The 57,099-nt window shown below is 67.6% G+C and carries 49 protein-coding genes (2 of these 49 running past the window's edge); 14 read left to right on the top strand and 35 right to left on the bottom strand.

Annotated features, from left to right (window positions below):
• Window positions 1-241 carry the 5' portion of a hypothetical protein gene (locus tag AAF604_07005; GenBank protein MEM7049389.1) on the bottom strand. It extends 53 nt beyond the left edge of the window, so 241 of the gene's 294 nt are visible here — the first part of the coding sequence; the start codon lies at window positions 239-241; its stop codon lies off the left edge, out of view.
• A gap of 76 nt (window positions 242-317) precedes the next feature.
• Here AAF604_07005 and AAF604_07000 point away from each other — a divergent pair, with 76 nt between their 5' ends.
• Window positions 318-587 (top strand): DUF6116 family protein, encoded by a 270-nt coding sequence (locus AAF604_07000; protein ID MEM7049388.1) that lies wholly within the window; start codon window positions 318-320, stop codon window positions 585-587.
• A 60-nt stretch (window positions 588-647) separates the two neighbouring features.
• On the opposite strand, the gene AAF604_06995 is transcribed toward AAF604_07000, so the two are convergent.
• Window positions 648-1,082, bottom strand: coding sequence for a response regulator (locus AAF604_06995; GenBank protein ID MEM7049387.1), 435 nt, complete (start codon window positions 1,080-1,082; stop codon window positions 648-650).
• Window positions 1,079-3,025, bottom strand: a complete 1,947-nt coding sequence (locus tag AAF604_06990; GenBank protein ID MEM7049386.1) for an ATP-binding protein — start codon at window positions 3,023-3,025, stop codon at window positions 1,079-1,081. The genes AAF604_06995 and AAF604_06990 overlap by 4 nt, the downstream gene beginning before the upstream one ends.
• A gap of 254 nt (window positions 3,026-3,279) precedes the next feature.
• Between AAF604_06990 and AAF604_06985 the strand changes: the two genes are divergently transcribed.
• Window positions 3,280-3,984, top strand: coding sequence for a response regulator transcription factor (locus tag AAF604_06985; protein MEM7049385.1), 705 nt, complete (start codon window positions 3,280-3,282; stop codon window positions 3,982-3,984).
• On the opposite strand, the gene AAF604_06980 is transcribed toward AAF604_06985, so the two are convergent.
• The 8 genes from AAF604_06980 to AAF604_06945 form a co-directional block, all read right to left on the bottom strand.
• Complete coding sequence (locus AAF604_06980; GenBank protein MEM7049384.1) at window positions 3,966-4,934, bottom strand: response regulator; 969 nt, start codon at window positions 4,932-4,934, stop codon at window positions 3,966-3,968. The genes AAF604_06985 and AAF604_06980 overlap by 19 nt on opposite strands.
• Before the next feature lie 228 nt (window positions 4,935-5,162).
• Entirely contained in the window at window positions 5,163-8,183 is a 3,021-nt protein-coding gene (locus AAF604_06975; protein ID MEM7049383.1) for a response regulator, read from the bottom strand.
• 29 nt (window positions 8,184-8,212) lie between these two features.
• Window positions 8,213-10,042, bottom strand: coding sequence for a methyl-accepting chemotaxis protein (locus AAF604_06970; GenBank protein MEM7049382.1), 1,830 nt, complete (start codon window positions 10,040-10,042; stop codon window positions 8,213-8,215).
• A gap of 81 nt (window positions 10,043-10,123) precedes the next feature.
• On the bottom strand, window positions 10,124-10,666 hold the full coding sequence (locus tag AAF604_06965) for a chemotaxis protein CheW (GenBank protein MEM7049381.1): 543 nt from the start codon (window positions 10,664-10,666) through the stop codon (window positions 10,124-10,126).
• Entirely contained in the window at window positions 10,663-10,830 is a 168-nt protein-coding gene (locus AAF604_06960; GenBank protein MEM7049380.1) for a hypothetical protein, read from the bottom strand. The genes AAF604_06965 and AAF604_06960 overlap by 4 nt, the downstream gene beginning before the upstream one ends.
• A gap of 45 nt (window positions 10,831-10,875) precedes the next feature.
• The gene (locus AAF604_06955) at window positions 10,876-11,247 is read right to left on the bottom strand and encodes a response regulator (GenBank protein MEM7049379.1); all 372 of its coding nucleotides are present in this window, start codon (window positions 11,245-11,247) and stop codon (window positions 10,876-10,878) included.
• 11 nt (window positions 11,248-11,258) lie between these two features.
• The gene (locus AAF604_06950; protein MEM7049378.1) at window positions 11,259-11,840 is read right to left on the bottom strand and encodes a hypothetical protein; all 582 of its coding nucleotides are present in this window, start codon (window positions 11,838-11,840) and stop codon (window positions 11,259-11,261) included.
• Window positions 11,837-12,607 carry a response regulator gene (locus tag AAF604_06945; GenBank protein MEM7049377.1) on the bottom strand — a complete coding sequence of 257 codons (771 nt, stop codon included), beginning with the start codon at window positions 12,605-12,607 and terminating at the stop codon, window positions 11,837-11,839. Before AAF604_06945 ends, AAF604_06950 begins: the two co-directional genes overlap by 4 nt.
• Window positions 12,608-12,710: 103 nt before the next feature.
• On the opposite strand from AAF604_06945, the gene AAF604_06940 reads away from it, so the two are divergent.
• Entirely contained in the window at window positions 12,711-13,058 is a 348-nt protein-coding gene (locus AAF604_06940) for an Hpt domain-containing protein (protein ID MEM7049376.1), read from the top strand.
• A 177-nt stretch (window positions 13,059-13,235) separates the two neighbouring features.
• Here AAF604_06940 and AAF604_06935 read toward each other — a convergent pair whose 3' ends face one another.
• Genes AAF604_06935 through AAF604_06920 form a run of 4 tightly spaced genes read right to left on the bottom strand, consistent with a single transcriptional unit; the run spans window position 13,236 to window position 15,134 of the window.
• Window positions 13,236-13,694, bottom strand: a complete 459-nt coding sequence (locus AAF604_06935) for a hypothetical protein (GenBank protein ID MEM7049375.1) — start codon at window positions 13,692-13,694, stop codon at window positions 13,236-13,238.
• An 18-nt stretch (window positions 13,695-13,712) separates the two neighbouring features.
• A complete protein-coding gene (locus tag AAF604_06930; protein ID MEM7049374.1) occupies window positions 13,713-14,171 on the bottom strand; it encodes a hypothetical protein in 459 nt (152 codons plus the stop codon).
• A gap of 15 nt (window positions 14,172-14,186) precedes the next feature.
• Window positions 14,187-14,636, bottom strand: coding sequence for a hypothetical protein (locus tag AAF604_06925; GenBank protein MEM7049373.1), 450 nt, complete (start codon window positions 14,634-14,636; stop codon window positions 14,187-14,189).
• A gap of 12 nt (window positions 14,637-14,648) precedes the next feature.
• Window positions 14,649-15,134 carry a hypothetical protein gene (locus AAF604_06920; protein ID MEM7049372.1) on the bottom strand — a complete coding sequence of 162 codons (486 nt, stop codon included), beginning with the start codon at window positions 15,132-15,134 and terminating at the stop codon, window positions 14,649-14,651.
• A 327-nt stretch (window positions 15,135-15,461) separates the two neighbouring features.
• Between AAF604_06920 and AAF604_06915 the strand changes: the two genes are divergently transcribed.
• A complete protein-coding gene (locus AAF604_06915) occupies window positions 15,462-15,791 on the top strand; it encodes a hypothetical protein (GenBank protein ID MEM7049371.1) in 330 nt (109 codons plus the stop codon).
• A gap of 414 nt (window positions 15,792-16,205) precedes the next feature.
• Here the strand turns inward: AAF604_06915 and AAF604_06910 are convergent, their stop codons facing one another.
• A complete protein-coding gene (locus AAF604_06910) occupies window positions 16,206-17,117 on the bottom strand; it encodes a DNA-formamidopyrimidine glycosylase family protein (protein MEM7049370.1) in 912 nt (303 codons plus the stop codon).
• Window positions 17,118-17,209: 92 nt separating this feature from the next.
• On the opposite strand from AAF604_06910, the gene AAF604_06905 reads away from it, so the two are divergent.
• Window positions 17,210-17,599 (top strand): hypothetical protein, encoded by a 390-nt coding sequence (locus AAF604_06905; GenBank protein ID MEM7049369.1) that lies wholly within the window; start codon window positions 17,210-17,212, stop codon window positions 17,597-17,599.
• 196 nt (window positions 17,600-17,795) lie between these two features.
• On the opposite strand, the gene AAF604_06900 is transcribed toward AAF604_06905, so the two are convergent.
• From AAF604_06900 to AAF604_06845, 12 genes are all read right to left on the bottom strand, one after another.
• Window positions 17,796-18,197, bottom strand: a complete 402-nt coding sequence (locus AAF604_06900) for a hypothetical protein (protein ID MEM7049368.1) — start codon at window positions 18,195-18,197, stop codon at window positions 17,796-17,798.
• 14 nt (window positions 18,198-18,211) lie between these two features.
• Entirely contained in the window at window positions 18,212-18,649 is a 438-nt protein-coding gene (locus AAF604_06895) for a hypothetical protein (GenBank protein ID MEM7049367.1), read from the bottom strand.
• A 315-nt stretch (window positions 18,650-18,964) separates the two neighbouring features.
• Window positions 18,965-21,265 (bottom strand): CHAT domain-containing protein, encoded by a 2,301-nt coding sequence (locus AAF604_06890; protein ID MEM7049366.1) that lies wholly within the window; start codon window positions 21,263-21,265, stop codon window positions 18,965-18,967.
• On the bottom strand, window positions 21,262-22,284 hold the full coding sequence (locus tag AAF604_06885; GenBank protein MEM7049365.1) for a zf-HC2 domain-containing protein: 1,023 nt from the start codon (window positions 22,282-22,284) through the stop codon (window positions 21,262-21,264). Before AAF604_06885 ends, AAF604_06890 begins: the two co-directional genes overlap by 4 nt.
• Window positions 22,281-22,880, bottom strand: coding sequence for a sigma-70 family RNA polymerase sigma factor (locus AAF604_06880; GenBank protein ID MEM7049364.1), 600 nt, complete (start codon window positions 22,878-22,880; stop codon window positions 22,281-22,283). The genes AAF604_06885 and AAF604_06880 overlap by 4 nt, the downstream gene beginning before the upstream one ends.
• Before the next feature lie 82 nt (window positions 22,881-22,962).
• Window positions 22,963-24,732, bottom strand: a complete 1,770-nt coding sequence (locus AAF604_06875; protein MEM7049363.1) for a hypothetical protein — start codon at window positions 24,730-24,732, stop codon at window positions 22,963-22,965.
• 496 nt (window positions 24,733-25,228) lie between these two features.
• Window positions 25,229-26,509, bottom strand: coding sequence for an ergothioneine biosynthesis protein EgtB (gene egtB, locus AAF604_06870; GenBank protein ID MEM7049362.1), 1,281 nt, complete (start codon window positions 26,507-26,509; stop codon window positions 25,229-25,231).
• Window positions 26,506-27,510, bottom strand: coding sequence for an L-histidine N(alpha)-methyltransferase (gene egtD / locus AAF604_06865; protein MEM7049361.1), 1,005 nt, complete (start codon window positions 27,508-27,510; stop codon window positions 26,506-26,508). The genes egtB and egtD overlap by 4 nt, the downstream gene beginning before the upstream one ends.
• A 97-nt stretch (window positions 27,511-27,607) precedes the next feature.
• Complete coding sequence (locus tag AAF604_06860; GenBank protein MEM7049360.1) at window positions 27,608-30,820, bottom strand: efflux RND transporter permease subunit; 3,213 nt, start codon at window positions 30,818-30,820, stop codon at window positions 27,608-27,610.
• Window positions 30,817-31,986: an efflux RND transporter periplasmic adaptor subunit gene (locus AAF604_06855; protein MEM7049359.1), complete on the bottom strand. Its 1,170-nt coding sequence runs from the start codon at window positions 31,984-31,986 to the stop codon at window positions 30,817-30,819. The genes AAF604_06860 and AAF604_06855 overlap by 4 nt, the downstream gene beginning before the upstream one ends.
• The gene (locus AAF604_06850; GenBank protein ID MEM7049358.1) at window positions 31,983-33,434 is read right to left on the bottom strand and encodes an efflux transporter outer membrane subunit; all 1,452 of its coding nucleotides are present in this window, start codon (window positions 33,432-33,434) and stop codon (window positions 31,983-31,985) included. Before AAF604_06850 ends, AAF604_06855 begins: the two co-directional genes overlap by 4 nt.
• Window positions 33,431-34,105 (bottom strand): TetR/AcrR family transcriptional regulator, encoded by a 675-nt coding sequence (locus tag AAF604_06845; protein ID MEM7049357.1) that lies wholly within the window; start codon window positions 34,103-34,105, stop codon window positions 33,431-33,433. The genes AAF604_06850 and AAF604_06845 overlap by 4 nt, the downstream gene beginning before the upstream one ends.
• A gap of 221 nt (window positions 34,106-34,326) precedes the next feature.
• Between AAF604_06845 and AAF604_06840 the strand changes: the two genes are divergently transcribed.
• From AAF604_06840 to AAF604_06830, 3 genes are read left to right on the top strand one after another with little or no spacing between them, the layout of a single operon-like run.
• Window positions 34,327-35,463 (top strand): efflux RND transporter periplasmic adaptor subunit, encoded by a 1,137-nt coding sequence (locus AAF604_06840; GenBank protein ID MEM7049356.1) that lies wholly within the window; start codon window positions 34,327-34,329, stop codon window positions 35,461-35,463.
• Window positions 35,460-39,131, top strand: coding sequence for an efflux RND transporter permease subunit (locus AAF604_06835; protein MEM7049355.1), 3,672 nt, complete (start codon window positions 35,460-35,462; stop codon window positions 39,129-39,131). Before AAF604_06840 ends, AAF604_06835 begins: the two co-directional genes overlap by 4 nt.
• 16 nt (window positions 39,132-39,147) lie before the next feature.
• The gene (locus AAF604_06830; protein ID MEM7049354.1) at window positions 39,148-42,306 is read left to right on the top strand and encodes an efflux RND transporter permease subunit; all 3,159 of its coding nucleotides are present in this window, start codon (window positions 39,148-39,150) and stop codon (window positions 42,304-42,306) included.
• 31 nt (window positions 42,307-42,337) lie between these two features.
• On the opposite strand, the gene AAF604_06825 is transcribed toward AAF604_06830, so the two are convergent.
• A complete protein-coding gene (locus tag AAF604_06825) occupies window positions 42,338-43,303 on the bottom strand; it encodes a helix-turn-helix domain-containing protein (GenBank protein ID MEM7049353.1) in 966 nt (321 codons plus the stop codon).
• A gap of 151 nt (window positions 43,304-43,454) precedes the next feature.
• Here AAF604_06825 and AAF604_06820 point away from each other — a divergent pair, with 151 nt between their 5' ends.
• Both AAF604_06820 and AAF604_06815 read left to right on the top strand, forming a co-directional pair.
• Entirely contained in the window at window positions 43,455-44,030 is a 576-nt protein-coding gene (locus AAF604_06820; GenBank protein ID MEM7049352.1) for a DUF1272 domain-containing protein, read from the top strand.
• A gap of 85 nt (window positions 44,031-44,115) precedes the next feature.
• Window positions 44,116-44,886: a queuosine precursor transporter gene (locus tag AAF604_06815; GenBank protein MEM7049351.1), complete on the top strand. Its 771-nt coding sequence runs from the start codon at window positions 44,116-44,118 to the stop codon at window positions 44,884-44,886.
• Window positions 44,887-44,904: 18 nt separating this feature from the next.
• Here AAF604_06815 and AAF604_06810 read toward each other — a convergent pair whose 3' ends face one another.
• The gene (locus AAF604_06810) at window positions 44,905-45,306 is read right to left on the bottom strand and encodes a DM13 domain-containing protein (protein MEM7049350.1); all 402 of its coding nucleotides are present in this window, start codon (window positions 45,304-45,306) and stop codon (window positions 44,905-44,907) included.
• Between the two features lie 136 nt (window positions 45,307-45,442).
• Here AAF604_06810 and AAF604_06805 point away from each other — a divergent pair, with 136 nt between their 5' ends.
• Window positions 45,443-46,288, top strand: coding sequence for a rhomboid family intramembrane serine protease (locus tag AAF604_06805; GenBank protein MEM7049349.1), 846 nt, complete (start codon window positions 45,443-45,445; stop codon window positions 46,286-46,288).
• 4 nt (window positions 46,289-46,292) lie between these two features.
• Window positions 46,293-47,456 carry a molybdopterin-synthase adenylyltransferase MoeB gene (gene moeB / locus AAF604_06800; protein MEM7049348.1) on the top strand — a complete coding sequence of 388 codons (1,164 nt, stop codon included), beginning with the start codon at window positions 46,293-46,295 and terminating at the stop codon, window positions 47,454-47,456.
• Between the two features lie 25 nt (window positions 47,457-47,481).
• Here the strand turns inward: moeB and AAF604_06795 are convergent, their stop codons facing one another.
• The 4 genes from AAF604_06795 to AAF604_06780 all read right to left on the bottom strand — a co-directional run bounded on the left by AAF604_06795 (window position 47,482) and on the right by AAF604_06780 (window position 52,569).
• Complete coding sequence (locus AAF604_06795) at window positions 47,482-48,732, bottom strand: phosphatidylserine decarboxylase family protein (GenBank protein ID MEM7049347.1); 1,251 nt, start codon at window positions 48,730-48,732, stop codon at window positions 47,482-47,484.
• Between the two features lie 206 nt (window positions 48,733-48,938).
• Window positions 48,939-50,618, bottom strand: a complete 1,680-nt coding sequence (locus AAF604_06790; protein ID MEM7049346.1) for a hypothetical protein — start codon at window positions 50,616-50,618, stop codon at window positions 48,939-48,941.
• On the bottom strand, window positions 50,615-51,856 hold the full coding sequence (locus tag AAF604_06785; GenBank protein ID MEM7049345.1) for a sodium:proton antiporter: 1,242 nt from the start codon (window positions 51,854-51,856) through the stop codon (window positions 50,615-50,617). The genes AAF604_06790 and AAF604_06785 overlap by 4 nt, the downstream gene beginning before the upstream one ends.
• On the bottom strand, window positions 51,853-52,569 hold the full coding sequence (locus AAF604_06780; protein ID MEM7049344.1) for a CPBP family intramembrane glutamic endopeptidase: 717 nt from the start codon (window positions 52,567-52,569) through the stop codon (window positions 51,853-51,855). The genes AAF604_06785 and AAF604_06780 overlap by 4 nt, the downstream gene beginning before the upstream one ends.
• Before the next feature lie 108 nt (window positions 52,570-52,677).
• On the opposite strand from AAF604_06780, the gene AAF604_06775 reads away from it, so the two are divergent.
• Window positions 52,678-53,799 (top strand): alpha/beta fold hydrolase, encoded by a 1,122-nt coding sequence (locus tag AAF604_06775; GenBank protein ID MEM7049343.1) that lies wholly within the window; start codon window positions 52,678-52,680, stop codon window positions 53,797-53,799.
• A gap of 57 nt (window positions 53,800-53,856) precedes the next feature.
• On the opposite strand, the gene AAF604_06770 is transcribed toward AAF604_06775, so the two are convergent.
• Window positions 53,857-55,092 carry a PQQ-dependent sugar dehydrogenase gene (locus AAF604_06770; GenBank protein MEM7049342.1) on the bottom strand — a complete coding sequence of 412 codons (1,236 nt, stop codon included), beginning with the start codon at window positions 55,090-55,092 and terminating at the stop codon, window positions 53,857-53,859.
• Window positions 55,093-55,641: 549 nt separating this feature from the next.
• Here AAF604_06770 and AAF604_06765 point away from each other — a divergent pair.
• Window positions 55,642-57,099, top strand: the start of a protein-coding gene (locus AAF604_06765) for a PKD domain-containing protein (protein ID MEM7049341.1). Its footprint extends 4,980 nt past the window's final position; the window shows 1,458 of its 6,438 coding nt (coding positions 1-1,458); it begins with the start codon at window positions 55,642-55,644; its stop codon lies beyond the right edge, outside the window.

Raw genomic sequence — 57,099 nt, 5'->3', positions numbered from 1 at the left:
CCAGGAAGAGTTCCATGGTGCCGAGGTCGGAATGGCCTAGGGAGTAGATCGCCTGTTCCAGGACGGGCGCTTCGGGGCCGCGGAAGAGTACCGAGAAGGGCGGTCGGGTCTGGCCGTCGTGTTGCGGTAGGGCGGTGACCTCGTGGATGGTCAGCTCGAGCTCGGCGGAGTCCGGCAGAGTCAGATGGACCTTCGTTCCAACGCGGTCCGCAAAGGCATCCTTCTGCAACTGGTCGAGCATGACGCGATCTCCTCCTTGGTCTGGAGCCTCATTCTCGCGGACCGCCGCGGTGGGGTCAAGGCGATATAATGGCTCTATGGCTGAGACCTTTACGGGAGAAAACCGCCGCGGCCTGATCCGAGATTTCGCCGCTCGCCTGAAGCATCCCCAACTCTTCTTTCTCGCCGCCTCGGTGTTCGTCATCGACCTCTTCGTGCCGGATCTGATTCCGTTCGTCGACGAGATCCTGCTCGGCCTGTTGACCGTCTTTCTCGGGCGTCTCAGAAGGCCGGAGCCGGGCCCGGCGGGCGCCGCCGAGCCACGGGTCAAGAACGTCACGCCCCCCGACCAAGAGCCGCGTCGCTGAGGCCTGCCGCGGCTTCCGTCCGGGAGCACCGCGAGCTCACCCTGGCGCCGCCAGAACTGCTCAAGTGGAGGGCTGCGCGGCGCGCTCCAGAAGCCAGGTCATCTCCTGGCGCAGTCGAGGCATGTCGACGGGTTTGGGAATGAAGCCGTCGAAGGTGGCGGCGTTGGCCTTGACTTGCTCTTCCTCGGTGGCGAAGGCGGAGATGGCGATCACCGGCAGGGGCTGGGTCCGAGGATTGCTTCGAATGCTCGAGAGCACCCCGTATCCGTCCAGGCGAGGAAGCTGGATGTCGAGCACGACGAGGCGCACCGGATCCTGGTCCCGGTGCGCCGCGTCGAGTTGCTCGAGGGCCTGGATGCCATCCTCGGCGAGGCGGCACCGGTAGCCCCAGCGGGTCAGGACTTCGCGCAGCAGGATGCGACTCGCGAGGTCGTCTTCGACGATCAGAATCAAGGGCTGATGATCGTGTGCGGCCGGTTCCTGGGTCCGGTTCACGAGTCGCCTCCGGGAGCGGAGGAAAGGGCTGCGATCAGCGCTTCCTTCCAGTGACTGGTAGTGGGGTCGATCCACCGGGTCGCCCGCCGGTCGCGGCGCGGCCCACCTTCACCGCTGGTCCGGTCGTCGAGGGCGATCAACGGCATCATGGCGGTGACCGGGTCGCTGCGCAGGCGGATGAGGGTCTGGCTGCCGTCGGAGTCCGGCAGGTCCATCGAGACGATGGCGGCGAAGGGGTGGAGCTCTTGAATCAGCCGCAGAGCGCGCCGGCCATCGCGCGCCGAGATCGGTCGCAGCCCGGCCTCGACCAGCGCTTCGGCGACCTCGTCGCGGGCTTCGCCGGGCTTCATCACCACGATGACGGTCTTGGCGCCGCGGCCCAGCTCCGGGAAGTGGGCCCGCAAACAGTCGCTGATCGCCCCCAGGGTCACGGGCTTGATCAGATAGTGATCGACACCGTGCAGAAAAGCCCGGCTCTTCGATTGCGTAGAGGCCATGACGATGGCGAGGGTGCCGCCGTCGTCCCGGGGTGAGATCTCCGCGATCGCGGGCCAGGGGTCGGGAATGCCATCGAGATCGAGAACCCAGGCCGCTGGCCGAAGGTTGCGGATCATCTCCGGGAAGTCTTCGAGGGCCGGCACTTCGATCGCGGCATAGCCCTCCCGTCGCAGCTCGGCGATGCGCTGACGGCGTTCGGCGGCGGGACCACCGGCGATCAGGATTTTGGTCGCCGAGGCCGCGACCAGGGCTGCCTGGCGCAGCGCACCGCTGCTCCATTTCGGGGCTTCCGTCGGGAGGTAGAACCCGAAGCGGCAGCCATCGCCGCGACCTTCGCTCTCCACCCAGACCTTGCCGCCCTGGGCCTCCACCAGGCGGCGCACGATGGCGAGGCCGAGACCGGTGCCGCCGGCCGGATCGCGCGGTCCCGAGCCCGGCTGGCGAAACTCCTCGAAGACCTTCTCGTGCAGGCTCGGAACCAGCCCCGGCCCGGCGTCCGTGACCGTCACCAGGCAGCGATCGCCATGGCGTTCTCCGGTGACCTCGACTTTGCCATCGAGGGGTGAGTAGCGCACCGCATTGCACACCAGGTTGAGCAGAACTTGCCGCAGACGTACCGGATCGGCGTGGATCTCGAGGCCGGCTTCGGCTTCGAGCTCGAGATGGATGCGGCGCTCCTTGGCGAGCAAGGCGGTCATCGAGGCCACTTCGGCGAGCAGGGGCGCCAGCTCGATCGACTGGAGGTCGAGGGGAAGGCTGCCGGTTTCGAGGCGCGCGAGGTCGAGCACGTCGCCGATCAGATCGCGCAGGTGATGAGCCCCCTGGCGCACGAACTCGAGGTAGGAGCGTTGCATCTCGCTGAGCTCGCCGGTGGCGGGGTCGTTGAGCAGATCGGTGAAGCCGCAGATCGCGTTGACCGGCGTCCTCAGCTCGTGGCTGACGGTCGCCATCAGCTCACTCTTCAGGCGGTTGGACTGCTCCGCTTCGCGGATTCGCCGGGCCAGCTCCAGGTTCTGTGCTTCGATCCGTTCGAGGTGGGCCTGGCGCTGGCGCTCGAGGCGATGGCGCTCGGTGACGTCGTGTAGAACGAGCTGCAGAGCCAGACGCCGGCTGGGGCCTTTCTCCACCATCGCCCAACCTTCGACCTCGACGGCCTGCTGGTCTTTCGCTTCCAGGGTGAGGGCGAGGGGGCAGGCCTGGTCGCTACCCTGGACCTCGGTGACCAGCGCGTGCCAAGGGTCGTGTTCGTCCTCCGGCAGCCAGCGCAGGATGCTGTGCCCTTCCGTTTCCTCGGTCGAGAATCCGGTGGTCCGAACCCACTGGGGACTGGCGAAGACGATGCAGTGCTCGCTGTCGAGGGCCAGAATGATGTCGCCGGAGCGCTCGAAGATCTCGTGGTACTGCGGCAGATGAACCGCCTTGGCCGAACCCTTCGGCGAGCTCATGGCGCGCTTTCGAGGACCGTGAACGGGCCGATCTCAGCGCGGTCGCAGCAGGTCCGTGGTCGACTGTCCTGGACAGTCAACCGGCGTAGCAGCTGAGAACCTGCTATCATTTTCCTGGCTTCCCCGAGTGGGATTTGTTGTCTTGCAGTAATCACCTTCGCACGACTGGCGCCCGCAAGCCGCCGGTCCCGTTCTAGCGCCGCACCGCAACCGTTTCCTTCGCCAGACATTGCGCCCCGGAGGCGCCGAGGAAAGTGACCGACTGCTATCGCATTCTGGCCGTCGACGACGATCGTTCGATCCTCGCATTGCTCGAGCGCATCCTGGTCGGCCAGGGCTTCGACGTCTGGCTCGCCGAGAGCGGAGAAGAGGCGCTCGAAATCCTCGAGCGCCGCGGCTTGCCGCACTTGATGCTGGTGGATCTCTTGATGCCCGGAGTCGGCGGTCTCGAGCTCTGTCGGCGGATCAAGTCCTGGAGCGACGTGCCTTTGATGGTGATCACCGCCGTCGACACCAAAGAAACCCTGGTCGATGTGATCGAAGGCTTCGCCGAAGACTACATCGTCAAGCCGTTTCATCCCGCCGAGGTGGCCGCTCGGGTGCGGCGGATCCTGCAGCGCATCGGCGACTTCTCTTATGTGGCGGGGCCGCGCAGCACGGTGGACGACCGACTGAGCGTCGACTTCGCGGGCCAGCGGGTGTGGGTCGAGGGCGAGCCGGTGGACCTCACCCCCACCGAGAGCAAGCTCCTCTACCTGCTGATGAAAACGCCCGGCCGACCGTTGCCGAGCAGCTATCTGGTGCGTCGCTTGTGGCCTACCGAAGAGGTCTTCGAGGACGCTCTGCGAGTGCATCTGCACCGCCTGCGCAGCAAGATCGAGCCTCAGCCCTCGAAGCCTTCCTACGTGCGAACCCAGCGCGGCGTCGGGTACGTCTTTTCTCATCCCGGGTCTCGCTGAGGAGTCGGCGCCGAGCCCTTGACCAGAACGAGGGTGCCGCTGCGTCGCAGCACGGCCAGCGCCAGACGCAGGTGAGCGGGCGACAGCGCCAGCTCCTTGGCGAGCTCTACGAGAGTGCTGGGAACGCCTTCCTCCAAAGCCTCGGCGATCGCCGGTAGGGCGAGCTCCGGCCAGCGCTCGAGGTCTTCCGGTGGTACCGGACCGCTGCGCGCGAAGACCTCTCCAGGCTTCGGCAGCAGCGGGCTCAGGCGGCGCGTTTGATCTTCAATCCAGGCGGATCGCAAGAGGATCGACTGAATGTCGAGGTTGGCATCGGCCCAGGAAGGGCGATCTTGCGACACCGGGCGGGTTTCGAACTCGAAGCGTCCGGTCTCGAGGTCGAGGGCCGCGAGGACCGCCTCGGTACCGGTGAGGGAGCCGAGGGCGGCGCTGCGGACGGTGCCTTCATCGAGCACGAAGACGGCGTGGCCCTTCGCACTCGACAAGGTGAGCAGCCCACTCTTCTTCTCCTCCTGGAGGCGCTGCAGCACGGTCGGGCACGGAAAGTCCTGGAGGTTTCCCTCGAGAGCGCTCTCTTCGCTATCGGGCGAGCGCGCGACGCGACCGACGCGCAGTGCCAGCTCGACCGGGTCGAAGGGCTTGACGACGAAGTCTTCGGCGCCTTCCCGCAGTCCCCGAATGCGATTCTCGGCCTCGCCGCGAGCCGACAGGAAGACGATCGGCAGTGAGCGCGTGCTCGGTGCCTGGCGCAGGGCGCGAAAGAGCTCGAAGCCCGACATTTCCGGCATGACGACATCGAGCACGGCGACATCCGGCGGGTCGCTGGTGGCGAGATCGAGGGCCTGCCGAGGATCCTGGCTGGTGGTGACATCGAACCCCGCTGCTTCGAGGCTCGTGCGTGCCGCCAGGACCGTCACCGGGTCGTCGTCGACGATCAACACACGCGTCATGGAAGCTCGAATCCTCGCCGGTGGAGAGTCAGTGGCCGCTCGGTCGGGCTAGACCGCCCTTGTCACGAGGTTTCCTCGCGAGAGGCCGTAGGTTCTTGAAGATGCCAGGCATCCGTCGCTGCCACGACGCCGCCGTACTCGAGGTACTGCGAGGAGAGCAGGCGACGGATAACGCAGCAGATTCGGGGACATACGGACTCGCAGCGGAAAGCTCGTGACAAGGACGGGCTAGACCGCCGAGGCGATGGGGACCTGACCCAGGCGGCCGATGAGCTGCAGCAGGTCGTCCGGGTTGAAAGGCTTGATCAGATACTCGTCGACGCCCAGGGCGAGGGCCTTCTGACGGTGCCGTTCACCGGCGCGCGAGGTGATCATGATGATCGGCAGGCCGCGCAGCTTGTCCTGGCCGCGTACGGTGGCGGTCAGCTCGTAGCCGTCCATGCGCGGCATTTCGATGTCGAGCAGCATGACATCGGGCATGTGGGGCAGCTCCTGCAAGCGTTCGAGGGCCTCGATACCGTCTTTCGCGGTGTGCGCCCGCAAGCCGTTTTGGGTGACCAGGTTGGCGAGCACTCGGCGAACCGACAGCGAGTCGTCGACGATCAACACCGAGGATTCCGGTGGCGCGGCGATGGAAGGGGCGGTCTCGGTGCGCCGAACGTCCGCACCTGCGCCCTGCCAGGCGACGCGATAAGGGTCGAGAATCGGCACCACGGCGCCGTCGCGCTGCACCGTCAGGCCGAGCCAGGCGGGCTCGCGCCGCAGCAGGTGAGGCAGCGGTTGAACCGCGATGTCGCGGGCTTCGTTGAGGTTTTCCACCAGCACCACCAGGCTGCGGTCACCGAGGTTGAGAATCAGCGCCTGAGGGCTTTCGCCGAGGGGCTTCGCCGGCAATCGCAGGGTGTCGGCGAGGTCGAGCACCGGCAGACGTTCGCCGGCGCGTTCGAGAAAGCGACCGTTGGCGTCGCTCAGGAGGTCGCTCTGGTCGACTCGGGTGACCTCTGTAACCGGGGCCAGGGGCACCGCCACGGTGCGGCCGCCGGACTGCACGAAGATCGCCTGGAAGACCGCCTGGGTGAGCGGTAGGCGGAGCACCAAGCGGGTGCCTTCGCCAGGCTCCGACTCGACGTAGATCGAGCCGCGCAGCTCGGCCAGGCGGGTGGCGACGACGTCGAGGCCGACGCCGCGGCCGGAGATCTCGGTGATCTCCGAGGCGGTCGAGAAGCCCGGCCGGAAGAGCAGGCTGTAGCCTTCCGAGGGGGCGAGATCGTCGTCCAGCCGGGGGTCGACGAGGCCGCGCTCGACGGCCGCTTCGCGCACCGCCGAGAGGTCGATTCCGCGGCCGTCGTCCTCCACCGCCAAGAACACCTGGGCACCGCGCACGCTGGCCGAGAAGCGCACCGTGCCGGGGCCCTCTTTGCCCGCCCGCCGACGCTCGTCGCTGTCCTCGAGGCCATGGTCGACGGCGTTGCGCACCAGGTGGAGGAGAGCATCGGCGAGATCTTCGAGAACGCCCTTGTCGAGCTCGACGGTACCGCCGACGAGCTCGAACCGGACGTCTTTGCCGGTGCGGGCGGCGGTGACGCGGACGGCCCGGCTGAGGCGCGCCTCGAGGTTCGAGACCGGCACCGTACGCAGGCGCCCGAGGCCCTCTTGCATCTCACGCAGCAGGCGGCGCTGACGGCTGAGGTACTCGTCCAGCTCCTGATTGGTACCACCGAGGTCGGAACCGGCGGTGGAGAGATCGTCGACCGCCTCGGCGAGGCGGCGGGTGAGGAGGTGGAACTCGGTGTAGCGGTCGAGCTCAAGCTCGTCGAACTCGCCGCCGTCCAGGCCGCTGCGCCCGAGGCCGCCACGGCCGCTCGCCAGGGCGAAAGCCTCGAAGTCCGTCGACAGCTCTTCCACCAGGCCGCGCAGGCGGCGGATCGACAGGTTGAGCTCGTCGACCTGGTACACCAGGTTCTGCTCGGTACGCTCGAAGAGGGTGCGCTCGACCAGCAACTGGCCGGCCAGTCGGCCCACCGATTCGACCCGGTCGAGGGGGACGCGGACCGAGGCCTCGGCGCCCGCCGGACGCTCTTCTTTGGGAGCCTCGGTGAGCTCTTGGGTGCGAACCTCGACGGGAGCCGACAGGCCGCCACCGGTCGCCAAGGCGGGGAGCGCGCCACCGAAGGCCGCGGTCTGATCTTCGGGCGGCTGCGAGGTGGTTTCGTCGGCCGTTGGCGGCGCCGGATCCGCGGCCTCGGCCGCCGGCGCGACCGGTTCGACGATCGGCGATGGCTCGCTGAACGTCTTCTCCGGTGTCTGCGCCCCGGCTGTCTGCTCCCCAGGAGTGGTGAGGGCCCGGACCAGGGCGATCAGGGCGTCCGCCTGCGATGAATCGGTGGGCTCGGCCTCGGCGTTTCCCTGGGTTAGCTGATCGAGCAGCTCGAGCCCCTCTCGCACCTGGGCGATGGCGGTCTCGGGATCGTTGCCCGAGGCGAAGGCGGTGCGCTGATCGAGCATGTCCTCGAGGGCGTGGGAGAGGCGCGCCGCCACCGAGAAGCCGACCACTGCCGAGGCGCCCTTGAGGGTATGGAGGGCCCGGCTGAGGCGATTCAAGTCGGACTCCTGAGCTCCCTGGTCCTCGATGCGGTCGAGGGCCGCCGAGGCCTCCGAAAGGTGATCCTGGGCCTCGGCTCGGAAGCCGGCGACCAGGTCGGCCTGGAACTCCGGATCGGAGCTGAGATCGAAGAGACCCATCTTTGGTGCCGGTGTGGCCGGCTGAGGTGTGGCCGGCTGAGGTGTGGCCGGCTGAGGTGTGGCCGGCTGAGGTGTGGCCGGCTGAGGTGCGGCCGGCTGAGGTGCGGCCGGCTCCGCCGGTGCGATCTCGACCTCGATCGCCGCCTCCGCAGGCGGCCGGTCGAGGTCCGCCCCGGCGGACCCCCCGGGTTCGGCACCGAGGTCGTCGAGGTGCTCGCTGAGCTCGCGGCGCAGCTCGCCGAGGCGTTCCCGGGTGGCAGGGTCGAAGGGGCGCAGCTGTTGCGCGACGGCCTGGGTCATCCTCTCGCCTTCGCCGGCGAGGGTAGCCAACGGCTCCAGGCCGACCATCTCGGCGGCTGCCCGGATGCAGTGCAGCGAGTTGCCGGCCTCGCGAGCCGCTCCCCCGATCCGGGCGGTGGCCTCGGTGCGGGTGAGCAGCTCGTCGACGGACTGTAGATAGGTCCTGACCTCGGCGACGAGGGCGACCACCAGTGCCTGATCGTTCACGATGCGCTCCCTTCGACGTTGACGTCGGCTCAGGCCGCCTGCTCGGGCAGACGGAAGCGGTCGACGGACTCGCGCAGACGGTCGGCGAGGACCGTCAGCTCACGCAGCTCTTCGGCGGCTCGTTGCGACACCTCGACGTTGCGCAGGGTGTCGCCGGAAACGTCGGCCATGGTCTTGGCCGCCGACTCCGAGCTCTGCGCCTGGCGCCGCGTGGAGGTGGCGATGTCGCGAATCAGCTGGGTGAGCTCCTGGGTGACGCGCTCGATCTCTTCCAGGGCCTGACCGGCGGCGACGGCGATGGAGGATCCGCCGACCACCTCCTTGGTGGTCTCTTCCATCGCCGAGACCGCCTCCTGGGTGTCGCTCTGCATCGAGCGCATCAGCGATTCAATGCTGCGGGTCGAAGACGAGGCGCGCTCGGCGAGACGCTCGACTTCTTCCGCCACCACCACGAAGCCCCGTCCGGCCTCGCCGGCGGCGGCTGCCTGAATCGACGCGTTGAGGGCCAGCATGCCGGTACGGTCCGCCAGGTCCGCAATCAGCTGGACGATCTCGCCGACCTCCTGCGAGCTCTCGCCCAGGCGCTTGATGCGCTTCGAGGTCTCCTGCACCCGGTTGCGAATCGCGTTCATGCCGTCGATCGTCTTGGCCACCGAGTCGGAGCCCTGCTTGGCCTTCTGCAGCGCCTGCTCGGCGACGGTGGCGGCGGAGCCGGCGCGCTCGGATACGCCCTGCATGTCGTTGGCGACGTTGCCGAGGACGGCCGAGGTCTCGCGAATGCGGCTCGCCTGGTCGGTGCTGCCGGTGGCCAGGGTCTCGGTGGAGTCGCGCACCGCGCCGGCACGGCTCGACACGAAGACGGTCGCCGACTGCACCTCGCGAATGATGCGGCGCAGCTCGAGGATCATGAAGTTGAAGGAGTCGGCGACAGCGCCGGTGACGTCGGCACCGACCTCCGTTTCCTTGCGCAGATCGCCTTCCGCCACCGCGCTGACCTGATCGAGGAGCTTGATGATCGAGCCCTGCATCTGGTCGCGCTCGTCGCGGCTCTGCATCAGGCCGCGGATGTTGTCGAGCATGGCGTTGAAGGCGCCGGCGGTCTTGCCGAGCTCGTCACCACCGTAGACCTTGGCGCGGGCGTCGAAGTCGCCGACCGCAACGCGCGAGAAAGTGTTGGTGATCGAGCCGAGCTGGCGGCCGATGACGCGCGCCGTGCCGAAGCCGGCGAGGCCCGCCACCAGCAGCGCCAGGCCGAGCAAGACAGCGGTTCGAATGAGGGCGTCACGGCGGGTGGAGCCGATCAGACCGGTGACGAACTGCTCCTGCTGGGTCACCTGGTCGGCGCGCCGCTGCGAGAAGTCGGCGGAGCCGCTGATCAGACTTCGGATCGGGTCCTTGTAGGCGCCAATGAACAGGTTGGCTTCCTGCGGCGTTTGCAGGGTGCCTTCCTCGATCTGCTCGACGGTGGCCTCGAAACCGGTGAAGTAGGACGCCAGGCCGGCGGTCATGGACTCCACCGCCGCTGCGTCGTCGGGGTTGGTCGCCAGGCTCCGGAGCTCGGCCAGAGTGGCTTCGAGCTGCTTCTCCTGAGTCTCCCAGCGAGAGAAATAGTCGGCCTGGGCCTCGGCATCGCCGATGTTGAGGAAGTAGTCCTTCTCGAAGCGTCGTAGCTGCAGCGCGGAGCCCTGCGCCTGGCTGGCGAGGGCGGCGATCCGGACGTCGTTCTTGAGGATCTGCTCCGCGGCCTCGGAGACGCCCTGCAGGGCGAAGAACGAGGCGACGCCCAGACCGGCCATCAGCAAGAGGCTGAGCGAGAAGGCCAAGATAAGCCGCGTGGTGACCTTGATATTGCGCAACATGACCAGACTCCTATGAGATGAAAATCCAATTTCCCAGGCCCTGCCAGGCATCTGGCGGGGCTGCGCCGGGCGGGCTCGGCCCTAGGACGCCTCCGCCTGGGCGTTCAAAAACTTCTCGAGGTTGGTGCCGGAGAGCACCGGCAGCCACTCCTCGTTGCTCGTCACTGCCTCTGCCACCAGGGCCTCGGGCAGACTGTCCAGACCGACCTCCGACGGGGACCGCGGGGTCGGCGGGACGCTGCGACTGCCTTCGATGCCGCCGACCAGGACTCCCAGCGGCTCACCGCCGGACCCGGATAGCACCAGCAGGCGCTCCCCGGTGCTCGGAGTGCTCTCGGAACCGCCGGCGAAGTCCGCCAGCCGCGCCACCGACACCGGGCCGAGACGCCAGCGGGCCACCCCCGCCAGCCAGCTCGGGCCGAGGGGGAAAGGGTAGATCTCGAGATCCTTCTCGATCGCCAGAAGAGCCTCCGTGGGGACGAAAAAGCGTTGGCCGGCGGAGCTCACGACGATGCCGCGCCAGGTCTCGGTGGGGGCTTCTGGGGCAGCTTCCGGAACTCCCTGCGGCGGGATCGCTGGGCGGCCCTCGGCCTGCGGTGGGGAGTGCTCCGGCGGTTGGTTCACGAGTCGCTCTCCTGGCGGCCGAGAACAAACTGATCCATCCCCTCCTCCCGCCAGATCTTGAGGGCGCCGTCGTCACCGTTGTCGATTCTCAAACCCAACGCGTTGACTGGATAGGGATACTTCTTCTGGTGCTCGATCCAGTTCTTTTTGACTTGTGAATCCATTGCCATCAATTGCTCCAAATCCTCGAATTCAGCAGATTGCTCGGGCTACGACGCCAGTTGCTTGCGTACCGTCGAGACCAGGTTGTCCGGTGAGAAGGGCTTGCTGACGTAGTCGTCGGCGCCCTGCTTGAAGCCCCAGAAGCGGTCGGCTTCGAGACCCTTGCTGGTGACGATCACCACCTTGATGTCGCGGGTGGTGGGATCGGACTTGAGCTTCCTGCAAACCTGGTAACCGTTGGGGCCCGGCATGACCACGTCGAGCAGCACCAGGGCGGGCCGCTCCTGCTGAATCTGGGCCATCGCCTCGTCACCGTTGCGTGCCATGGTGGCGCGGAAACCGTGATCGGTCAGGACCTTGACGATCGCCTGCCGCTCGGTGTCGCTGTCTTCCACCACCAAGATGTTGCCGTTCACCATTCCATAACTCCTCAGTCCCAAAGTTCTTGGTCGTTGATGCGGTCGATCTCGCGCGCGAGCTCGCCGGTGAATACCTCGAAAAGCTCTCGCCAGTCCTCGCTCTCGCGGTGGTTCGACACGAGGCGAAGCCAGCGATTCGTCGTGGCGACGAACAGACCCAGAAACAGGTGCCTCACGGTCTCATCGGCGGGTCCGAGACCGAAGAGAACCTGGCCGTCGACCACCGAGACGGCCCCTTCGCCGGAGCCGACCTGGCATTGCCGGTCGACCGCCAGCTCGAGGGCGTGATGGCCGAAGTGCTGCGGGTCGGTGCTTCGAGCCAGCAGCAGGAGCCGTTCCAGCATGCGTTCGAAGATCGGCCGTGGGCCGCTTTCGCTCGCCATCAGGGCGGCCAGGTCGCGCTCGAGGTGGGCGACGGTGGTGACCACCTCCAACGACAGGTTCGCCGGCAACTCGGGGACCGGCGTGGTCTCTGCCACCACCTGTAGGTGCGGCGCCGGGCTCTCCTGGTCGGCCTGCTCGAGGGGTGAACGCACTGCCGAGAGGCGCCGAGACGATTTCCAACCCTCTTGCTCCTCGCGTCGCGGCATCACGACTCACCTCCGTCGGAGAGATAGCGCTCCACGACCCGGCCGAGCTCGTTGGCGTCCACCGGCTTGGTGAGGAACTCGTCGGCTCCGGCGGCGAGTCCGCGGGCCCGGTCATGCGGTTGATCTCGGCCGGTCAGGGTAATCACCGCGATCTCGCGATCGCGCACTCGGCCCTTGGCGACCTGGCAGATCTGATGGCCGTCGATATGGTCGAGACCGATGTCGACGATCACCATGTCCGGTGAGCGGCTGTGGATCTTGGCGAGGGCCTCGAGGCCGTTGGCTGCGGTGATCACCTCGCAGGCGAGGGCCTCGAGCACCAGCGTGACCAGCTTGCGTACCGTCGGGCTGTCGTCGACGACCAGCACCTTGCCACGGATCTGCGGTGCTGGAGCCGAGGCCTCCGCCGGTTGCTCGAGGACCGAGTCTTCCCGGTCGCGGCCGTCGCCGCCCAGGGGGTCGGCGTCGTCTTCGGTCAGCGGAGGGGCCAAGGGACCGCCCTGCAGCACCGACTCGAGCCAAGGTCGAGCCAGAGAATGATCGGGGCAGATGGTCAGGACCTGCTGCAGGCAGACGGCGACATCCTCGGGGCTCTCTTCGAGAGACGCCAGAAGAAGCCAGGCCGCTTCCCGTTGTGGCGTGGTTTCGACCACCTGCAAGACGAGTTGGCGAGCGAGGGTGCGATTTCCGGCCTTGGCCGCCGCCAGCGCCTCCGCGAGGAGCTCGCCGCCGGGGTCTAGGTCGTTTGAAGAATAAAGGTCGAGGTGCATGATGAGGCTTGCTGTTCTAAGCTGGAACCATGGTAGGCAGCCTGCATTACGTCCCACGTTACGGATCCGCGGTCACCGATTCCGGCGCGCTACGAGTCGACCTTTGAACGCTTCCGTGCTCGACCCGAAGGTGCTTTCGAGCCTCGAAGAGCTCGGCGGCCGCGGGCTGCTCGCCGAGATGGCGGCGGCGGCTCTGACCCAGGGCGAGGAGCGGATGGTGGCTCTCGAGGGCTGTCGTCGGGAAGGCGACATCTTGGCCCTCGGGCGGGTTGCGCACGCTCTCCGATCGTCCGCCGCAGCTCTCGGAGCGCGTCGCCTGGAGGAGGCCTGCAGCACCGTGGAGCAGGCGACGAAACGCTTCGCCGGCGAGGATCTCGATGCGATGGTGGGTGAGCTGAAGGCCGCCTATCGGCAGGCCGAGGGCGCTTGGCGGGAGCTGGTCGAAACCTGAGCGGGTTTGGCCGGAACAGCGCCGGCCCGCGACGGCGTGATGGCCGAGCGGGCCGGGGAAGTGGGTCTCGGAAGGGCGCCGTCGGCGAGGGGGTCTGGAGCAGCCCCCCCTCGAGGTTTCAGACCGATGCCGATGGGCGCGCAGCGCTTCTTTACGCTGGTGTCTGGAAACGTCTCTCTAGAAACGCGGGCTGAGAGGACCGGGGTGGACCGGTCCTCGCGGTGCCGGCATGGCTTCGACGGTGACCTCCTTGGTGCAGGTGCAGTGGGTGATGCAATCGCCGTCGCAGCTGCAGGGCGAACAGCTTCCGTTCACCGGATCGCAACCGCGGGTGGCACACCAGGCTCCGGAGCACTCGGCGGTGCAGGTGAGGGTGCCGCCGCCGATGAGGTTGGATTCCTCGTCGATCAGGGCGAAGCGCTGGGTCGACACCTTGGTGTCCTTGCCGTCCTTCAGAACGTGCTCGGTGTTGGCGCCGCTGACCGCGACGATCTCGCCGCGAGCCAGCAGCTCGAGGCTCGATGAGGACGTCGCGTCGAGAGCTCGAGGCTCGCAGCCGTCACGCTTCGATTCGGCCAGCGAAGAGCCGACCGAGGAAAGCAGCAGGAAGGCCAACAGGACTGTGATTTTCTTCATGGCGAACTCCATTTCTGGTCAGTTGCGAGTTCTCGGGCCGATGGGAACCGGTCCGGGATTCACCGGTCCGGGAGCCATCTCGAAGGTCGTCGACTTCTTGCACGTGCAGTAGCCGTCGCAGTGAATACCGCTGCAGGAGCAGTGGGAGCACCCTCCGGTTTCGACCTTGCAGCCGCTGACGGTGCAGCCAGTGGCGCTACAGGTGCCTTTGCAGCTGGTATTTCCGGTGCCGATCAAGGAGCCCTCCGGGCTGCGCACTTCGAAGCGCAGGGACTCCACCTTCGAGGCACCTTCGGCCTGCACCAGGCGCAGCGGCGAGCCCAGGGCGAGCAGCTGATAGCCCTGCAAGAGGGCGGAGATCTCGGGGGCCGTGGCGTCGATGGCGTTCGGCTCGCACTTGGCGCTGGCGAGGCCCGAAGCGGCCGCCGGCAGGGCCAGCAGGGTCACGGTCAGGCTGAGAATGAAGATTCTTCGCATCGTCGACTCCTGGCTCTAGAAACGCGGTGAGCGCGGAATGTCGGGGGTCACCGGCCCCGGAGCCGGCGCCATCTCGACGGTGACCTTCTTGGTGCAGGTGCAGGTCGAGCTGCAGTTGCCGGTGCAGGAGCAGCCCGAGCAGCCGCCGTTCTCAGGGTCGCAGCCGGTGACGCCGCACCACGAACCGGTGCACTTTCCGGTGCAGGACAGGGTGCCGCCGCCGATCGCCCAGCCATCCTTGTCGCGGATGACGAAGGGCTGGCTGGACTCCTTGGCGATGGTTCCGGAAGCGTTGCTGTAGCGCACCATGGGTTGGGCGGTCGGAGCGACGTCGTAGCGCGCCAGCATCTCGGCCAGGCCGATGGCGGTGTCGTCGTAGGCTCGGGATTCGCATTTTTCGGCCGCGTAGGCACTACCCGAGGCCAACAGGATGAGGACGATGAGGCAAGTCCAGATCTTTCTCATGGCGATCCTTCCCTAGAAGCGCGGGCTGATCGGGCCGGGGGAGATCGGGCCGGGACTCACCGGCCCGCGCGGCAGGGTCTGGGCGGTGGTGGTCTTCTTGCAGGTGCAGGCGCTGCAGTCCCAGTTGTCGATGCAGGAGCAGGCGGTGCAGTTGCCATCGTCCGGGTCGCAGCCGGTGACGCCACAACCGCCGGTACAGGTGGCCTCACAGGTCAGAGTGCCGGTGCCGACGGCCCAGCCGTCTTTGTCGCGCACCACGAAAGGCTGGCTCGACTCCTTGACGGTGCGGCCGTTGCGGCGGGATTCCTGGACCGTCGGTGCGGCCAGCGCCTGGAAGATTCCCAGTCCGAGGACGGCGGTGGCTTCCGCCGAGGTGCTATCGACAGCGCGAGCTTCGCACTCTTCGCGGGCGTTCTCGGCGATCGCCGGGATCGCCAGCGCGAGCAGCAAGGCCAGGATTCCGATCCCGACGAGGTGACGGCTGAGTCCTTTGTTCATCGCTTTTCCTTTCTCGGCCTGCTGGCCGATGGTCGTGGCGCGGCGACCGCTGGGGCTCGTCGCGCACCGCTCGGGGCGCCGCAGCGCCCGGGAACGCGTCTCTCCGGACAGACCTCTCCCAATGGCGCTGCCCGGGGCGACGCGGGAGCCCTCGCCGACGGGCGAGGGATTCGATCATTCGTGGATCTACTGGTTTACGCGCGAGCCGCCGCGAGAACCGATCACCGTCCGGCTGGGGGAGCCGCTGAAATGCCTGGGGCCGGCCGAACCACGACAGGGTGAACCGGCGCGAGCTCGACTCGCGCATCGCGACCCTGGGAGGACAGCGTGGCCCACAAGACCTTTGTCAACCGAACCGATCTCGACCTGGCGGTGACCGTCTTCACCCGGCAGGGGGAAGATCCGCGAAACTCTGGCCCGACCCTGTTCATCGATGTGCTGGCGCAGGCGGAAAAGCGCATCGAGTATGGTGATGCGGAGAACCCGTTCCTCAACGGTGTCTCCTTGGCCTGGCGCAATGCCGGCTCGACCGCCAATCAGGGGCGTCTGGTGACGGTGCGCGGCAGCGCCTGGGACGACACCCTCAACACCAACGACACGCTGGTGATCGAGGCGGTCGAGAATCCCGCCGTGGTGGGGGAGAACCGGGGCGGCTAGCAGGCTGCTGGAAAAGCCGCTTCGCGGCTTCTCAGCGCCTGCTGTTTTTTTCAGGGGGGCTAAAGGCGCCCCCCTCAGGCGCACGCGGCCCGGCTACGCGCATGTCGCGCGCCTTCACCCCCGTCCTCGGCGCCTTCGGCGCCGCCTCGCCCGCTGGGCTCGGGGTCCCACGCGGGCCGGAAGTCCTCGAAACTGAACTTTTCCAGCGCTGCTAGCTGTTTTTTCCGAGAGGGGCTACACGCCCCTGACTGCGCGTCCCGGGCTGCGCGCCCCTGACTGCGCGTCCCGCTCCGGCCCAAGAACCTTGGTTCTTGGGCCTCCTCTCCCGTCGCGGCGGCTGAGCCGCCGCCGGGCCGGGGGCGCCCAGCCCGCTCGGGCCCGGTCGCAGGTTGCCGATGAGTTTTCAGCAACCTGCTAAGAGGAGCGGCCCAGGCCGCGGTGCGTTTCGAGCTCGTCGAGGGTCTTCGGCCAGTCGTCCTTGAGCAGCTTCGACAGCACCCGATCGGCCAGGATGCGGCCGTCCGTTTGGCAACCGGGGCAGTAGTTGCACTCGGTCTCGGCGTAGACGATGCGCTGAACCGGGGCGTCGCAGACCGGGCAAGGCTGACGGTGACGACCGTGCACCGCCATCTCGGGGCGAAAGGCGGTGACCTTGGTCGGGAAGTCGTCGCCGGTCTGGGAGAGCAGCCGGTCGCGCCACTCGGTCAACACCTGGCGACAGGCGGTGATCAGCCGCTCAGCCTCCGCCGGAGCGAGGTGGCGCGTCTGCTTGAACGGCGAGAGTCGCGCCCGATGGAGGATCTCGTCCGAGTAGGCATTGCCGATGCCGGAGAAGATGTGGGGATCGGTGAGGGCCCGCTTGAGCGTGTGGTTGACCGCCTGGAAGACCTCGATGAGCCGGTCGTCCGGCTCGGCCAGGACCTCGAGACCGCCGGGATCATGCTCGGCGAGGGCATCCTCCCCGGCCACCAGATGGAGGGAGGCGCGCTTCTTCGACCCCGCCTCTGTCAGCAGCAGCGTGCCGGCCTGAAAGTCGAAGGCGGCCAGCCCGAGGCGCCGCGGGATGGTGGCCCGGGGTGGTTTCCACTGCAGTCGGCCGGCGATCATCAGGTGGATCACCAGGAAGAGCTCGCCTTCGAGAACCAACACCACCCGCTTCCCCAGCCGTCGTACGGCGACGACCGTTCGCCCGGCCGCCTCGCCGAGGGGTGGCGACACCGAGCGCAGCACGAAGGGGCTCCCCAGGCGGACGCCGGCGAGGGGCTGTCCGACGACGCGCGGCCGCAGGGCCGCAAGGTAGACCTCGACATCCGGGAGCTCGGGCATGGCTTCACTCTATCGAGAGGGTGGAGCCTCGAGGGCCGGTGCGGAATCCGTTGTAGGGTCGAGCTTCGTCCCGAAAACGGAGGAGCTGCGACATGAACGGATTCGCTCTTGGAGCTGGTGTGCTGGTCATTCTCGCTTTTCTGGCTCACGCCATCGTCGGCGGTCGCGAGCTCGCCCTGCTCACGCCGGCCGCGGACCAGGGCAAGGCTCGTCTGGTGTGGACCCAGACGGTTTGCGGGTGGCACTGGGTTTCCTTCGACCTCTTGGCGGCTGGAGCGGTGCTCTTGGGCCTCGGCATGACGGACCTGTTCGCCGCTGAATCGGCGATTTTCTCCCTTTTGGCCCTCTATTTCTTGGGGGTCGGTTCGGTGTGGCTGGTCACGGCCGCCGTGGCGGGCCGAGGAGTGCCGCGGCGTTTCCTCGCCCTCGGGCAGTGGATCTTCTGCTGGGTTGTCGCAGCCTTGACCTGGCTCGCCGCCTAGCAGGTTGCTGAAAAAGCTCAGGTTCGAGGACTTCCGGCCCGCGTGGGACCCCGAGCCCAGCGGGCGAGGCGGCGCCTTCGGCGCCGAGGACGGGGCCGCCCTGGACGGTGCCGCCCTGGATTGGGGCCGCCCTGGACTGGGTGAAGGCGCGCGACATGCGCGAAGCCGGGCCGCGTAGGCCTGAGGGGGGCGCCTGCTAGCCGTTGGCCGGGATCGCGCGCACCAGGCGCAGGGCGAGGGCCGGATTGTGGTCGGTGGGGCGGGCCTTTTCGCCCTGGCGTAACTCGACCGTCTGCAGCAGCTCGCCGGCTCGCACCTGGTAGACCGTCTCGCGGGCATCGCCGAGTCGGCGAATCTCGATGGTGGCGCCGTCGCGGGTGAGGGCCACCAGATGGAGGGCGAAAGGCTTGCAGCCCTCGAACTGGCTCGAGCCGTCGTGCTCGGCGGTGATGTAGACCCGACCCATCACCTCCGAGTCATAGGAGATCTCGATCCAAGCACCGTCTCCCGGCGGCACCGCCCGGGACGATCCCGCCAGGGAGATCAGCAACAGGGCGGCAGCGAGGGACCGCAAGAAGAATGGCAATGGCTGGTGCATGGTGGTCTCCCCGGTCACTCGACGCAGCACGTGCCGCATCCGTGATGGTCGACGCAGCCGCCGCACATGATGTTCTCGCCGCACCAGATGCAGCAGTTCCGGGGGCGGAAGTCGGAAGTGGAGGGAGTCCAGCTGAGTAGCTCGACGGTGGCGTCGAGCATCGGCAGACGCACGGTGCCCCACGGCGGCAGCTCGACCTTCGAAAGCGGCAGAAGCTCGCCCTTCAGGTCGGCGCGATGGACGTCGAGGCTGGTTCCGTCGGCTTCGAGGTGGGGGACGATCCAGAGAGTCTCGGTGCCGCTCGCCACCACCAAGGGGGAGCCCCACCGATTGCTGAAGTCGATGGTCTCGCCGTCGATCTGGACCCTCAGCTCGAGGTCGTGGCCTCTGCCCGAGGCGGCAGAAGGCAACAGCAACAGGGCACAGACGAGAAGCAGAGGGTGGTGCCTCACGGTGGCTTCCTCAGGCGTTGATTGAAGACATCCCTTGCCTGAGGAGGTGCTGAAGTTCTGCAAAAAGGGGACAGTTCGGGCCCGAGACGACAGCTCCGAGGGTCCGTCGTGGTCCGCGCCTGGGTGATCGCCGGAAGCTTCCCGGCCGGGTTGCTCGATGAGGGGCGTGGCCTTCGGGTCGGGAGTGGAGGCCAAGCCCGTGGCCGAGGTTTGCCAAGTTTCGACGTCTTGCACGATGGAAAAAATATATCATAGAGAGATAAAAAATAACCTCATGAGAGCTTCTGATCCATCGCCATCGGGACTCCCGAGGCGTCACGGGACTCCGATCAGGATAAAGCTCGACCAGAACCGTGGATGCGCGTAGGAGATGACCTTCTCGCGGAAGACGGTGCGCTGAGTGCCCTGTTGCTCGAACAGCTCGCGGCGCGCCCGTTGGAGGGCGCTGGCACGGTCGCCGCCGGCGGCGAGATGGCGATAGAAGGCGGCCATCAGCTCGGGAGTGGTGCGGTCGTCGACATCCCACTGGGATGCCAGTACGGAGGCGGCGCCGGCGTAGAGGAAGGCCCGGCTGAGACCGACGATGCCCTCGCCACGGAGGAGCCTGCCGCGCCCCGTACGGCAGGCGGAGAGGGCGACGAGGTCGGCGGAGAGCTCGAGGGCGAGTACCTCTCGGGCCTGCAGCAGGCCGTCTTCGCCATCGCTTTCGTGAAGCAAGACGCCGGAGCTCATCGGGTGGCGATCGTCGACCAGGCCGTGGGTCGCGAGGTGGACATAGCGGAAGGCCGAAATCTCCGCCTTGAGACGTTGCTCGCTGGCCTGCCGGCCGGTGACGGCGCGGCCGCCGATGAGCTCTTCGACGGCTTCGACCTCACGTTGGGCGAAGCGCAGCGGAGCGAGCCCCGCGCGCTCCAAGGCGACCCGCTCGTCGGCACCGGGAGTGTCCGGTGCCATGGCGAGGAGGGCGGCGCGCGGCGGCTGCCGGCGACGTTCCCGCAGCTGGGCGAAGATGCCCGCCGAAGCGCTGTAGGCGATCGGCTTGTCGAGGCCGAGAAAACGACAGTCACGGTAGGTCTGGTGAATGGCGCGCTCGTCCGCCGGATCGGCGGGTTCGGTGGGTGAGCACGAGCGCACCAGGGAGCCGAAGGGCAAGTAGTGGAGGATGCCGTCCGGCACCAGCAGCAGCCGGCGCGCCGCGGCGATTTCCGGCGCCAGGGGGGCGATCAACCAGTCGTACAGCCGGCGGCCGTGGGCCAGGTGAGCCGCTTCGTCGCCGGCCAGGGCGAGGTCGCTGGCGCGGGCCGGGTCGCGCAGCGGCGCCAGGTAGGCCTCGAGGCTTCGGCCGAGGGTGTCGGCGGAGACCGGAATGTGCACCGCGCGCAGCTTCTCCCGACTGATCAGCCAGGCGAAGCTGCGTTTCTCGCTCACCCAGTAGGAGATCAAGATCTCGCCCGGCGCCAGGGCCCGCTGGGTGGTGCCGAGGTCGGAACGCGGCGGCTCGAGGAGGGAGTGCAGGCGGGGATTTCGCCGAGCGCGTTCCTCGAGCAGCTTGCGGTAGCGCTGCTCGAGGGCTTCGAGCTCCTGGCGCGCCGCGCTGCTGAGACCGTCCTGGGCGAGCTGTAGCCGCAGTCGGCCGATGGCATCGCCGAGCTCGGTGGCTTCTGCCGTCGGCGCGTCGGCGAGCTCCAGCTCCCGCGTGCCGAGCATCTCGAGGAAAGAGCGGCCGTGGAATCGCTCGGCATATTCGAAGGCGGCCTGCGGCTGGTCCGTGTCCATCAGATAGCGCACGGCGCGGTCGTACACCTGAACCTGCTCGGCGAGGAAGCGGGCTCGCTCGGTGGTGTCCGCATGGAGGCGGGAGCGGGCGGACTCGAAGCCGACGACGGCACGCTCGAGATCTTCGAGGGCGGGCCGGCGCTCGCCCTGCAGCCAGCGGGTTTCGGCACGGTTGCAGAAGGCGAAGTGCAGGCGCCGTTGATCGCCGGCCTGCCAGGCGCGGTCGATGAGGCGGTCGTAGAGCTTTTGGGCCAGCGCCAGATTGCCGCTCCGATGGTGACCATAGGCGAGGCTCGACAGAGCATTGAGGGAGGCGTTGTGGAGCGGCTCGAGGGTGCCCGAGTCGAGGGCCTCCTGGGCCAGCGCGATGGCCAGCCCGAACTCTCCCTTGCGAGCGGCTCGCGTGCTGCGCAGGCTGGCGACGACCGCCAGGCCACGGTCGTCACCGAGCTCGAGGTAGATCTGCTCGGCGTGATCGATGGACTGGCGCGAGGCGGCGTAGCTCTGCAGGTGGTTGAGGGCTCGGCCCTTGATCCACCGGGCCTCCGCCTCCCAGCTCCTGGCCGCCAGGAGCTGGGCCTCGGCGATCGCCCGATCGAGGTTTTCGACGGCCAGCCGCGGCGCGCTCAGCCAGACTTGGGCTTCGGCGATCACCAGGCGGGCTCGAATTGCCAGCTCACTACCGTCGTCGGTGTCGGCGAGGACCTCCTCGGCAAGCTCGAGGGCAGCGCCGGGGTCGCGTAGCAGAAGCGCCGGGGCGTCGGCCAGGGGATCGTTCTGCCCGACCAGGGACGGCACCGCGAAGAGCGCCGCGAGGGTAAGCCAGGCGGTCAGCTTCACGGTGCCGGAGGAAGCCGCTTGCGCGCTGTGACGGCGGCGATCAAGGCCTCCCGGGTGGCCTCGTCGACAGGCGCCTGGCGCAGTCCGCCGAGGGCCTCGTCGAAAAGTCCGAGGGTGGCCAGGTGCAGGCTGTCGGCGACGGGATCGACGCTGGGACGCTGCGCTAGCTCGAGAACTTCGGAGTCGCTGAGGACGCGGAAGGGCACGAAGGCCGAGGCGGCGGTGGTGCCGCCAGAGGTGACGTTGACCTTCCAGGCGTAGAGAGCTCCCCGCAGCAGCTCCGGAGCGTCGGCGGGCCAGGCGGCTTCGAGGACGCCGTCCGGCCGCGCCGCCGCAGCCACCGTGCGACGCAGCAGGAGGTTGTCTCGCTGGTCGACGACCAGCAGCTCGAAGGTCGCCTCGGCGGGCTCCGTGGCGGCGGGTTCCGGGGCGGCGGGCTCCGTGGCGGCGGCCCGGTCGCCGAGCCACCAGCGCAAGGCCGGGCGGGTCGAGCGCACGCTGCCCCAGCGCGGTGACGAGGGCGTCGGCCGCAAGCCTTCGCTGCCCTGGCGCAGCACCGGCTCGGCCGGAGGAGGCAGATCCTCGAGGCCGGCGAGAGGCGGCCAATCACCGGCGAGGGCGCGTTCGACGAGGGCTGCCGTGGCGTCGCCGAAGGCTGTCGCCGGCGCTGGGTTGTCGGCGATCGTCGGGCCGGCGTCAGGTTGGAGCAGGAACCACCCCGAGCCTACGGCGATCAAGGCGAGGCCCGCCGCCAGGGGCAGCCAGCGCCGCCGCAACGGCGAGCCCGCAGGCGCCGTCGCCACTGGATCGACGGCGAGGGCCTCCGATGCCTGGTTGGCCAGCGAGCGGCAGGTCGGGCAGTGGGCGAGATGTTCCTCCGCCCGCTGGCGGTCTTGGTCGCCCAGGACGCCATCGAGGAGCTCGGCCATGGTGACGTCGTCGAGATGGTCGCCGCGGCTCGGGGTCTCCCGCCAGGCCGCCGGCCAGGACGGTGGAATCGGGGGTCGGGAGTCGTTCATGGTTCACGCCCCTTGAGCCAAGGGGAGGCCGAAGGCTGCTTGCGAAAGAGGTCCGGCCGGCCCTGCCGCAAGCGCTGCCTAAGGCGGCGGAGGGCATCGTGAATGGCCTTGCGGGCGGCGCCGGGACGGGTGCCGAGGAGTTGGGCGATCTCGCTCGGTGAGCGTTCGTCGAGAAAGCGCAGAGCGAGCACCAGGCGGTCGCGGGGCGTTCCGCCGGCAAAGGCTCGGCGCACCGACTGCCAACGTTCCTGGGCTTCCACCGATTCGCCGGGCGTCGGCAGCGGCCGCGGTGGCGGCCCTTCGGCCCGCCGCGGTTCCATGCCGCCGACGGCCCGCTCGCGGGCCAGGCGCAGGGTGATGACCGTCAGGTAGGTCGACAGCTTGCCCTGACCACGCCAGGCTCGCAGCGCCCGATGGTCCTTCTCCCAGAGCCGCATCATGGTCTCCTGGAGAAGCTCCTCGGCGGCTTCCCGCGGCAGGCCGAGGCGGCCATGGGCGAGGCCGAGGACGAGGTCGCGATAGCGCTCCACGAACTCTTCCTCGGCGCCCGCTTCACGGGCCACGACTCGGCGCAGGAGGTCCTTCTCGTCGGCCACGTCGGCATGCTAGCAGCGACCTCCGGCGTTTCCTTCGACGGCCGGTCGCCGGCGCGCGAGCTCGGCCAGGTCCGGCATCGCTCTACTGCACCGTCGCCGACCAGCGGTCGGTGTCGCCGTCTTCGAACTTGTCGCGGAACAGGAGGCCGCTCTCCGGTTGCGGTGAGGCGAAGCCCCGCAGGTCGGTGTAGAGCTCGATGGACATGATGGTGGTGGCGCCTCCGAGGCTGCGGCGCGGCGACTGAACGAGAGCCTGCAGATGGAGGTCGAGACCGTTGACCCCGAGGGGCTGGCCCACGGGGGGTGGCAGAAGCAGGTCGTGGCGCTGCCCCAGGTTGTCGATGGCGATGCCCGAGAACTGAGCGCTGAGGGTGAAGAAGGGATCGATCGACGGCGTCTCGAGGCCGATCAGCAATCCCGCCGTGGGAGCGATCTGCTCGAAACCCGTGGGTCCACCGTGGGGAGTGAAATCGACCACCTGAGAAATCACCTGCGGCTGCCCTTGGAGGGGCGGGAACTGCATGTTGAAGAAGGCATCGAGGGTCGAGTCGATGGGCATCAGGCCGCCGGGGTTTTCGATCAAGACGCGGTTGCGGCCGGCGCCGGGCATCAAGGTGTCCGAGAACAGCTGGACATTGGTGCCCTGGGGTAGGGGATCGCCGCCGACCTCGAGCTGAGGAGGAATCATGACCCAATCGAGGGCGAGGGGCGGTCCGGGCAGCGGCACGCCTTCGAAGGTCATCACCCCCTGGAGCGGATCGAGCGGCGGCAGGAAGGCCAGCGCCGAGCCGGCGTCGGGCCAGAGGAACTGCGGGGGCGACGCGATGTCGACGGCGTTGATCAGGCCGGCGCAGGCCACCGCCGGATCGAGGCCCGAGAAGGCGCCATCGACGATCAGGCTGCCTTCGGCACAGGAGCCGTGACCGCACATGCTCCAGGGTCGCACGAAGAGGTCGAACTCGAAGGAAGCGCCTGGCGGCAGGAGGATGTTGCGATCGACCTGCGAGATGACCATGCCCCGCGGGTCCGGCGGCTGCGGCAGGCAGCCCTGGAAGAGGTGTTCCTCGAAGCCGATCGGGAAGTTGTCGCCCAGGCCCGGATCGGAGATCGAGAAGGGACCGGTTCCCGGAGGCATCGGACCGCTGGCGGCGGGCAGGCGTGAGGTGTTTTGCAGGTCGACGGTGAGAATGCCGGTGAAGGTCTCGGTCGGATCGTTGTTGGTGATGCGATAGAGATGGGTCCCTTGATCGCCAGGCTGCACCAGGCTGATCGGGCTGGGGTCGAGGAGCTCGAAGTCGAGGCGAGGCACCGCCGGGTTGCCCGGTGCCGGATCTCCGACGCAGACCGCCGAGCCGCCGGACCTGGCCTCCAGGATCATGCCGTCGGCGAGGGTGACGGTGGCGGTACCGGCGAGAGTGCAGATGCGCGGCGGTCCCGCCGGCAGGGTGATCGGCACGGTGATCTCGTTGAAACCTTCGGAGAGGGTCGCGGCGACCACGCTGCCGCCGCCGTCGCCGGCGGGCGTGCAGGTGGCGGTGTAGGTGATGTCGACGGTGTACGGGCCCGGCGGACAGAGGCCGGAGCCGGCCGGGAAGTCGCCGATCCCGAAGTAGACCAGGGAGTCGATGTCGAAGGTGCCGCCGGCGGGCAGCAGCACGACCTCGCGAGCCGCTTTGGCGAGGATCAGGGTCTTGCCGCAGACGGGCGGCGATGGCGTTGGCTCACAGGCCTGGACGGGCGAGATGAAAGGGGCGGCGAGAAGGAGCGCCAGGGCGACGGCGGTAGCCCGCGGGCTGGCCCAGGCGGGACTGCTCGCAGGATGGCTGGCAACGCAACGAATGATCGAGACCATCTCATTCCTCCGGCCGGGGGAGCCCCGGAGGGCTCGCTTCCCGGCAGCGACGGGTCGGGGGAACGGCCGCGGGCCCACGCCCCTCGGGAGCCGGTGAGAGGGGTGGGCCGCGCGGCCGAGCTCGGGTTTCGGAAGATGAGAGGGCGAAGCTCGGCGAGCGTTACCGAATTTCTCTGCGCCGAGGTCAGGGCAAGGCTAGCGGCCGCCGAGGACGGGGCCGGCCTGGATGGGCTGAAGCCTGTTCGGCCGCGACGACGATCCGCGCGTGCGCCCGGGCGGTCGCCTCAGGGCCGGCGACAGTCGGTTCCAAGAGCCGCCGTGTGCTAATCGAGCACTCGGCACCCGAGGGCGAAGCCCGAGGCGGCGGCGCAGCCGCCGCGACGGGAGAGGAGGCCCAAGAACCACGCTTCTTGGGCCGGATGAGGGGCGCGTAGCCCCTCTCGAGACAGACAGCGGCCGCCGAAGAAGTCGCAAACGCGACTTGTTCGGCAGCCGTCTAACGGGCTAGACGCAGGCCGCTGAACTGCCAGCAGGTATCGGCCGGGAAGAAGTTGCGATAGGTGGCGCGGATGTGATTGCCGGGGGTGACGCAGGAGCCACCGCGCAAGACGAACTTGTTGCTCATGAACTTGCCGTTGTACTCGCCGAGGGTGCCGTCCAGGGGGCGATAGCCGGGATAGGGCGAGTATTGGCTGGCGGTCCACTCCCAGACGTCGCCGAACATCTGCCGCGGGCCGGCGATCCCGTCGTCGGCGGCGGGTAGGGGGTGGAGGGCTCGCGACTCGACGAAGTTGCCGCTCCTCGGCAGGGTGGCGGCGGCCGCTTCCCACTCGAACTCGCTGGGCAGCCGGGCGCCGGCCCAGCGGGCGTAGGCATCGGCTTCGAAGTAGCTGATGTGGGCGAGCGGTAGAGAAGGCTCGAGCGGCCGCAGGCCGTGGAGGGTGAAGACCTGCCACTCGCCGTCTCGCTCCTGCCAGTAAAAGGGGGCCTTCCAGCCCGCTTCTTGCACCTGGGCCCAACCCTCCGAGAGCCAGAGGTCGCCGCGCCGGTAGCCGCCGTCGGTCAGAAACTCGAGGAACTCGCCCTGGGTCACCAGCCGGTCGGCGAGCTCGAAGGGCTCCAGGAAGTAGCGGTGCCGGGGGCCCTCGTTGTCGAAGCTGAAGCCGTCTTCCGGGCGATGTCCGATCTCCCGCAGACCGGCCTCGTAGGGCAGCCAGCGCAGCGCCTCGACCGAGCCCGCCGGGGTCGCCGGCCGCGGCGAGGTGTCATAGGCCGGTCGCAGCGGATTGACCGACAGGACGTGCTTGATATCGGTGAGCAGGAGCTCCTGGTGCTGCTGCTCGTGATGCAGCCCGATCTCGACCACCCGGTGGATCTCTTGGGCCTCTGAGTCGTGACGCCCGGCGAGCGAATCGAGGAAGGCTGCCATGGCCTCGTCGACGCGCTGGCGGTAGGTGTAGACCTGCTCCACCGTCGGGCGGCTGAGGTAGCCCCGCTGGTCGCGGCAGTGGCGTTCGCCGGCGCCCAGGTAGTAGGAGTTGAAAAGGAATTGGTAGTCCGGGTCGACGACCTCGTAGCCGACGGCCTGGGGCACCAGCACGAAGGTCTCGAAGAACCAGGTGACGTGGGCGAGGTGCCACTTGGTGGGGCTGACGTCGGGCATCGACTGGACGACGTAGTCCTCGGTGGCCAGCGGTGCGGCGAGGTCTTCCGTTTGCCGGCGAACGGCGAGGAAGCGGTCGGTCAGGGGCGCGCTGTGGGCGAGGTCGGAGATCATCGGGCGGCTCCTGTCGAGGGGGTCAGGAAGGCGAGGCCGAAGCGGCCCTCCCGGTCGCTGATCCAGCGCTCGAGATGGAGGCCGGCATCGCTGGCCAGTCGGGTCACTTCGTCGGCGGTGAATTTGCGGCTGATCTCGGTGTGGATCGACTCGCCGGCGGCGAAGTGCGCGACGCCACCGGCGCGGCCGAGGGAGACGCGCTGCTCGACCGTCGCCACTAGGTGCATTTCGATGCGGCGCCGCTTGCGGTCGTAGAAGGCCCGGTGGCGAAAGCGGTCGAGATGGAACTCGCAGCCCAGCTCACGGTTGAGGCGCCGCAGGAGGTTGCGATTGAAGGCCGCGGTGACGCCTTGGGAGTCGTTGTAGGCAGCCTCCAAAACGGCGACATCCTTGACCAGGTCGAATCCGACCAGGAAGGTGTCGCGCCGGCCGAGACTGGCTCCGACTCGCGCCAGGATGTCGGCGATCTCCGCATCCTCGAAATTGCCGATCGTCGAGCCCAGAAACAGCACCAGGCGGTCGCGGCCGGCGAAGGGCAGCTCCGGCCAGTGATTGAAATCGCCGAGAACTCCCTGCAGGTCGATGTCCGGATAGTGACGCCGGAGCTCGTCGAGGGACGCCCGCAGGGCGGTCTCGCTGACCTCGACGGCGCCGAAGCCTTCGAGAGTGCCGGCCCGGACGGCGGCGTCGAGCAGCAGCCGGGTCTTGCTGGCGCTGCCCGAGCCCAGCTCGACGATGGCCTGCGGCCGGGCGGCAGCGACGATGGCCTCCTTCTCGCGCTCGAGGAGAGCGCGCTCGGCGCGGTACGGGTAGTACTCCGGCAGATCGGTGATCTTCTCGTAAAGGCGCGAGCCGTAGGCGTCGTAGAAGTACTTCGATGGCAACCACTTGGGCTCGTCGCCGAGACCTTGGCGCACCGCCCCGGCGAGCTCCGCGGTGGGATCGTCCGGTTCGAAGGCGGCGACCGCGACGCTACTGGGGCCGAGATTGGGCGGGCTCATCGCGATCTCCTGGGGTGATTCGGTGCAACGCCAGGCACCCTACGAGGGTTCCGGCCGCCCCGCCAGGGGCGGCCGGTCAGGAAGCGTCAAGGACTGGCTAGCCTTCGGCCGGAATCGGCTCGAGGGCGCCCTCGGTGGCTAGGGTCTCCTCACCCTCTTCTTCTTTCACCGGCCGGGCGCCGCGCACCAGATCTTCGAGGACATGGTAGAGGGTCGGCACCAGCACCAGCGTGATGAAGGTGGCGAAGAGGACGCCGAAGGCCAGCGAGGTGGCCATCGGGATCAGGAACTGGGCCTGCATGCTCTCTTCGAGCAACAGTGGAAGCAGCCCGACGAAGGTGGTCAGGGAGGTCAGGATGATGGGTCGGAAGCGGGCCGCCCCGGCCTCCCGAATGGCCTGGCGCAGGGGAGTCCCCTGGCGGTGGGCGCGGTTGATCCAGTCGACCATCACCAGGCTGTCGTTCACCACCACGCCGGTGAGGGCGACGATGCCGAAGAAGGACAGGATGGTGAGGTTGATACCCATCAGCACGTGCCCGAAGACGGCGCCGATGAGGCCGAAGGGAATCACCGCCATCACGATCAGCGGCTGGAGATAGGAGCGGAACGGCACCGCCAGCAGGGCGTAGATGGCGAACATGGCGATGATGAAGCCGCGGATCAGGCCGCCGAAGGAGTCGCGCTGCTCCTGCTGCTCACCCTCGAAGGTGTAGCGCACGTCGGGATAGTCGCGCAGCAATCGCGGTAGCACCTCGCCTTCGAGGCTGGCGATGATCTGGGCCGAGTTGGCCTTGTCCGGGTCGACGTCGGCGGTGACATTGACCACCTGGCGGCGGTCGATGCGTCGGATCGATGACGGACCGCGGGAGAGGGAGGCGCGGGCGGCGGTGGTGAAGGGAATGGTGCCGCCGTCCGGCGTGCGCAGCCACATGCTCTCGAGATCGGCCAGGGAGCGGCGCTCCTGGGCCGGAAAGCGCACCATCACCCGAACGTCTTCGCGGCCGCGCTGCAGGCGCTGCGCCTCTTCGCCGTAGAAGGCCTGGCGCACCTGACGCCCGAGGTCGCTCAAGGTGAGACCGGCGGCCTCCCCTTCGGCGGTGATGTCGAGCTCGATCTCCTGCTTGCCGGCGCGGTAGGAGTCGGCGATGTCCTGCACTCCCGGATAGTTGCGCAGCTCTTCCTTGAGACGACTGGCCACCGTTTGCAGACGTTCGCCATCGGCTCCCGACATCTGGACGTTGACCGCATCGCCGGCCGAGAACAGGGCGGCGCTGAAGGTCAGGCTCTCGGCCGCCGGAATCGCCGGTGCTCGTTCGCGCCATTGGCGAGCCAGCTCGGGGCTGGTGAGGCGGCGGTCTTCCGCCGGCGTCAGCTCGACGTTGACCTCGCCGAGGTGGCCGCCGGAATAGTCCTGGCCGACGCCGCCGGCGCCGCGGCTCTGGTCGCTGCGATAGGGCTGAGCGCCGATGGTGGTGGAGACGTTCTGGAAGATCTTCTCGCCCTCCTCCTCCTCGAGCTCCGCGAGCAGGGCGAAGACTTCCCGCTCGAGATCCTCGACGGCGGCGATGGTGATCTCCGCCGGGGTGCCCTGGGGCATCTCGAGGATCGCCACCACGTTGTCCGCCTCGGTGGGCGGCAGGAAGGAGAAGCGCACCCAGCCGCCGATGACCACCGCGAAGGTCACCATCAGCACGGCGAGGGTGGTGGACAGGGTGAGATAGCGCTGCTCGATGGCGCGCTCGAGGAACGGCCGGTAGGCGTTCTCGACCAGCCATTGCAGGCGGCGCGAGAAAGCCCGCTGGATGGTCTGCCAGCGGCGCCGCAGGGCACCCGGCTGTTTCTCCTCGGTGTGCTTGAGGTGAGAGAGATGGTTGGGGAGGACGAGCAGCGACTCGATCAGCGAGAAGACCAGGGTGGCGATCACGATCAGCGGAATCACCCGCATGATCTTGCCGGTGCTGCCGGGGACGTTGAGCAGCGGGGCGAAGGCGGCGATGGTGGTGAGAATTGCGAAGGTGACGGGAATCGCCACCCGGTTGGCGCCATCGACGGCGGCTTGCAGCCCCTCCTTGCCCTTTTCGAACTCGGCATAGATGTTCTCGCCCACCACGATGGCGTCGTCGACCACGATGCCGAGCACGATGATGAAGGCGAACAGCGAGATCAGGTTGATCGAAACGTCGACCACCGGCATGAAGGCGAAGGCGCCGAGGAAAGAGATCGGAATGCCGAGGGTGGTCCAGCCGGCGAGCTTCAGGCGCAGGAAGAGGGCGAGGGTCAGGAAGACCAGCGCGAAACCGGCGCGACCGCTGCGGATGAGCAGGCCGAGGCGGCTGCGCAGCACCTGGCTGTCGTCCTGCCAGGTGGTCAGGGCGATGCCTTGCGGCAGGCTGGCCTGGGCCTCGGCGACGTAGTCTTTGACCGTATCGGCGACGTAGATGGCGCTTTGCTCCCCGACCCGGAAGACCTGGACCAAGGCCGTCGGCTGGCCGTTGAAGCGCGCCTGGACATCGGTGTCGGCGAAGCCGTCCACGATGGTGGCGATCTCGCCGAGGTGCACCCGGCGGCCGTCCGGCAGAGCCAGCACCGGCAGACCGGCGAAGGCGTCGGCATCGTAGGCCTGGCCTTCGGTGCGCAGCAGGATCTCGCCGCCGCGGGTCTCGATCTCGCCCCCGGGAATGTCGAGGGAAGAGCGTCGCACGGCGCCGGCGACGTCGTCGAAGGTCAGGCCCCAGCGGCGCAGCGCCTGCTCCGAGACCTCGACCGAGATCTCGTCCGGACGGGTGACGGCGACCTCCACCTGGGTGATGCCGGGAAGGGCGAGGATCTCTTCCCGGACGCCCTCGGCGAGGGTCTTGAGGGTGCGTTCGTCGGCATCCCCGGAAACCGCCACGTTGATCACCTGGCGGCGCAGGATGACCTCTTCGATGACCGGCTCTTCGGCCTCGTCCGGGAAGGTGTCGATGCCGTCGACCCGGCTCTTGATCTCGTTGAGCAGCTTCTGGGCGTCGGCACCGCGCTCCAGCTCGGCGATCACCGAGGCGGAGTTCTCGGCCGCCGTCGATTCGATCTTCTTGATGTCCTGAAGATCTTGAATCGCCTCCTCGATGCGCAGCACGACGCCGCGCTCGACCTCCGCCGGGGCGGCGCCGGGGTAGGGCACGACCACCGAGATGCGGTCCGCCGAGAACTCCGGAAAGACTTCCTTGCGCAGGCCCCAGGCGGCCATCAAACCGAGGGCGATGATCAGCATCATCAGCAGGTTGGCGGCGACGCCGTTGGCGGCGAACCAGTGGATCAGGCGTCTCATGAGGGCTCCCCGGAGGTGCTGTCGGTGCGCACCTCCATGCCGTCGACGACGGCCACGATGGGCGAGACACAGATCTCTTCACCGGCCTCGAGGCCGCCGCTCACGAAGACCTCCTCCCCCTTGGTGCGGAGCACCTCGACGGTGCGGAAGCGCAGCCGCTGGTCCTGGTCCAGGACCAGTACTTGTTGGCCTTCGCGCAGGGCGCCGCGGGGCAGGACGAAGACCTCCTCGACTTCGCGGCCGGCGATCTCCGCATCGACGAACAAGCCCATCGGGAGAGGCGGTCCGGAGGCTCCGGGACGGCGCCGGAAGGGATCGTCGACGCGCGCGATGAGGTCGAGCATGCGGCTGCGTTGGTCGACGCTGCCGGCGGTGCGCACCACCCGTGCCGGCCAGGTGGCGATCTGGCCGCCGAACTGGCCGCGCAGGGTGACCTCCGGGCCGGCCTCGCCGGAGGGCTCGCCGAGGGGCAGATCGAGGAATCCGAGCTCCTGCTGCGACACCGGCAAGCGGATTTCGGCATAGTCGGTACCGAAGGCGCTGGCCAGCGGCGTGCCCGGCGCGACGAACTGGCCGAGGTCCGCCTGCTTGCTGCGCAGGCGACCGGTGAAGGGAGCGCTGATGCGGGTGCGCTCGAGGTCGAGGCGGGCCTTGCTCAGGCTCGCCTTGGCGGCCTCGACGTTGGCCCGCGCCTCGGCGAGCTGCGGCTGGCGGAGCACCAGGGCGTTGGCTTCGCCGCTGCCGAGCTCCTCCCATTCCTGGCGCGCTACTTCCGCTTCGGCGGTCTCGAGCTCGAGGCGCGAGGCGGCCTGGGCGACGGCGGCCTCGGCCTGGGCGACGGCGAGCTCGTAGTCGCTCGCCTCGAGGCGCAGCAGGGTCTGGCCGCGGGAGAAGAAGCCGCCATCGGCGAAGGCCGGCGAGACCCACTCGATACGACCGGCGACCTGGGCGATCAGGACGGTCTCGGTGCGCGGTGCGACGGTGCCCTGGGAAGAGACGTCGAGGCGGGCCGCCAGCGGTTCGGCGGTGGCGGTCCGCACCAGCGGTGGGGGCACCGCCGACTCGACTCTTTCGACCTGCGGCTTGGAACGGGCGATGACGGTGGCGGCGATGCCACCGAGCAGGAGGATCAAGAGGGGTAAGAGGACACGCAGACGTCGGTTCATTTCGACGGGGTCTCCGGAGAGTTCGGGGGAAGTAAGTCGAAATCGCCGCCGAGGGCGAGGTGGAGGTCGACGCGGGCATCGAGCCGTTGGCGTTGGGCGGTGAGCAGCAAGCGTTGGGCGAGGAAGGCCGAGCGCTGGGTCTCGAGCACCGTCAGATAGTCGATCAGTCCGGCATCGTAGCGTTGCTCGGCGAGGGCGCGGGCGGCTTCCGCCTCCTGCACCGCCTCGCCGAGGGCGGTGAGCTGTTGGTCGAGAAAGAGCTCCGCCGCCAAGGCCGATTCGACCTCGCCGAAGGCGCGTTGGATGGAACCCGAGTAGGCGGCCAGCAGCTCCTGGCGCTGGGCCTCCGAGAGTTCGACGGCGGCGCGTAGGCGGCCGCCCTGGAAAACCGGCTGCAGCAGGTTTCCGGCCAGGTTCCAGATCGAGAAGTCACTGTCCACCAGATCCCCGAGCTCGTTCGACGAGCGGCCGGCGCTGCCGGTGAGGCGGATCTGCGGGTAGAGGGCGGCGCGCGCCGCCACCAGCGAGAAGCCAGCCGCCGCCAGGCGCCGCTCGGCGGCCGCCAGATCCGGACGTTGCTGCAGGAGGTCCGCCGGCAGCCCCGCCGGCAACGCCGCCGGCAGAGGCGGCAAGGTGCCGGCGCTCGCCACCTCGGCGGACGGATAACGGCCGAGGAGGAGCTCGAGGCGGCGACGACTCTCCTCGACCTGCTGCCGCCGCTGCGGCAGGGTGGCAGCTTCGGAGGCCTCGTTGGCGGCCGCCAGGCGCAGGTCGAGGGCGCTGCGCACACCGCGCCGATAGCGCCGTCGAATGCGGTCCGTGGTGGCCTGGCGGTTGCCCAGCTCCGCTTCCGCCAACCGCAGCTGAGCCTCCGCATCGAGGGCCGCGAACCAGGCCTTGGCGGTCAGTCCGGCGAGCGACACGCGGGCCGCTCGCAGGTCCGCCGCGCTAGCTTCGCGCTGCGCCTGGGCGGCGCCGGCGTTGGCTCGCAGGCGGCCCCACAGGTCGATCTCCCAGGAGCCGCTGAGGCTGAGGCCGAGGGAGGTCGACGTGTTCGAGAGAACGCCGCCGCTGGCACCGGGAATCGGCAGGCCGATGAAGTTCTGCCGGCCGCGCGAGCCATCGAAGCCGGCGCTGACGCTCGGCTTGCGGTCGGCGCCGGCGATGCGTGCACGGGCTTCGGCGGCGGCGAGCCGTGCCGCGGTGCCGGCGAGGTCGTAGTTGCTGGTCAGGGCTTCGCGAATCAGGTCATCGAGGGTCGGGTCGTCGAAGTTGCGCCACCAGGTGGGCTCCGGGAGCGGTGTCGGAGGGGCCGGGCGGGTCCAGGATTGGGGCGGTTCGAAAGCCAGCTCGGGGGTGCTCGCCGGCGGTGCGGAAGTGCATCCGAGGGCGAGCGCGAGGGCGAAGACCAAGAGGAGTCCACCGGCGGCGGGGAGCGGTCTGTTCAAGGGTGTTCTCCGGCCTCGGGAGGGTCTCCGCAGGCGGCGGTCGAAAAGCCCGCCGTCACGAAGGCCACGAGGCGCTGTTCGAGGATGTCGGTGTCGAGAGCTTCGACCTCGACCGGGTTGCCGGGGGGGCCGAAGTGTTTTCTCAGCAGTCCAGCGGTGACGGTGTGGACCATCGAGCCCACCATGAAGTGAAAGCGCCAGAAGATCTCCTCCGCCGAGAGGTGGGGGAGGACGCGGGCGAAGGCCGCGGTGAAGCGCTCGAGGATCGGCCGGAACTCCGCCACCAGGATGGTTCGGACTTCGTCGCCGGGTTCGGAGAAGGCTCGGCTCATCAGTTGGGCGATGGCCTGGGGAGTGTGATCCGGATCGCGCATCATGCGCAGGATCGGCGCCACGAAGGCGCGCGCGATCTGGCTGACGCTCGGCGTACCCTCGGCTTCGAGGGCGTCGAGGCGGCGCAGGCGCTCGCCGTTGATGGGGCGAATGCGGCGCGCGAAGACGGCCCGGATGAGGGCGTCCTTGGAGCCGAAGTGGTAGTTCACCGAAGCCAGGTTGGTGCCCGCCTCCTGGGTGATGGCGCGCAGCGAGGAGCGGGCGATGCCGTGAGCCGCGAACAGGCGCTCGGCGGCATCGAGGAGGACGTCCTTGGTGGGATTCGAAGGCAAGTTCATGGTTGTAAACGATCGTTTCAAACGAACGTTTGAATGGTAGGGTTGTCGGGCGCTGGTGTCAAGCCCCGCGATGGCGATGAAGGCCGGCTCGAGGGGGCGAAGAAACAAACGCTGGTTGCGAGGCGTAGTACCGATAGCGACGGTAATCGCACCCAGGCTTTGAGGACCAGGAAGACACTTCGCGGCCACTTCAGCGGCCGATATTGGGGAGATCTAGAGCTATGAATTCAGTCAAGACGCTGCTGCTCGTCCTGCTAATGGCGGCCTTCGTCATGACCCAGACCGGTTGCGCTGGTAGCGACACCGATGCTGCCGAGGCGACGACCGCTGAGAAGGCCGCCGATGGTGAGGCGGGCGAGGACGAAAAGGAAGACGAGACCGTTCCGGTGGAGGTCGTCGAGCTCCGCCGGGGTGCCATCGAGGAGACCCTGCGCTATTCCACCAATCTCGAGGCCGAGAACTCGGTGACCGTGTTCGCCGAGGCGGCGCGTCGGGTTCAGGAGCTGCGGGTCGAAGAAGGGGACCGGGTGCGCAAGGGCCAGATTCTGGTGCGGCTGCAGGACGAAGAGCAGCGCACCCGCCTGGCCAAGGTGCAGAGCCAGTACGACAAGTCCTCCCGCGAGTACGAGCGCCAGAAGCGCCTGCATGCCGACGAGCTGATCAGCGAGCAGGCCTTCAATGACGCCACCTACGATCTCGAGCAGCTCAAGCTCGAGCTCGAAGAGGCCCAGCGTCAGCTCTCCTACACCGAGGTGCGGGCGCCGATCTCCGGCACCATGACGGCGCGCATGGTCAGCCTCGGCGACTATGTGACGGTCAATCAGGCGCTGTTCGAGATGGTCGACTTCGATTCCATCGTGGCGCGGGTCTACGTACCCGAGAAGGTGCTCCACCGGGTCGAGATCGGTCAGAACGCCCGAATCAGTGCACCGGCCCTGCAGGGCGACAGCTTCCGCGGCCGGGTGCAGCGCCTGGCGCCGATCGTCGATCCCCAGAGCGGCACCGTCAAGGTGACCGTTTCGACACCCCCTCGGGGCGGCCTGCGGCCGGGCATGTATGTCGATGTCGAGCTGGTGACGGCGGTGCGCGATGACGCCCTGCTGGTGCCGAAGCGGGCGCTGGTCTATGACGAGGACCAGATCTTCGTCTATCGCCTGGCGGACGATATGACGGTCGAGCGGGTGATCGTGGAAGCCGCCCTCGAAGACAAGGAGAACATCGAGCCGGTGGCCGGAATCGCGGCCGGGGACCGCCTGGTGGTGGCGGGGCAGGCCGGTCTCAAGGACGGCGCCGAGGTGCGTGTGGTGCAGGCTGCAATGGCTCCCGAGGCGACCGAGGGACAGGTTGTTGCGGAATGAGCACTCACGACGATGATGCGCCGCGGGTGAGCGGCGAAGAGACCCTGCCGGGAGTCGAGACGACGGCCCGCGAGCCGGTCGATCTCGAACCCGAAGATCCCGGAGAGGACGATCGCGGAAGCCGTTTGTCGAGCTTCACGACCAGCCGACCGGTGGCGGTCTTGATGGTGTTCATCGCCCTGGCGGTGTTCGGCTTCATGTCCTACGGGCGCCTGCCGGTGACCCTGATGCCGGAGCTGACCTATCCCACCTTGACGGTGCGCACCACCTACCCGGGGGCGGCGCCGGAAGAGGTCGAAAACGACATCAGCCGGCCGATCGAGGAAGCGCTCGGCGTGATCGGCGGCCTGCGCCGGATTTCGAGCATCAGCCGCTCCGGGGTGAGCGATGTGGTGATGGAGTTCTCCTGGGACACGGAGATCTCCGATGCCACCCAGGATGCCCTCGAGCGCCTCGACCTGGTCTTTCTGCCGGACGAGGCGGAACGGCCGCTGATCCTGCACTACGACCCGTCCCTCGACCCGGTGATGGAGCTCTCCCTCTCCGGCGCCGGCGGCCGCTTCGCCGACGAGGAGGGCTTGCGGCGCCTGCGGCGCCTGGCGGATCTGCAGATCAAGCGCGCCCTCGAGCCGGTCACCGGGGTGGCGGCGGTGCGAGTGCGCGGCGGTCTCGAGGAAGAAATCCACGTCCTGATCGACGAGAAGAAGCTGTCGCGCACCGGCCTGTCGATCCAGACCGTGATCAATCGCCTGTCGCAGGAGAACATCAACGTCGCCGGCGGCACGATCAAAGAAGGGCGCACCGAGTACATGGTGCGAACCCTCAACGAGTACGAGGACATCGGGCAGATCGAGAACACGGTGGTGGCGCGCCTCGCCGGCCGGGACGTTCGCCTGCGCGACCTCGGCACCGTCCAGTGGTCGCACAAGGAGCGGGAGATCGAGACCCGTACCGATGGCGGCGAGAGTGTTCAGATCGACATCTTCAAGGAGGCGGACGCCAACATCGTCGCCCTCGCCAAGCGAGTGCGACTCCGTCTCGGGGAGATCGATGAAGAGGCCGCTGCGGGAGCCTCGGCGAGTGAACGGGGTGGCCCCGGCGGCCGTCAGCAGGCGGCGGGGCTGGCGCAGCAGCTATTCGTCAACGAAGGCGCCAAGCTGCAGGTGGTGGCGGACCGGTCGCTGTTCATCGAGAGCAGCATCAACGAGGTGCGCAACACCGCCATCATCGGCGGCATTCTCGCCATCCTGGTGCTCTTTGTGTTCCTGCGCAACGTCAAGACCACGCTGATCGTGGCGGTGTCGATTCCGGTGTCGTTGCTGATCACCTTCGGACCCCTGAAAGTGCTCGGGGTATCCCTCAACATCATGTCCCTGGGCGGTCTCGCTCTCGGCATCGGCATGTTGGTGGACTCTTCGATCGTGGTGCTCGAATCGATTTTCCGCTGTCGCGAAGAGGGCGACGACGTGGTGCCGGCGGCGGTGCGTGGCACCGGCGAAGTGCGCGCTGCGGTCATCGCCTCGACGCTGACCTCGATTGCGGTGTTCTTCCCGATGGTCTTCGTCGAGGGCATCGCCGGCGAGGCCTTCGGTGATCTCGGTCTGGCGGTGGTGATCTCGCTGCTCGCTTCGCTGCTGGTGGCGGTGTTTCTGATTCCGATGCTGGCCAGCCGCCAGGGCATTCGCCAAGGGCGCGAGCTGAGCGACGGCGTGTTCTCGAGCTTCGAAACCTGGGGCGCCTGCCGCCGCGACTTCGCGGCCTACCGAGGTCGCTTCGGGCAGGGCGGAGTCCTGGCTCGTCTCGGGCGCATCGTCAGCCTGCCCTTGGTGTTGCTCTACTTCTTGCTTCGCCTGGTCTTGGGATCCGTCTTCGAGCTCGTCGCCAAGCTGTTGATCGGTGGCGGCCTGCTCTTCGGGGTTCTGTTGCGGCGAGTGCTGCTGCCGTTCCTCGGAATCGTCTTCAAGGTGCTGATGTTCTTGCCCAGCAAGATCACCGAGGGGGCGCTGGGGTTCCTGCGCAACACCTATCCGCCGGTGCTGCGTTGGGCGATCCGTCACACCGGCACGGTGGCCCTGGTGGCCCTGCTGTTGATCGCCGGCTCGGTGGCGATTGCCCTCGAGCTCGACAACGAGCTGCTGCCGGAGGTCCATCAGGGAGAGTTCACCTTCGAGGTGGCGCTGCCGGTGGGTACCCCGATCCAGGAGACCAATCGCATTCTCGAGCCGGTGGAGCAGGCCATCCTGGCGGAGCGCGACAGCATCGAGGCGCTCATCCTGACGGTCGGCTTCGACGCCGCCAACTCGCAGCGCTCCGACGAGGGTGAGCACACCGCTCGCTTCAAGGTGTTGCTCGATCGTCCGCAGATCGGCTTCGGCCAGAAGGTGGCCTGGTTCCTTTCCGGTCGCCTGTGGCGGGAAACCGATCTGAGGGCCCGCGAAGAGGCGGTGATCGCCCGCATTCGGCAGAGCCTGGCAGAGGTGCCGGATCTCGATGCGCGGGTGGTGCGTCCGGTGCTGTTCAGCTCCAAGACACCGATCGAGGTCGAGGTCCACGGCGACAACCTGGCGGAGCTCAAGCGTCAGGGTGAAGAGGTGCGAGCGATGATGGCGTCCCTGCCGGAGCTCACCGATGTCGAGGTGACCCTGAAGAGCGGCGCGCCGGAGGTGCAGATCGTCTACGACCGCGAGCTGCTGCTGCGCTATGGCCTCAACCTGCGCGGCACGGCGGAGCTGGTGCGCAACCAGGTCAAGGGCTTCGAGGCGACGCGCTTCAATCTGCAGGACCGGCGGGTGCCGATCCTGGTGCGCCTCGGCGAGGACGATCGTGAGTCGGTGGAAGACCTGCGGGCGCTGGTGGTCAACCCCTCCGGCAGCCGGCCGATTCCGCTGGCCTCGATTGCCGACGTCTCCCTCGGAGAAGGCCCGAGCGAGGTGCGCCGGGTCGATGGCCGACGGGTTGCCCTGGTCAACGCCAACATCGGCGAGGGTTCGCTCGGTGGGGCGGTGGCGGCAATCGAGAACGCCCTCACCCACAAGGTCGACTGGCCATCCGACATGACCTACTACATCGCCGGCCAGAACGAAGAGTGGCAGCGCAGCCGCGGCAGTCTCTATCTCGCCCTGGCGCTGTCGATCTTCCTGGTCTACGTCATCATGGCGGCCCAGTTCGAGTCCTTGGTCCAGCCGCTGGTGATCATGTTCACCATCCCCCTGGCCTTCCTCGGCACGGTGCTGGCGCTGCAGATTCTCGGCATCAGCCTGTCGATCGTGGTGGTGCTCGGCATGATCATGCTGGCGGGGATCGTGGTCAACAACGCCATCGTGCTGGTCGACTACATCAACACTCTGCGCGGCCGAGGCCTGAGTCGCGACGCCGCCATCGTGACCGCCGGCGAGGCCCGTCTACGACCGATCCTGATGACCACCGCGACCACCGTCCTCGGTTTGCTGCCGATGGCCTTGGGGGTCGGTGACGGCGCCGAGATCCGCACCCCGATGGCGATTGCGGTGATCAGCGGGCTGGTGGTCTCGACGGCGCTGACGCTGCTGATCGTTCCGGCCGTCTACGCCCTCTTCGATCGCATTCAGTCGCGCCTGCTGGGGCGCGAGGAGGCTACCGAAGAGGCCGCCGGCGGGCTCTACTCGGAACCGGAAACGGCCCTGACCTGAACAGAAGAGTGACCTCATGAAGAAACGCACGCGCCTGGAAAGTCTGCTTCCCAAGTTCTCCCTCGATCGGCGCATCACCGTCCTCGTGCTCCTCGCCACCACCCTGGTGGTGGGCTTGGTGTCGACGGTCGGGATTCCTCTCGAGCTCTTCCCGCGCGGCTTCACGGCCTCGTTCCTGGCGGTCAACGTGCCGTGGAGCGATGCGCCGGCGCGGGAGGTTCTCGACAAGGTGATCCTGCCCCTCGAAGAGGAGCTGGCGACTGTCAAGGGGCTGAATCGCATCAGCTCCTTCTCGACCACCGGTTTCGGTCGAGTTTTTCTGTCCTTCAAACAGAACACCGACATGGACATCGCGTACCGCGAGGTGCGCGATCGCGTCCAGCGGGCGCGGGCTCGCATGCCGGAGGATGCCGATCGGGTCTATATCCGCAAGGAGGATTCCTCGGGCTTTCCGGTGGCGATGGTCGGCCTGGGGATCGATCCCACGGTGACCAACGGCTACGACCTGATCGAGAAGGGCATCAAGATGCCCCTCGAGCGCCTCGACGGCGTTGCCAAGGTCGACCCACAGGGGCTCGAGGAGAAGGAAATCCTGATCGAGCTCGACCGTGAGCGCACCGAAGCGGCGGGCCTCAACATCTACGAGATCGCCCAGGACCTCGGCAGCGACAACTTCAGTCTCGCCAGTGGCTCGGTGTACTCCGGTGGCAAGAAGCTGCTGTTGCGCTCGGTGGCGCGGTACCCCGATCTTGACGCCGTGCGCAACCGCTCGGTGGCACCCTCGGTACGAGTCGGAGATATCGCCTCGGTGACCTATGAGGAGCCGGACAAGAAGTACCGAGTGCGGGTCAACGGTCGTCCGGCGGTGGCTCTCCAGGTGTTCAAGGAGGGCGAGGCCAACACCCTCGCAGTGTCGCGCCGGGTTCACGCCTTGGTGGACAAGATGCAGGAGGATCCCCGCCTGGCGGGCGTCGAGATGACGGTCTTTTTCGATCAAGGGTCGGTGATTCTCGAGTCCCTCGGCACCCTGCTCGACAGCGGCAAGATCGGCGCCCTGTTCGCCGTCGCGGTGCTGTTCTTCTTCCTCCGCCGGGCGCGCATGACGCTGATCATCACGCTGTCCGTGCCGCTGTCGATGCTGATCGCCCTGACCGTCATGTACTTCGCTGGCGAGAGCCTCAACATCCTGTCGCTCCTCGGGTTGATGATCTGTATCGGTTTGTTGGTGGACAACTCGGTGGTGGTGGCCGAGAACATCTATCGCATGCACAAGGACGGCGTGCCGCGGCGCCAAGCCTGTATCCGCGGCGCCAGCGAGATCGCCCTCGCCGTCACCATGGCGACGCTCACCACGGTGATCGTTTTCCTGCCGGTGTCGCTGGTCGAAGGCGAAGGTCAGTTCTTCCTGCTGCGGATGGCGATTCCGGTGTCCGTCTCGCTGCTGGCGTCGCTGTTCGTGGCGCTGGTGTTCATTCCGTTGAGCGTCTACCTGACGTTGCCGGCGAACGGCGGTGACCACCGGGACAGCTTCATGCAGCGCAGCCACAAGCGGGTCAACGGAGTGTTGGCGCGCGCCTACGACGCCACCTTCGAACGCATCAATCGCGGTTATGGCCGGTTGCTGTCGTTCTTCCTGCGCCGCCGCCTCGACCTGATGCTCGGCATTCTCGGGGTGGCGGTGATCACCGGCATCGCCGCCGGCGGCCGCGAGCTCAAGGTGGTCGATCAGGACGAAGACGAGCGCCCCGGGTTCGAGATCGACATCGAGCTGCCACAGACCTACTCCTTCGAGGAAACGGAGCGTTTCTTCCTGCAGGTGGAAGAGATCATGCTGGCGAATCAGGAAGACTGGGGGCTCGAAGGGCACTTCTTCTTCCATCGCACCAACTGGGGTGAGATCGAGGGCTGGTTCCCCAGCGAGCGGACCAACGACATGACCCCCCGTCAGGTGACCGAGGCGGTCCTCGAGGCGCTGCCGGAGGCTCCCGGCGTGGAGTACTACACCGGGTCCGAGGACGAGTCCGGCGCCGACGACGAGTCGATCTATGCGATCACCCTCAACGGCGAAGACCCGGATCAGCTCGAGACCATCGTCGAGGATCTCGAGGATGTCTTCGCCTCCGTCGACGGCGTGCTGGGGGTGAAGAAGCTCTCCAGCAGTCAACGCCAACCCAACGAGCTGTCGTTGGTGGTCGACCGCGACCGGGCGCAGAAGCAGGAGGTCAATCCGCAGGTGATCGCCGGGGTGGTGGGCTATGCCCTGCGCGGCCAATCCCTGCCCAAGTTCTACGCCGATGGACGGGAGATCCAGGTGCGGGTGCGGTTCGAAGAAGAGGACCGCGAGAGCTTGGCCGAGCTGTCCGACTTCGGAGTGCCGACGGAGACCGGTTCGATGGTGCCGCTGGCGTCCTTGACGGACGTCGAGTACACCGCCGGAGCGAAGTCGATCTTCCGGCGCGAGAAGCGCATGGCTCGCACCATCACCCTCGAGCTCGAGGAGGGGAGCGAGGAAGATACGCGCAAGGCCTTGACTGCCCTCAAGAACCGCATCGACCTGCCGGAAGGAGTTGTCTTCGGTGGCCGCAGTCGAGCCAACACGACCGGCGAAGAGACTGCTGCCATGGGGTTTGCGGCCTTGATGTCGATCCTCTTCATCTACCTCCTGATGGGCTTTCTGTTCGAGAGCTTCATCCTGCCCCTGTCGATCGTCTTCACGATTCCCCTCGCCGGTATCGGCGTCGCCTGGGGGCACATCATCGCCGGCAAGAACATCGACTTCCTGGGCATGGTGGGAATGGTGCTGCTGATCGGCGTGGTGGTCAACAACGGCATTGTGCTGATCGACTACATCAACCGCCTGAGACGTTGGGGACACGAGCGTTCCGAAGCCGTCTTGATCGCGGCGCGGCGGCGTTTCCGGCCGATCATGATGACCGCCCTGACCACCATCTTCGGCATGATTCCCCTGACCCTCGGCAGGACCAGCGAGATCGGCATCTCCTACAAGAGCTTTGGCTACACCTTGATCGGTGGATTGACCACTGCGACGCTGCTCACGCTGCTGGTGGTTCCGGTGCTCTACACCCTGTTCGACGACGCCCGCGAGCGCTTCATGCAGCTCTTCCGGCGGGTGTTCCGGAACTTCGGCAGCGCCGAGCCGGCACCGGCCGAGTAGCGGTTGCCGAATGAGCCGCCGGGCGGCTCATTCAGCAACCTGCTCGATCTTCCGCCCGGAAGGCCGAGCGATAAGCCCGCGGCGTGGTCGCCAGATGGCGGGCGAGGTGCTTGCGCAGGTTGGCCGCCGAACCCAGGCCGGAGCGTGAAGCCACCTGCTCGATGCTGAAGTCCGTCTGCTCGAGAAGCTCGCGCGCCTTGACCACCCGTTGCTGGCTGATCCAGCGGTGCGGCGACAGCCCCGTGATCTCGCGAAAGCGGCGCTGGAAGGTGCGCAGCGTGTAACCGAACTCGCAGGCGAGCTGCTCGACCGGTAGCTCTTCGTCGAGGCGATCGAGGAGCGTGTCGAGGACCTTGCCGAAGCCATTCGGCTCGGTGGCCGCCTTGCCGATCTCGACATACTGGGACTGGCCGCCTTCGCGGTGCACCGGCGCCACCATGCGCCGCGCGATGGTGTTGGCCACCCGGATCCCGAAATCCTGCCGCACGATCGCCAGGCTGAGATCGAGGCCGGCGGCGGAGCCGGCCGAGGTCGAGATCTCGCCATCGTGGACGTAGAGGGCGTCTTCGTCGACCAAGGTGCGTGGAAAGTGCTTCTTGAGCTTCGGCACGTGCATCCAGTGGGTGGTCGAGCGGCGCCCGTCGAGCAGGCCGGCGTGGGCCAAGGCGAAGGCGCCGGTGCAGATCGACACCAGGCGCTTGCCGAGGCCATGGGCGCGCACCAGGATGTCGAGGAAGTCCGTCGGAGGGGGCTCCAGCGGAGACCGCCAGCCTGGAATCAGGATGGTGTCGGCGCGTTCGACATCGAGGAGATCGCCGGGCGGATCGAAGCGCATCCCGTGACTGCTGTGGAGCGGTCCGTCCTCGATGCGACAGGCCTTGTACTGATACCAATCCACCCCGAGACCGGGCCGTTCCCAGCCGAAGATCTCCGCGGCGATGCTGTGCTCGAAGGCGAGCAGTCCGTCATAGATGGCCGTCGCGATGCGGTGTGTCATGGCGTAAGTGTATCGTAGTTTGACGAATATGCCACTTTTTGGCGTCGATGAGCCTTGCCATCCTTCGAGTCATGAGGAACGAGCCGGTGGATTCGAGCTGCGGAGCTGACGCTTTCACCGCGGGCCTGGACGGGTGTCCGGGGGAGCCGTGATGAGAAAGGACGTCTGTGAGCTCTGCCCGACGCCCTTGACGGAAGAGGGGTTGGCCTTCGTCTGCTGGCTCGGCTGCACCTTCTGCGGCACCTGCGCGGAGCCCGATCGCCGGTGCCCGAACTGCGGCGGCGAGCTGGTTCTTCGGCCTCGACGGCCGGGCCTCGAGGTAGAGGTCCGACGGCGCGTCGAAGCCTTCAACGACTGCTGGCGGCGGGGCGACGTCGCGGGACTCCTGAGCCATATTTCCGACGACTGCGTCTACTGCGCTTCGGTCGGCCCCGAGCCGGGCCAGACCTATGTCGGTCGCCGCGAGGTCGAGCGCGGCTTTCGGCTCATGCTGGCCTATGAAGATCTCGAAGATGCCTCGGCCGGGGAGGTGCTGGTGCTGGGGAACCGCGCCGTCTGCGAGTGGTCCTACCACCGGACCGACGGCGACGGCCGGCGCCTCGAGATCCGCGGTTGCGACCTGTTCGTGTTCGAGGGCACGAAGATTCGTCGCAAAGATGCTTTCACCAAGGCGCTGCCCTGCGAGGGATCTGTCCTTCCCGGCGGGGAGCATCCCCCTTCGGTGTGATCGCGTGGGAGGGCGGGGGACCGCCCTCCCTACTTTTTTCTCGGGAAGGACTCTGTCGGCGGTGAGCTCCGGGCTAGACTGCCGCATGCTCCCGCAAGCCTTCAGCGACTTCTTCGCCGCCCACCAGAGCTTGCTCTGGGTGTTGACCGTCGCCCTCGATCTCGCCTTCACCCTGCTGATGTACCGCCTGTTCGGCAAGCAGGGTCTCTATGCCGTCATCTGTTTGAATGTGCTGCTCTGCAACCTGCAGGGGCCGAAGCTGACCACGGTGTTCGGCATGACCACCAGTCTCGGCGTGATTCTCTACTCGGGGATCTACTTCGCCACCGACCTGTTGAGCGAGCGCTATGGCCGGCGGGAGGCCAACCGGGCGGTGCGCATCGGCTTTGCGGTGAGCATTCTGGTGATCGTGTTCATGGCCCTCAGCCTGATGTTCCTGCCGACTCGCGAGGCGGGCAAGGCCCATCAGCTAGCGGTCGATGCCCACCAGGCGCTGGCCTTCCTGTTCGGCTTCACGCCGCGATTCATCCTCGGCTCCCTGGTGGCTTATCTGGTCAGCCAGAGCCACGACGTGTGGTTCTTCCATCTGCTCAAGGAGAAGACCGGCGGCCGCCACCTCTGGCTGCGCAACACCCTCTCGACGGTGGTCTCCCAGGCGATCGACACCCTGATCTACTCGCTGGTGGTGTGGTGGGCCGTTCTCGACCTGCCGACGGCGCTTCGTCTGGCGGCGGTGAAGTACGTCTTCAAGGTGATCATCGCCATCCTCGACACGCCCTTCATCTACTGGGCCCGATCCTGGGGGACTTCGGTTCCCGACTGGCAGGAGGCCGGCCCTCCGGTGCGCGCCGGCTGATGCTCGCGGGCGCCGGGCCTACTCGAGGGCGGCTCCGCCCCACAGCTTCGAGTACTTTTCGCAGTGGATCAACAGGGTCTGGAAGGCCGCGAGGTCGGTGCCCTTGGGAATCGCGTAGCGCTGGGCGCCGCGGTTGGAGTCCAGGGGAGCGATCAGCACCGAGCCGTCGGTGGCGTTGCGGTTGCCGACCTCGGCGAGGCTCTTGGGTGACAGGAAGAGCTTGAGGTCGGGCGCTTTCTTGGTCTTGAAGGAGTCGTCGAGGACCACCCACAGGCTGCCGCCTTCGTCGACGATCTGCCAGCTTCCGTCGATGCGGAAGCTCTTCTTGCTCCATTCGCCGGAGGCCACCGGCTCGGCGGCGATCAGCGGGGCGACGAAGGCGAGGGCGAGCAGGACGAGAATCGACACACGATGAATCATGGCTAGGCTCCTGAAGGAATTCCGCCGGTCGGCGGGGAGGGAATTGCGGGCTCGAAGGCCGGAAAATACCTGATCTTCCCGGCGACCCTGTATACGGCGATTCCAGCGCAGCAGATCGGCCGTTACAATCGCTTTCATGTTGCGTCGCCAAACCTCCGGTTCCGTCGTCTGTCCCTCCTGCGGCAAGTTGACCGGGGTCCAGGATGAAGCCTGCTGGAATTGCGGCCGGCGCAATCCCGGCATGTGGGGCTATGGACCGCTGCTGCGGCGCCTCGGCCAAGACCTCGGATTCGTGCCGCTGGTGATGTGGGGCTGTGCTCTCCTCTACGGCGCCACGCTGATCGCCGACACCGGCAACCTCGGCGGCATGCTCAGCCCGAGCCCGTTGAGCCTCTATGCCTTCGGGGCGAGCGGCACCCTGCCGGTGGTCGAGGGCGGCCGTTGGTGGACGCTGCTCTCGGCCTCTTGGCTGCACGGCGGACTGCTCCACATCTTCTTCAATGTCTTGTGGATTCGCCAGCTCGGCCCGGCGGTGGCTTCGATCTACGGTGCCGGCCGCATGATCATCATCTATGTCGTCGCCGGCGTCGTCGGCTTCGCCGCCAGCAGCTTCGGTCCGCTGGTCGCTCCACCGCTGGCCCTGATCCTGGGGCGCGGCAGCTTCACGGTTGGGGCCTCGGCGGCGATCTTCGGCCTGCTCGGGGCGCTAGTGCTCTACGGCCGCAAGGGCAGTACCGAGGTCGGTCGCCAGGCCTGGCTGTGGGCCGCCATCCTGTTCGCCTTCGGCTTCATCATGCCGGCGGTCGACAACTGGGCCCATCTCGGCGGATTTCTCGGCGGCTTCGGCATGGCGGCTTTGCTCGATCCCTTGAAGCGCGAGCGCGTCGACCATCTGCTGATGGCGATGCTGCTGCTCGCCGCCTCGCTGGCCGCGGTGCTGTTCTCGCTGGTCACCGGCCTGGCGGAGCTGCGCTCCCTGTGACGCCATGACCCTTCCCGAGCTGAGCCGTGAGGAGGTCCGCCGCTACGGGCGGCACCTGATCCTGCCGCAGGTCGGTCCGCAGGGCCAGCGGCGCCTCAAGGCAGCGCGAGTGCTGATGGTCGGCGCCGGCGGTCTGGGCTCGCCGATCGGCCTCTATCTCGCCGCCGCTGGAATCGGCAGCCTCGGAGTCGTCGAGTTCGACCGCGTCGACGAGACCAACCTACAGCGCCAGGTGCTCTACGGTCAGGGGGATGTCGGCCGCGACAAGCTGGTCGCCGCCGGCGAGCGGCTCCAGGAGGTCAACCCTCACCTGAATCTCGAGGCCCACGGCCTGCGCCTCGAGTCGCAGCAGGCCCTCGACCTGATCGCCGACTACGACATCGTGGTCGATGGCTCCGACAACTTCGCCACCCGCTACTTGGTGAATGACGCCTGCGTTTTGACCGGTAAGCCCAACGTCTTCGGCGCGGTGCTCAAGTTCGAGGGGCAAGCGGCGGTTTTTTGGGGCGAGCGCGGGCCCTGCTATCGCTGCCTCTTCCCAGAGCCGCCGCCGCCCGGGTTGGTGCCGTCCTGTGCCGAAGGCGGGGTCTTCGGGGTGCTGCCGGGGATCATCGGCTCGATCCAGGCGACGGAAGTCATCAAGCTGGTGCTCGGCGAAGGCGAGCCGCTGCTCGGGCGGCTGTTGACCCTCGACGCCTTGACCATGCGCTTTCGCGAAGTGCGCATTCCGAAGAACCCGGGCTGTCCGGTCTGTGGCGACGAGCCGACCATCACCGAGCTGATGGACTACGACCTGCACTGCGGCACGGAAGCTGCCGGCGAGGGAGACGAGACGATGGACGAAGGACTGCTCGACGAGATCGAGGTCGAAACCCTGCAGGCCTGGCTGCAGGCCGGCCGGCAGCTCCATCTGCTCGATGTGCGCAATCCGGTGGAGTACCAGATCTGCCGTCTCGACGGGGCGGAGCTCCTGCCCTTGGCGGAGCTACCGGGCCGCTGGCAGGGTCTCGATCGCGACACCCTGACGGTGGTCTACTGCCACGGCGGCGTGCGCTCCGCCCAGGCGGTCGACTTCCTGCGTCGCCAAGGGCTGTCGCGGGTGGTCAACCTCGCCGGTGGGATCGATGCCTGGAGCCGGCGCATCGACCCCACCGTGCCGCGCTACTAGGCCGACCTTCTCACCAGATTTCGGGCTAGGCCTTCGCGATCACCTGACCCACCAGGTAGCTGGAGCCGTCGCTGCCGTTGGGGGTGCTCGGGCCGTGGCCGGTGAACTCCTTGATCACGCCGGGGCGGAAGAGCACGCAGTGGGTCGAGCCACCGAACTGGAAGTAACCCAGCTCTTGGCCCTTTTCGACCCGCGCGCCGGGCCGGATCTCGGGGTCGATGACGCAGGTCGAGATCTCCACCATGCCGATCGGCATGACGCAGATCAGGCCCACCGGGTCGTCCGCTTCGATGAAGATCAGGGCGCGGGTCTGGACGTGGGCGATGTAGCCCTCCGAGTGATCCTGGTCCGTCGGGTCCTCGCCCCAGGCCGAGTCTTGGCTGAACAGCAGGCCTTCCTTGATGTAGGCCTTGACCACCTTGCCGGCCACCGGGCTGTGCCAGCGGTGGTAGTTGAACGGGCTGAGGAAGGCCTGGTAGACGTCGCCACCGACGAACTCCTCGACGTAGTTGCCGTCGAGCATGTCGTGCAGGGAGTAGGGCTCGCGCTTGGCCCAGAAGGGGGTCGAGCGCTTGGCGTCGCGGGCGATGCGATAGACCTGAGAGTCGCAGGCCGAGGTGATGATCCGCGGGTCGTGAGGATCGGCGATCGGCCGCTTGCCGGGCTTCACCGGACGGGTGAAGAAGTCATTCCACGACTTGAAGCCCCAGTACTTGGCGTCGGGCTCGTAGACGTAGTCCTCCATGTCGAGCTGCTTCTGCGCCGCTTCGCTCTGCCAGCCGATGGGACCGGGATTGAGCACGTAGCGGGAGTCGGTGGAGTCCAGGAAGCCGGTCCAGGCGAGCAGCAGGCGTCGGAACATGGCGTTGATCGCAGGGTAGCGGTAGGCCGCCAAACCGGAGGGCGTTCCCATGGTCCAGATCAGGATCGCCGAGAAGGGGGTGCCGACGAGGGCCGTCGCTTCGCCGTGGCCGGGCGGAATGTAAGGCGGCGCGATGGTCAAGACGGCATTGAGCTGCAGCAGCAGCTCTTCAACCGTCTTGGGATGGTGCGCCTTGTACTGGTCCGGGATCTCCCGGATCATCTCGGTCATCATCATGCGCGCCACCGGATCGCTGGCGATCAACTGCTGGAAGTCCTCGATCACCGGATGGATCGGCTTCTGATGCATGACGCGGTGAACTTCTTCCAACACCGCGGAGCGGACCCGCTCGATGCTCTCGGGGTCGGTGAGCTGGTGCGAGTTGCGTGCGGCGACGGCGAGTGCTTGGGACATTCGAGACTCCTCCCGGATCAAAGATGAAAATTCCAACCCATGGGACCCCGAGGCCGGCGGATGGGGCGCGCCGTGATCGGCGCCGCCGCCGCCTTAATTGAGGTCGCACTCAAATATGATCGAGAAGGCCGATTCGTTTCAGCGACCCGCGGACCGGGCCGGGAGAGGGGGGGCGACGCGGGCGTCGCCGCCGACGGCGAGGGGCTTCAGAAGGTGTCGCGGGTCGAGACCAACCACTGGACGCCGCGGATCGAGCCGTCGCGGTCGAGGGGGAAGGCGACGTCGAGGTGGATCATCGACCCCTGGCCGGAGCGACTCGAAGACAGGCGCAGGCCGATGCCGATGTCCTTGAGCACGCCGTCGCGGATGGTGGGGCTGCCGGGGAGCTCACGCGGCTCGCCGTCGAACCAGGCGCGGCCGATGTCGAAGAAGACGGCGCCGCCGATGTGGAGCAGCCGGAAGAGGTGCCAGTCGGTGTAGAAGCGCTGCTCGAGGGTGAGCAGGAAACGCCGGTCGCCGTCCTGGTAGCGCAGCGGATAGCCGCGCAGGCCGCTGTCGCCGCCGAGCAGGAGCTGGGTGTCCTGATCGGCGTTGCTGGTGGCGTCGACCTCCGCCGAGACGAAGAACAGGTTGTTGCCGAAGTTGCGCTGGTAGTAGCGCGCCTTGAGGGAGGCGCGGAGGTCTTCTTCCTGGCTGTCCGCCCAGCGCGTCGAGAGGTCGCCGGAAATCAGCAACAGGCCGCGCTCGGTGGGCTCGAAGCCGGCATAGAAACCGCTGTCGAAGACCAGCCGGTCGCGGTCGCTGCCGAAGGCTTCCGCCGCCCAGCCGAGGCGGGCGTGGGCGCGGCGGCCGATGAAGAAGTCTTCGGTGCGCTGTAGCTGGTCGATGTCGTTAGTCTCGAGGTAGCGATCCTCCACCACCTCGAAGCCGATCCAGGGGTAGGACAGGGTGCGATCCGGCGGTAGCCGGAAGGCCGGCTCTTCATCGGGGGCATCGTCGAAGCGCCGACGATCGAAGGTGTAGCCGGCGGTCAGGCGCCGCGTCCAGCCATCGACCAGGCCGCGGGAGAGTCCGCCGTAGATCTCCGCATAGTCGCGTCGCAGGCGGAAGCGGTCGACCTCCTCGCCGGCGCGATAGAGCGGGTCGACGCGCTCTTCGGAGCGCGCGAAGAGGCCCGAGCCCCAGTGCGAATCGAGCGAGATGAAGGGGCGCTCGAGCTCGAGCCGGCGCAGCGAGCCATCGCTCGCCTCGGCCAGCCAGAGCTCGAGCTGGGTGCGGCTCCCGGCGAGGTAGCGGTCCTTGTAGGACAGTAGCTGGCGGGTGCGATCGACGTCGTCCGTGCGCTCGATGGCGAGCTCCCGGCCGGTGCCGAGGAAGTTGGTGTCCTGGATCTCGAAGCGGGTGCTGTTCTCGCCGCCGCTGCGCGACACGCCGAGACCCGCCGTCAAGGTCCAGACGTCGCGCGTCACCACTTCGAGATCTACCCGGTTGTTGCGGTAGCGCACCGGCCGGATCTGGGCGTCGTAGAGGTAGCGGGTCGAGCGCAGCAGACGCTCCGACTCGTCGAGCAGGCGGCGCGAGAAAGGCTCACCGGAGCGGAACAGGAGCTGCTGCTCGATCACCGGGTCGCGGGTGGTGCGGTGGAGCCGATTGGCGAGCCGGAAGATGGTGTTGTTCTCGGCCGGATCGCTGGTGTCGAAGACGTTGCCGGCGCGGATGATGATGTCGCCGATGACCGCTCCCGAAGCCTCGAGGGACTGGTCGTCGGGAACGGCGAAACGCGGCTCGCGCTCGTGGATCGGCGGCTCCGGCTCGCTTTCTCCGCCGATCGCCGGCAGAGCGGCGGCGACGGCCAGGCACAGGCCCAGGAGGAGGAGTCGGCTCATTCCGTGCCTCGGCCGAGGCGGCGCACCAGGGGCCCGACGGTGAGCCCCTGGACGACGATCGAGAAGAACACCACGACATAGGTCACGGTGAGCAGGACATCACGCTCCGGACTCGCCGGCAGGGACAGGGCGAGGGCCACCGAGATACCGCCGCGCAGACCGCCCCAGGTCATCAGCGACACGGTGTTGGGGGGGAAGGGGCGGCGCAAGCGCATCGCCGAGATCGACGTGCCGACGGTCAGCAGCCGGACGCCGAGGACGATCGGGATCGCCACCAGGCCGGCCAACACCTTGGCGCCGGAGACGTCGAGGATCAACACTTCCATGCCGATGAGCAGGAAGAGCAGGGCGTTCAGAATCTCGTCGACCATCTCCCAGAAGCCGTCGAGGCGCTCGCGGGTGGTTTCGGACATGGCCAGCAGTCGGCCACGGTTGCCGATGAAGAGACCCGCCACCACCATCGCGATGGGGCCCGAGGTGTGCAGCGCACCGGCGAGGCCGTAGCCGCCCTGGACCGTCGCCAGGGTGATCAGGACCTCGACCGCGTAGTTGTCCACCCGGCGCAGCATCTGGTACGCCACGAAGCCCAGGCCGAGGCCGAAGATGACGCCGCCGATGGCCTCTTCGACGAACAGCAGACTGATGTCGCCAAAGGAGGCGCTGGCCCCTTGGGTGGCGATGCCGGCGATGACCGCGAACACCACCACGCCGACGCCGTCGTTGAACAGCGACTCACCGGTGATCAGGGCGCGCACGCCGCTCGGGGCGCCGGCTTTCTTGAGAATCGAGAGGACCGCGATGGGGTCCGTCGGCGAGATCAGGGCGCCGAACAGGAGGGCGTAGATGAACGGGATCTGGATGCCCAAGAGGGGCAGCACGAAGGCGATGACGGCACCGATCAGGAAGGTCGACAGGAGGATGCCGATGGTGGCCAGGGCCAGCACCGTCCACTTCTGCTTGAGCAGGTCCGAGAGATTGACGTGCAGGGCGCCGGCGAACAGCAGGAAGCTGAGCAGGCCTTCCATCAGGAGGTCGTCGAAGGGGATGCGAGCCAGCAGCTCGGAGGCCCAAGACTCGGCCGAGAATCCGGCCGAGCCGAGAGCCAGGACGGCCAGCGAGGCGAGGAAGCCACCGACGGTGACGCCGATCACCGGCGGCAGCTTGAGGGTGCGCTCGTTGAGCCAGGCGAGCACCGCCGTCAGGGTGATCAGCACCGCCGCCGCCGCGAACAGGCTCACGCGTCACCCCACAGGTAGAGGGCGGCCTGGCCGACGGCCAACAGATTGACCGCGGCGTGGAGCAGGAAGGCCAGCCGGGTCGAGTCGGTGAGGGCGCGCACCGCTCCCAGGATCAATCCGAGGATGAAGATCGAGCTCATGTCGAAGAGGTCGTACTGCAGATGGATGACGCTGAACAGCAGGCTGGTGATCAAGACGGCTCCCCAGGTGCCGGCGGCGGAGTTGGCGAGGCCGGTGAACAGGAAGCCGCGGAAGAGGACCTCTTCGAAGAGGGGAGCGACCACCACGATGGCGAAGATCAGGGCCGGCAGGGAGCCGGCGGTGGTCATCGCCATCTCGACGAAGGCCGGAATCGGCGGCCGATCGAGGCCGCGGGAGAGGGCATCGAAGGTGAAGCTGGTGGCCAGGATGGCGGCCAGGCCAAGGAGGGCGCCGGGCCAGCGGAAGGAAACCCAGCCGAGGTACTCCAGGACGCCCTGCGGGCGGCGGACGCGAACCAGGAAGTAGATCGCTGCCAGGGTGATCGGGGCGGCGATCAGAATGCCGGCCCACAGCATGGTGCCGAAGTGGTTGGTGACGCCGGCGAAGGGATTGCCACCGGTGTTGGCCTCGGCGATCGAAACGGCCGCCAGGCCGGCAGCCTGCAGCAGGCTGTAGAGCACGAACAGCACGGCCGTCAAAGCCAGGGAGGCGAACGCTCCCCAAGAGCGCAAGTTCGGGGAAAGATCCTGCGATGACGGTGCTTCCAGCGGCTGGATCAAGGCGGCCTGAGGCTAGCACAGGAGCTTGTGAATCGGTCCTCCGAAGCCCATACTGTTGCCATGTTGGGAAACCTCCGCGGCCAGCTCCTGGGTTTGATGGCGGGCCTGCTGGCCGCCGGCTGCAGTGGCCTGCGGCCGCTGCCGTCACCGACTCCCTGGGACTGTTCGGCGTCCGACTCCGGTGCCGAGTTCTGGGGCTGTGTGCGGTCCGCCGGGCCGGTGCCGGCGCGGCGCGAGGGGGCCTTCCGCAGCACCTTTCGCGTCGTGCGCGGAGATCTGGCGCGCAAGAATGCCGACCAGATCGCCGCTCGCGCCTGCGTCGAGCAACCGCCGGCGGGCTTCACCGCCTTGCGTGGAATCGCCGTCGACGCGGCGCCGCCGCTCTGGGCCTATCACTATCCGGGCGAGCCGCAGCGCCCCCTGGTGGTCGTCGTGCACGGCCTCTACGACAGTCGCAACAGTGCCTATGTGCGCTTCCTCGGCGAGGCTCTGGCGGCTCACGGCTACGGGGTGCTGATCCCGGACATGCGCTGGCACGGATGTCTGTTGTCGCCGGAATGGCTGCCCACCCTCGGTCTGGTCGAAGCTTCCGATCTGCTGCGCTGGAGCCGCTTCATCGCGCCGGAGCGCAAGATCGGCATGGTCGGCTTCAGCCTCGGGGCCCTCGACGTCATCCACGCCGCCGGTCGGCCGGGAGCGCCCGAGGCGGGGGTGGTCGCGATCTCGCCGCCGGCCGCCCTCGAGACGGTCTTCGGCGAGCTCACCGCTCCCATCCGATGGTGGAAACGGCGCTCCCTCGGTCTGCTCGATCTCAGCTTCCGGCGCCTGCTGCGGGATCGCCTGCAGGATCAGGGCATCGCCCTCGGGGCCGATGGGCCGGTGGCGTCGATGATGCTCTACCTCGCCGAATCCCAGGGGGTGCCGCCGTCGCTGCCGCTGGCGGCGGCGGATCCGTTGCCCTCCCTGGCGCGCGCCGCGGGGCCGGTGCTGCTACTCGCCGCCGAGGACGATCCGCTGTTCGGTCCGGTGGTGATGGCCGACCTGCGCCGGGCTGCCGAGGCCAACCCCGGCGTCGAGCTGCTCGCCACCCCCGGCGGCGGCCACATCGGACTCCAAGGCGCCTATCCGCAGTGGTTCATGGACGTCCTCGACCGCTTCTTCGGGCAGGCGAGCAGCGACTGAGCCGGCCGCGACGCGACCGGCTCGGGGAGGTCGAAGCTCAGAAGCCCGGGGCGAGAATCAGGGAACGGTGGTGGACCAGGCGGTGGTGTTGCCGGACTCGAAGCCGTCGCTGAAGATGGCGTTGGCAACGCAGCTGGCGCTTTCGAAACGCAGCACGTTGCTGCCCTGCAGCAGGTAGAGCTCGCCGGCCTCGTCCTCACCGAACCCGTAGATGTTGCCGCCGAGGTCGTCCCACTCGGTGAAGCTCCAGTTGCCGGGCGAGTTTTCGGTGCCGAAAAACACCTTGGCGCTGCAGAAATCGCCGAAGATGTAGGTACCGCGGAGGCCCGGAATGCAGCCGCGGTAGCGGTACCCGCCGGTGATCGAGCAGTTGTTGTTGACGTGGGTGTAGGTGAGGATCGGCTCGACGAAGCTGCCGCTGCATCCGCCCGGCCCCGGGATGTTGCCCTCGCGGCAGTTCCAACCGTAGTTGCTTCCGCCACCACTGCTGGCCGACTCGAACGAGACCTCTTCGCGCGAGCCCTCGCCAACGTCGCCGATGAACATGTCGCCGGTCAGCCGGTCGAAGCTCCAGCGGTAAGGGTTGCGCAAGCCGACGGCCCAGATTTCGTCCTGGCCGGCGGAGCCGACGAAGGGATTGCTGGCGGGAATCGTGTAGGGGGCGGCGCAGGAGGCGGTGTCGCAGGGATCGATGCGCAGCATCTTGCCGAGCAGATTGCTGGTGCTCTGGGACGTGCCGCTCGAAGCGCCACCGTCCCCCAGGCTGATGTAGAGGAAGCCGTCCGGTCCGAAGTGGATGTCGCCGCCATTGTGGTTGCCGGCCGGCTGGCCGAGGGTGAAGATCTCGAACGCCGTGCTCTCGTCGGCATCGTTGGGAGTGCCGGCCGGTACGCGATAGCGCTCGATCACCGTTTCGAGGTCGTCACCGCCGGAGCCGTCGCGGGTATAGCTGACATAGAAGAAGCGGTTGCTGGCGAAGTTCGGGTGAAAGGCCAGGCCGAGGAAGCCGCCCTCGAAGAAGGTGTCGACCTCGCTCGTGATGTTGAGGAAGGGCGTGCCGAGGAGGCCGGTGCCGGGAACGAAGATTCGGATCGTTCCGCTGCGCTCGACGATGAACAGGCGGTTCGAGCCGTCGCCGGCGTGGCGTACCGCCACCGGTGTCGAGACACCGAAGGGCAAGGCGTTGAGGGCGAGGTCAGAAGGGATCTGAGCGCTGGCCGACGGCGCTCCCGAGGTCAGACCGCAGGCGATCACGATGGCGAGGCTGGACAGGAATCGGCTCTTACTCTGCATGCGCTCCTCCGAGCAGTGTTGGAGTTGAGGTCAGGGAGATGCTGATCGGCCAGCTCCTGCGGCGGTCCCGAGGAGCCATGATCCGAGATCATATCGCGGCGTCGCCATATTGCCTCTTGAGAACTCTTTGAGTAGCTCGTGAGACCAGTCCTCGACGCTGCGGCGGGCCTGCCGCGGCCGCCGCCGGACCCTCGCCGCATCCTCCCCTGCAACTCCAGTCGATTCATCGGCTTATCCGCAACCGGTCAGCGCTTCGACAGTCCCTTGTCAGGCCCTGGTCATGACTTCCGGGCTGGGCTCGGTGAGGCTCTGGTTCGGTTGACTCGGGGTGGTGCAGTGGTGCCCATGAGAACGAATCTCGCCAGCCCAGTAAACCTTTTCCCGGTGCGGGGTCACGACGACCGTGGATTGCAAGAAAGAGCCGCTCGCGGACGCCTTGGAGATGGCGGTCGATGGGCGAGCGTGCTGGGACAGCCGCCGAGAAGAGCGCGATGGATCGCCTTTTCCGGGATTCGGATTTCGGTGTCGCAACAAGGGGGCCACCAGGCAATGAACCGTTCACGAAATGCTGTCCTGACTTCCCTTCTGATCTCGGGCTTGGCGGCGGTTGCGGCCGAGGCCGCCTGTCCTTCCGGGCCGGCGGTGTCGGACGAGACCTTCTATGTCTTCGCGCGCAGTCCGGTGGTGGTCGATGTGCTGGCCAACGACGCCCATCCCTGCGGCGTGCCCTTGGAGCTCCTGACGGTGACCGATCTCGGCTGTCCCGGCGAGGTTGTGGAGAACGTCGACGACACCATCACCTTTCGACCGACCGACGCCTTCTCGGGAAGCTGTCAGGTTCGCTACGAGGTCGGCGATGAAGAGGACGCGGCACCGGTGACGGGCCTGCTGACCCTCGACGGTACGTTCCTGCCACCGCTGCTGCCGACGCCCCTCGACGAGCGGCGTCGCGAGGCGCTCCACGCTTGGAACGACCACTTGTGGTTGAGCGGTCCGGGAAGGTTGGGGGGCGACCACGACCGCCCCGATCACGAGGCTTACCACTGGCAGAAAGCTCTGGTGCTGCTGGCGCTCCACGAGCTCGGGGAGCTCGACGACTCGGCGGTGGAGGACGCCCGCGCGCTGATCGCAGCCCTCTACCAGTTCTGGCTGGAGAACCCGGACGAAAAACGCTTCGAGCTCGGTAACCGCAACCTGGCGATGCGGGTCTTCTTGCTTTACGGCAGCACCCTCTTTCCGCCGGAAGAGACCGCCCACGAGGATCTGCGAGAAGCCTTCGAGGCCGATATGGGCATGGAGTCGGCGGCCCAGGGCCCGCAGGATTGTGATCCCGCCTCCTGCACCTGTGGAGCGACCGAAAACCACCTGATGATCAACAACTCCTTCAAGCTGCTTTCGAAGCAGGCCGCCGATGTCGAGACCACCGACCCGGGCTACCTGGCGATTCGCGACTGGTGGCTGGACTTTCTGCCCTGGGCGATCAGCAACGGTTTCTCCGAGTGGGCGAGCAGCGGCGAGTACGAGACCTGGACCTGGACCGCGATTCTAAATCTCGCGGACCTGGCGGCGGATGAGGAGGTCCGCGAGCTCGCCACCATCGCCATCGACTACAACCTGGCGCTGCAGGCAGGCCAGAGCGCGGCCGGTGGAATGTTCGCCTCCGGCGGTACCCGGGCTTACCACTACGAGATTCTCGGCGACTATCGGCAGACTCGGACCCACCTGGCTCAGTTGCTGATGACCGGCGGCGATCTGACGGAGCACGGCGGCGGCATTCACGGGCCGGTCGCCTTCGCGGTGTCCAACTATCGGCCTCTTGTGCTGGTGGACGAGGTCTTCCGCAACGGCTTGGTGGCCGGTGAGACGGCGCTGACCATTCAGCAGGGGCGGTATCGACAGTCCTGCTCGCCGTGGTTTCAGCACACCTACCGCGGCAAGACCTTTGCGCTCGGCGCGAACGTCACGCCCAAGGCGGCTTACTACGAGCCTCACGACACGGTGATCGGC

It is taken from the genome of Acidobacteriota bacterium (assembly GCA_039028635.1).
Classification (GTDB): Bacteria; Acidobacteriota; Thermoanaerobaculia; order Multivoradales; family JBCCEF01; genus JBCCEF01.
The sequence above is the reverse complement of the archived record's forward strand: the minus strand, read 5'-3'. Positions and strand labels throughout refer to the sequence as shown.

Bases quoted from the DNA above. Each gene is read 5' to 3' on its own strand.
- AAF604_06820 (MEM7049352.1), top strand. From the start codon at position 43,455: ATGAGAAAGGACGTCTGTGAGCTCTGCCCGACGCCCTTGACGGAAGAG.
- AAF604_06920 (MEM7049372.1), bottom strand. From the start codon at position 15,134: ATGAACAAAGGACTCAGCCGTCACCTCGTCGGGATCGGAATCCTGGCC.
- AAF604_06770 (MEM7049342.1), bottom strand. From the start codon at position 55,092: ATGCAGAGTAAGAGCCGATTCCTGTCCAGCCTCGCCATCGTGATCGCC.
- AAF604_06855 (MEM7049359.1), bottom strand. From the start codon at position 31,986: ATGAACCGACGTCTGCGTGTCCTCTTACCCCTCTTGATCCTCCTGCTC.
- AAF604_06930 (MEM7049374.1), bottom strand. From the start codon at position 14,171: ATGCGAAGAATCTTCATTCTCAGCCTGACCGTGACCCTGCTGGCCCTG.
- AAF604_06840 (MEM7049356.1), top strand. From the start codon at position 34,327: ATGAATTCAGTCAAGACGCTGCTGCTCGTCCTGCTAATGGCGGCCTTC.
- AAF604_06980 (MEM7049384.1), bottom strand. From the start codon at position 4,934: ATGACGCGTGTGTTGATCGTCGACGACGACCCGGTGACGGTCCTGGCG.
- AAF604_06790 (MEM7049346.1), bottom strand. From the start codon at position 50,618: ATGAGCCGACTCCTCCTCCTGGGCCTGTGCCTGGCCGTCGCCGCCGCT.
- egtD (MEM7049361.1), bottom strand. From the start codon at position 27,510: ATGAGCCCGCCCAATCTCGGCCCCAGTAGCGTCGCGGTCGCCGCCTTC.
- AAF604_06835 (MEM7049355.1), top strand. From the start codon at position 35,460: ATGAGCACTCACGACGATGATGCGCCGCGGGTGAGCGGCGAAGAGACC.
- AAF604_06925 (MEM7049373.1), bottom strand. From the start codon at position 14,636: ATGAGAAAGATCTGGACTTGCCTCATCGTCCTCATCCTGTTGGCCTCG.
- AAF604_06955 (MEM7049379.1), bottom strand. From the start codon at position 11,247: ATGGTGAACGGCAACATCTTGGTGGTGGAAGACAGCGACACCGAGCGG.
- AAF604_06935 (MEM7049375.1), bottom strand. From the start codon at position 13,694: ATGAAGAAAATCACAGTCCTGTTGGCCTTCCTGCTGCTTTCCTCGGTC.
- AAF604_06830 (MEM7049354.1), top strand. From the start codon at position 39,148: ATGAAGAAACGCACGCGCCTGGAAAGTCTGCTTCCCAAGTTCTCCCTC.
- AAF604_06970 (MEM7049382.1), bottom strand. From the start codon at position 10,042: ATGTTGCGCAATATCAAGGTCACCACGCGGCTTATCTTGGCCTTCTCG.
- AAF604_06960 (MEM7049380.1), bottom strand. From the start codon at position 10,830: ATGGATTCACAAGTCAAAAAGAACTGGATCGAGCACCAGAAGAAGTAT.
- AAF604_06990 (MEM7049386.1), bottom strand. From the start codon at position 3,025: ATGAGCTCGCCGAAGGGTTCGGCCAAGGCGGTTCATCTGCCGCAGTAC.
- AAF604_06805 (MEM7049349.1), top strand. From the start codon at position 45,443: ATGTTGCGTCGCCAAACCTCCGGTTCCGTCGTCTGTCCCTCCTGCGGC.
- AAF604_06845 (MEM7049357.1), bottom strand. From the start codon at position 34,105: ATGAACTTGCCTTCGAATCCCACCAAGGACGTCCTCCTCGATGCCGCC.
- moeB (MEM7049348.1), top strand. From the start codon at position 46,293: ATGACCCTTCCCGAGCTGAGCCGTGAGGAGGTCCGCCGCTACGGGCGG.
- AAF604_06775 (MEM7049343.1), top strand. From the start codon at position 52,678: ATGTTGGGAAACCTCCGCGGCCAGCTCCTGGGTTTGATGGCGGGCCTG.
- AAF604_06875 (MEM7049363.1), bottom strand. From the start codon at position 24,732: ATGGTCTCGATCATTCGTTGCGTTGCCAGCCATCCTGCGAGCAGTCCC.
- AAF604_06815 (MEM7049351.1), top strand. From the start codon at position 44,116: ATGCTCCCGCAAGCCTTCAGCGACTTCTTCGCCGCCCACCAGAGCTTG.
- AAF604_06810 (MEM7049350.1), bottom strand. From the start codon at position 45,306: ATGATTCATCGTGTGTCGATTCTCGTCCTGCTCGCCCTCGCCTTCGTC.
- AAF604_06945 (MEM7049377.1), bottom strand. From the start codon at position 12,607: ATGCACCTCGACCTTTATTCTTCAAACGACCTAGACCCCGGCGGCGAG.
- AAF604_06825 (MEM7049353.1), bottom strand. From the start codon at position 43,303: ATGACACACCGCATCGCGACGGCCATCTATGACGGACTGCTCGCCTTC.
- AAF604_07000 (MEM7049388.1), top strand. From the start codon at position 318: ATGGCTGAGACCTTTACGGGAGAAAACCGCCGCGGCCTGATCCGAGAT.
- AAF604_06900 (MEM7049368.1), bottom strand. From the start codon at position 18,197: ATGCACCAGCCATTGCCATTCTTCTTGCGGTCCCTCGCTGCCGCCCTG.
- AAF604_06885 (MEM7049365.1), bottom strand. From the start codon at position 22,284: ATGAACGACTCCCGACCCCCGATTCCACCGTCCTGGCCGGCGGCCTGG.
- AAF604_06905 (MEM7049369.1), top strand. From the start codon at position 17,210: ATGAACGGATTCGCTCTTGGAGCTGGTGTGCTGGTCATTCTCGCTTTT.
- AAF604_06860 (MEM7049360.1), bottom strand. From the start codon at position 30,820: ATGAGACGCCTGATCCACTGGTTCGCCGCCAACGGCGTCGCCGCCAAC.
- egtB (MEM7049362.1), bottom strand. From the start codon at position 26,509: ATGATCTCCGACCTCGCCCACAGCGCGCCCCTGACCGACCGCTTCCTC.
- AAF604_06795 (MEM7049347.1), bottom strand. From the start codon at position 48,732: ATGTCCCAAGCACTCGCCGTCGCCGCACGCAACTCGCACCAGCTCACC.
- AAF604_06910 (MEM7049370.1), bottom strand. From the start codon at position 17,117: ATGCCCGAGCTCCCGGATGTCGAGGTCTACCTTGCGGCCCTGCGGCCG.